48 protein-coding genes and 1 tRNA gene (1 of these 49 only partly in view) are annotated in these 57,486 nt (G+C 63.6%); 26 read left to right on the top strand and 23 right to left on the bottom strand.

The features are described 5' to 3' along the window. Positions 1–911: the 3' portion of a putative bifunctional diguanylate cyclase/phosphodiesterase gene (locus ACP7DW_RS27825; RefSeq protein ID WP_426057648.1), read on the top strand. The gene continues 1,348 nt to the left of window position 1, outside the view; the window shows 911 of its 2,259 coding nt (coding positions 1,349–2,259); the start codon falls outside the window, past its left edge; its stop codon occupies positions 909–911. Positions 912–1,003: 92 nt separating this feature from the next. Further along, positions 1,004–3,388 (top strand): prolyl oligopeptidase family serine peptidase, encoded by a 2,385-nt coding sequence (locus ACP7DW_RS27820; protein ID WP_426057647.1) that lies wholly within the window; start codon positions 1,004–1,006, stop codon positions 3,386–3,388. 136 nt (positions 3,389–3,524) lie between these two features. On the opposite strand, the gene ACP7DW_RS27815 is transcribed toward ACP7DW_RS27820, so the two are convergent. Next, positions 3,525–4,520, bottom strand: a complete 996-nt coding sequence (locus ACP7DW_RS27815; RefSeq protein ID WP_426057646.1) for a cytochrome-c peroxidase — start codon at positions 4,518–4,520, stop codon at positions 3,525–3,527. 208 nt (positions 4,521–4,728) lie between these two features. Between ACP7DW_RS27815 and ACP7DW_RS27810 the strand changes: the two genes are divergently transcribed. Then, positions 4,729–5,160, top strand: coding sequence for a hypothetical protein (locus ACP7DW_RS27810; protein ID WP_426057645.1), 432 nt, complete (start codon positions 4,729–4,731; stop codon positions 5,158–5,160). Between the two features lie 41 nt (positions 5,161–5,201). Here the strand turns inward: ACP7DW_RS27810 and ACP7DW_RS27805 are convergent, their stop codons facing one another. After that, positions 5,202–5,972 (bottom strand): hypothetical protein, encoded by a 771-nt coding sequence (locus ACP7DW_RS27805; RefSeq protein ID WP_426057644.1) that lies wholly within the window; start codon positions 5,970–5,972, stop codon positions 5,202–5,204. 119 nt (positions 5,973–6,091) lie between these two features. Here ACP7DW_RS27805 and ACP7DW_RS27800 point away from each other — a divergent pair. Continuing rightward, positions 6,092–6,167, top strand: a tRNA-Phe gene (locus ACP7DW_RS27800). A 189-nt stretch (positions 6,168–6,356) separates the two neighbouring features. Here the strand turns inward: ACP7DW_RS27800 and ACP7DW_RS27795 are convergent. Then, positions 6,357–7,523, bottom strand: coding sequence for an SEL1-like repeat protein (locus ACP7DW_RS27795; RefSeq protein ID WP_426085181.1), 1,167 nt, complete (start codon positions 7,521–7,523; stop codon positions 6,357–6,359). 644 nt (positions 7,524–8,167) lie between these two features. On the opposite strand from ACP7DW_RS27795, the gene ACP7DW_RS27790 reads away from it, so the two are divergent. From ACP7DW_RS27790 to gdhA, 6 genes are all read left to right on the top strand, one after another. Next, on the top strand, positions 8,168–8,509 hold the full coding sequence (locus ACP7DW_RS27790; RefSeq protein ID WP_426057642.1) for a collagen-like protein: 342 nt from the start codon (positions 8,168–8,170) through the stop codon (positions 8,507–8,509). A gap of 122 nt (positions 8,510–8,631) precedes the next feature. Then, positions 8,632–11,079, top strand: a complete 2,448-nt coding sequence (locus ACP7DW_RS27785; protein ID WP_426057641.1) for an acyl-CoA dehydrogenase — start codon at positions 8,632–8,634, stop codon at positions 11,077–11,079. 226 nt (positions 11,080–11,305) lie between these two features. After that, positions 11,306–12,694, top strand: a complete 1,389-nt coding sequence (locus tag ACP7DW_RS27780; protein ID WP_426057664.1) for an FAD-binding oxidoreductase — start codon at positions 11,306–11,308, stop codon at positions 12,692–12,694. A gap of 97 nt (positions 12,695–12,791) precedes the next feature. Next, positions 12,792–14,153 carry a tRNA 5-hydroxyuridine modification protein YegQ gene (yegQ, locus tag ACP7DW_RS27775; protein ID WP_426057640.1) on the top strand — a complete coding sequence of 454 codons (1,362 nt, stop codon included), beginning with the start codon at positions 12,792–12,794 and terminating at the stop codon, positions 14,151–14,153. A 183-nt stretch (positions 14,154–14,336) separates the two neighbouring features. Further along, positions 14,337–15,584: a DUF819 domain-containing protein gene (locus ACP7DW_RS27770; RefSeq protein WP_426057639.1), complete on the top strand. Its 1,248-nt coding sequence runs from the start codon at positions 14,337–14,339 to the stop codon at positions 15,582–15,584. Between the two features lie 193 nt (positions 15,585–15,777). Further along, on the top strand, positions 15,778–17,121 hold the full coding sequence (gene gdhA / locus ACP7DW_RS27765; RefSeq protein ID WP_426057638.1) for an NADP-specific glutamate dehydrogenase: 1,344 nt from the start codon (positions 15,778–15,780) through the stop codon (positions 17,119–17,121). A 115-nt stretch (positions 17,122–17,236) separates the two neighbouring features. Here gdhA and ACP7DW_RS27760 read toward each other — a convergent pair whose 3' ends face one another. Beyond that, complete coding sequence (locus ACP7DW_RS27760; protein ID WP_096233711.1) at positions 17,237–17,794, bottom strand: flavin reductase family protein; 558 nt, start codon at positions 17,792–17,794, stop codon at positions 17,237–17,239. A 160-nt stretch (positions 17,795–17,954) separates the two neighbouring features. Here ACP7DW_RS27760 and ACP7DW_RS27755 point away from each other — a divergent pair, with 160 nt between their 5' ends. Then, positions 17,955–18,584 carry a head GIN domain-containing protein gene (locus tag ACP7DW_RS27755; RefSeq protein ID WP_426057637.1) on the top strand — a complete coding sequence of 210 codons (630 nt, stop codon included), beginning with the start codon at positions 17,955–17,957 and terminating at the stop codon, positions 18,582–18,584. A 43-nt stretch (positions 18,585–18,627) separates the two neighbouring features. After that, positions 18,628–19,425: an enoyl-CoA hydratase gene (locus tag ACP7DW_RS27750; protein WP_426057636.1), complete on the top strand. Its 798-nt coding sequence runs from the start codon at positions 18,628–18,630 to the stop codon at positions 19,423–19,425. A gap of 6 nt (positions 19,426–19,431) precedes the next feature. Here the strand turns inward: ACP7DW_RS27750 and ACP7DW_RS27745 are convergent, their stop codons facing one another. The 5 genes from ACP7DW_RS27745 to ACP7DW_RS27725 form a co-directional block, all read right to left on the bottom strand. Further along, positions 19,432–20,169, bottom strand: a complete 738-nt coding sequence (locus tag ACP7DW_RS27745) for an AIM24 family protein (RefSeq protein ID WP_426057635.1) — start codon at positions 20,167–20,169, stop codon at positions 19,432–19,434. A 3-nt stretch (positions 20,170–20,172) separates the two neighbouring features. Further along, entirely contained in the window at positions 20,173–20,814 is a 642-nt protein-coding gene (locus ACP7DW_RS27740; protein WP_298414314.1) for an AIM24 family protein, read from the bottom strand. Between the two features lie 17 nt (positions 20,815–20,831). Next, complete coding sequence (locus tag ACP7DW_RS27735) at positions 20,832–21,485, bottom strand: AIM24 family protein (protein ID WP_426057634.1); 654 nt, start codon at positions 21,483–21,485, stop codon at positions 20,832–20,834. 122 nt (positions 21,486–21,607) lie between these two features. Beyond that, positions 21,608–24,769 carry a S8 family serine peptidase gene (locus ACP7DW_RS27730; protein WP_426057633.1) on the bottom strand — a complete coding sequence of 1,054 codons (3,162 nt, stop codon included), beginning with the start codon at positions 24,767–24,769 and terminating at the stop codon, positions 21,608–21,610. 1 nt (position 24,770) lies between these two features. Further along, a complete protein-coding gene (locus ACP7DW_RS27725) occupies positions 24,771–25,553 on the bottom strand; it encodes an NF038120 family PEP-CTERM protein (RefSeq protein WP_426057632.1) in 783 nt (260 codons plus the stop codon). Positions 25,554–25,980: 427 nt separating this feature from the next. On the opposite strand from ACP7DW_RS27725, the gene ACP7DW_RS27720 reads away from it, so the two are divergent. Continuing rightward, a complete protein-coding gene (locus ACP7DW_RS27720; protein ID WP_426057631.1) occupies positions 25,981–26,889 on the top strand; it encodes a histidine kinase in 909 nt (302 codons plus the stop codon). Beyond that, positions 26,886–27,545, top strand: coding sequence for a response regulator (locus tag ACP7DW_RS27715; RefSeq protein ID WP_426057630.1), 660 nt, complete (start codon positions 26,886–26,888; stop codon positions 27,543–27,545). Before ACP7DW_RS27720 ends, ACP7DW_RS27715 begins: the two co-directional genes overlap by 4 nt. Here ACP7DW_RS27715 and ACP7DW_RS27710 read toward each other — a convergent pair. Together ACP7DW_RS27710 and ACP7DW_RS27705 are read right to left on the bottom strand one after the other, a co-directional pair. Continuing rightward, entirely contained in the window at positions 27,542–30,040 is a 2,499-nt protein-coding gene (locus ACP7DW_RS27710) for a TonB-dependent receptor (RefSeq protein ID WP_426057629.1), read from the bottom strand. The genes ACP7DW_RS27715 and ACP7DW_RS27710 overlap by 4 nt on opposite strands. A 95-nt stretch (positions 30,041–30,135) precedes the next feature. Next, positions 30,136–30,597, bottom strand: coding sequence for an Lrp/AsnC family transcriptional regulator (locus ACP7DW_RS27705; RefSeq protein WP_034784295.1), 462 nt, complete (start codon positions 30,595–30,597; stop codon positions 30,136–30,138). A gap of 99 nt (positions 30,598–30,696) precedes the next feature. On the opposite strand from ACP7DW_RS27705, the gene ilvB reads away from it, so the two are divergent. After that, positions 30,697–32,457: a biosynthetic-type acetolactate synthase large subunit gene (ilvB, locus tag ACP7DW_RS27700; RefSeq protein WP_426057628.1), complete on the top strand. Its 1,761-nt coding sequence runs from the start codon at positions 30,697–30,699 to the stop codon at positions 32,455–32,457. A gap of 93 nt (positions 32,458–32,550) precedes the next feature. On the opposite strand, the gene ACP7DW_RS27695 is transcribed toward ilvB, so the two are convergent. Beyond that, positions 32,551–33,186, bottom strand: a complete 636-nt coding sequence (locus tag ACP7DW_RS27695; protein ID WP_426057627.1) for a helix-turn-helix domain-containing protein — start codon at positions 33,184–33,186, stop codon at positions 32,551–32,553. Further along, a complete protein-coding gene (locus ACP7DW_RS27690; RefSeq protein ID WP_426057626.1) occupies positions 33,105–33,407 on the bottom strand; it encodes a hypothetical protein in 303 nt (100 codons plus the stop codon). The genes ACP7DW_RS27695 and ACP7DW_RS27690 overlap by 82 nt, the downstream gene beginning before the upstream one ends. A gap of 135 nt (positions 33,408–33,542) precedes the next feature. Here ACP7DW_RS27690 and ACP7DW_RS27685 point away from each other — a divergent pair, with 135 nt between their 5' ends. From ACP7DW_RS27685 to bamE, 5 genes are read left to right on the top strand one after another with little or no spacing between them, the layout of a single operon-like run. Then, positions 33,543–34,985 carry a cytochrome P450 gene (locus tag ACP7DW_RS27685; protein WP_426057625.1) on the top strand — a complete coding sequence of 481 codons (1,443 nt, stop codon included), beginning with the start codon at positions 33,543–33,545 and terminating at the stop codon, positions 34,983–34,985. 4 nt (positions 34,986–34,989) lie between these two features. Beyond that, the gene (locus tag ACP7DW_RS27680) at positions 34,990–35,484 is read left to right on the top strand and encodes a GNAT family N-acetyltransferase (protein WP_426085246.1); all 495 of its coding nucleotides are present in this window, start codon (positions 34,990–34,992) and stop codon (positions 35,482–35,484) included. After that, the gene (locus tag ACP7DW_RS27675) at positions 35,481–35,840 is read left to right on the top strand and encodes a nucleotide pyrophosphohydrolase (RefSeq protein ID WP_426057623.1); all 360 of its coding nucleotides are present in this window, start codon (positions 35,481–35,483) and stop codon (positions 35,838–35,840) included. The genes ACP7DW_RS27680 and ACP7DW_RS27675 overlap by 4 nt, the downstream gene beginning before the upstream one ends. Before the next feature lie 47 nt (positions 35,841–35,887). Next, positions 35,888–36,676 carry a hypothetical protein gene (locus ACP7DW_RS27670; protein WP_426057622.1) on the top strand — a complete coding sequence of 263 codons (789 nt, stop codon included), beginning with the start codon at positions 35,888–35,890 and terminating at the stop codon, positions 36,674–36,676. Beyond that, positions 36,673–36,981, top strand: coding sequence for an outer membrane protein assembly factor BamE domain-containing protein (gene bamE / locus ACP7DW_RS27665; protein ID WP_426057621.1), 309 nt, complete (start codon positions 36,673–36,675; stop codon positions 36,979–36,981). Before ACP7DW_RS27670 ends, bamE begins: the two co-directional genes overlap by 4 nt. A gap of 90 nt (positions 36,982–37,071) precedes the next feature. Here the strand turns inward: bamE and ACP7DW_RS27660 are convergent, their stop codons facing one another. From ACP7DW_RS27660 to ACP7DW_RS27650, 3 genes are all read right to left on the bottom strand, one after another. Then, positions 37,072–38,727 carry a methyl-accepting chemotaxis protein gene (locus ACP7DW_RS27660; RefSeq protein ID WP_426057620.1) on the bottom strand — a complete coding sequence of 552 codons (1,656 nt, stop codon included), beginning with the start codon at positions 38,725–38,727 and terminating at the stop codon, positions 37,072–37,074. Positions 38,728–39,170: 443 nt separating this feature from the next. Then, positions 39,171–41,333 carry a DEAD/DEAH box helicase gene (locus ACP7DW_RS27655; protein WP_426057619.1) on the bottom strand — a complete coding sequence of 721 codons (2,163 nt, stop codon included), beginning with the start codon at positions 41,331–41,333 and terminating at the stop codon, positions 39,171–39,173. Between the two features lie 271 nt (positions 41,334–41,604). Then, complete coding sequence (locus ACP7DW_RS27650; RefSeq protein ID WP_426057618.1) at positions 41,605–42,450, bottom strand: alpha/beta fold hydrolase; 846 nt, start codon at positions 42,448–42,450, stop codon at positions 41,605–41,607. Positions 42,451–42,584: 134 nt separating this feature from the next. Here ACP7DW_RS27650 and ACP7DW_RS27645 point away from each other — a divergent pair, with 134 nt between their 5' ends. Further along, complete coding sequence (locus ACP7DW_RS27645) at positions 42,585–44,210, top strand: M28 family peptidase (protein WP_426057617.1); 1,626 nt, start codon at positions 42,585–42,587, stop codon at positions 44,208–44,210. A 38-nt stretch (positions 44,211–44,248) separates the two neighbouring features. On the opposite strand, the gene ACP7DW_RS27640 is transcribed toward ACP7DW_RS27645, so the two are convergent. From ACP7DW_RS27640 to ACP7DW_RS27630, 3 genes are all read right to left on the bottom strand, one after another. Further along, positions 44,249–44,665 carry an SRPBCC family protein gene (locus tag ACP7DW_RS27640; RefSeq protein WP_071079630.1) on the bottom strand — a complete coding sequence of 139 codons (417 nt, stop codon included), beginning with the start codon at positions 44,663–44,665 and terminating at the stop codon, positions 44,249–44,251. A 129-nt stretch (positions 44,666–44,794) separates the two neighbouring features. Further along, positions 44,795–45,493 (bottom strand): dienelactone hydrolase family protein, encoded by a 699-nt coding sequence (locus tag ACP7DW_RS27635; RefSeq protein WP_426057616.1) that lies wholly within the window; start codon positions 45,491–45,493, stop codon positions 44,795–44,797. A gap of 91 nt (positions 45,494–45,584) precedes the next feature. Next, on the bottom strand, positions 45,585–48,527 hold the full coding sequence (locus tag ACP7DW_RS27630) for a DUF6701 domain-containing protein (RefSeq protein ID WP_426057615.1): 2,943 nt from the start codon (positions 48,525–48,527) through the stop codon (positions 45,585–45,587). Between the two features lie 115 nt (positions 48,528–48,642). Here ACP7DW_RS27630 and ACP7DW_RS27625 point away from each other — a divergent pair, with 115 nt between their 5' ends. Further along, positions 48,643–49,647 (top strand): GlxA family transcriptional regulator, encoded by a 1,005-nt coding sequence (locus ACP7DW_RS27625; RefSeq protein ID WP_426057614.1) that lies wholly within the window; start codon positions 48,643–48,645, stop codon positions 49,645–49,647. A 3-nt stretch (positions 49,648–49,650) separates the two neighbouring features. Here ACP7DW_RS27625 and ACP7DW_RS27620 read toward each other — a convergent pair whose 3' ends face one another. Then, a complete protein-coding gene (locus tag ACP7DW_RS27620; protein ID WP_426057613.1) occupies positions 49,651–49,884 on the bottom strand; it encodes a hypothetical protein in 234 nt (77 codons plus the stop codon). 111 nt (positions 49,885–49,995) lie between these two features. Next, positions 49,996–51,102: an S-(hydroxymethyl)glutathione dehydrogenase/class III alcohol dehydrogenase gene (locus ACP7DW_RS27615; protein ID WP_070312574.1), complete on the bottom strand. Its 1,107-nt coding sequence runs from the start codon at positions 51,100–51,102 to the stop codon at positions 49,996–49,998. A 207-nt stretch (positions 51,103–51,309) separates the two neighbouring features. On the opposite strand from ACP7DW_RS27615, the gene ACP7DW_RS27610 reads away from it, so the two are divergent. From ACP7DW_RS27610 to ACP7DW_RS27600, 3 genes are all read left to right on the top strand, one after another. Beyond that, the gene (locus tag ACP7DW_RS27610; RefSeq protein WP_426057612.1) at positions 51,310–52,761 is read left to right on the top strand and encodes a PQQ-dependent sugar dehydrogenase; all 1,452 of its coding nucleotides are present in this window, start codon (positions 51,310–51,312) and stop codon (positions 52,759–52,761) included. Positions 52,762–52,908: 147 nt separating this feature from the next. Beyond that, complete coding sequence (locus ACP7DW_RS27605; protein ID WP_071079638.1) at positions 52,909–53,352, top strand: thioesterase family protein; 444 nt, start codon at positions 52,909–52,911, stop codon at positions 53,350–53,352. A gap of 59 nt (positions 53,353–53,411) precedes the next feature. Then, positions 53,412–54,197, top strand: coding sequence for a substrate-binding periplasmic protein (locus tag ACP7DW_RS27600; protein ID WP_426057611.1), 786 nt, complete (start codon positions 53,412–53,414; stop codon positions 54,195–54,197). Position 54,198: 1 nt separating this feature from the next. Here ACP7DW_RS27600 and ACP7DW_RS27595 read toward each other — a convergent pair whose 3' ends face one another. Both ACP7DW_RS27595 and ACP7DW_RS27590 read right to left on the bottom strand, forming a co-directional pair. Next, the gene (locus ACP7DW_RS27595; RefSeq protein ID WP_426057610.1) at positions 54,199–54,741 is read right to left on the bottom strand and encodes a DUF3016 domain-containing protein; all 543 of its coding nucleotides are present in this window, start codon (positions 54,739–54,741) and stop codon (positions 54,199–54,201) included. A gap of 143 nt (positions 54,742–54,884) precedes the next feature. Continuing rightward, positions 54,885–55,388, bottom strand: coding sequence for a DUF3016 domain-containing protein (locus tag ACP7DW_RS27590; RefSeq protein ID WP_426057609.1), 504 nt, complete (start codon positions 55,386–55,388; stop codon positions 54,885–54,887). A gap of 433 nt (positions 55,389–55,821) precedes the next feature. On the opposite strand from ACP7DW_RS27590, the gene ACP7DW_RS27585 reads away from it, so the two are divergent. Then, a complete protein-coding gene (locus tag ACP7DW_RS27585) occupies positions 55,822–57,333 on the top strand; it encodes a DUF3369 domain-containing protein (protein ID WP_426057608.1) in 1,512 nt (503 codons plus the stop codon). Positions 57,334–57,486 lie beyond the last annotated feature (153 nt).

Here is a 57,486-nt window from a genome sequence, read left to right as displayed (position 1 = left end):
GCAGCGCCAGCATCGGCGTGACCCTGCTGCCGAAAGCGCAGCAGCAGGCGCACGACCTGCTGCGCGAAGCCGATATCGCCATGTACCGCGCCAAGGCCGAAGGGCGCAACGGCATCGCCTTCTTTGAAGCGGCCATGCAGGCGGACGTGGAGCGTCGCCTGACCCTGGAACGGGCGCTGGCGCGAGCGCTCGATGCCAATCAATTATGCATGCACGTGCAGCCGCAGGTCGACCGCCATGGCCGGGTGACGGGCGCCGAATTGCTGATGCGCTGGCCGCAGCCGGACGGCAGCTTTATCGCACCGGGCATCTTCATCCCCATCGCCGAGGAATCAGGGCTGATCGTCAAGCTGGGGCATTGGGCCCTGCGCGAAGCGTGTCGCGCCGCCAGCCTGCTGGCGCAGGCGGGATCACCCGTCGCCCTGTCGGTGAACGTCAGCCCGGCCCAGTTTCGCCAGCCCGATTTCACCTGCCGCGTGCAGGCGGCGCTGGCCGAACACGGCACGCCGGCCGGCGCCCTGATCCTGGAACTGACGGAAGGCTTGCTGATCGACCAGCGCGACGCCTCGCTGGCGCGCATGCGCGAACTGGCAGCCCTGGGCATCCGCTTTTCCATCGACGATTTCGGCACCGGCTATTCCAGCCTCGCCTACCTGACCTCGATGCCGCTGTACGAACTCAAAATCGACAAGCGCTTCATCGACGACACGCCGCGCGACACGGCCATCGTGCAGGCGATCCTGGCCATGGCGCGCCACCTGGGCTTGCGCGTGGTGGCCGAAGGCGTGGAAACGCAGGAGCAGGCCGACTTCCTGGTCGCCCACGATTGCGACGGCTTGCAGGGTTACCTGTATGCGCGGCCGATGCCGCTAGCCGACTTTCTCACCTGGCTGGCCCGGCAGCAAGCTTAGCTTTCCGACATTTCCTGTACGAAACTCCTCCGCTAGAATACCGGCCTCATAGCCTGTACCTTCACCATCCCCTTTGACTAAAGTGATCCCCGATGCGTCTGGTTCTTCCCCTGCTGCCGCTGTTGCTCTCTCTGCTGCCCGCCGCGCATGCGGCCCCTTCCACCACCGCCCCCACGCCGATCACCCTGGACCAGGCCATGGCCGATCCCGACTGGATCGGCACACCCGTCGAAGCGGCATGGTGGGGCTGGAATGGCCAGCTGTATTACAAGCAAAAGCGCCTCGGCTCGCCCTTGCGCGACACGTATCAAGTGGCAGGCGCGCACGCCAAACTGAATAGCGGCAAGAAGGTCGACGACGCGCAACTGGCCCATCTTGATGGCCAGCAGATGCTCGTCAACCGGGCCGGCACGCGCGCCATCCTGCTGCGCAACGGCGACTTGTTCGAGCGCGACCTGAAAAACGGCACCTTGACGCAAATCACGCGCGGCGTCTCGGCCATCAGCGACCCGCAATATTCCGCCGACGGCGGCGCCGTGCAATACCGCAGCGGCACCGACTGGTTCAGCTGGAGCCGCGTTGACCGCCTGAGCGCCCCCATCGCCCTGCTGCGCGCGGCCAAGGACCCGGACGCCAAGCCGGAAGCGGATGCCCTGCGCGAACTGCAGCTGCGCCTGATCGTCAACCTGGCGCGCCAGAAGGAAGAGCGCGACGCGGCCCGCGAGCGACGCCACGAAGAGCGCCGCCTGGACGCCACGCGCGCGCCGGAACCGATCTACCTGGGCGACAAAGTCACCATTTCCGGCAGCGCCCTGTCGCCGAATGGCCGCTGGCTGCTGTTCGTCACGCAGGACAAGGCCGCCGAGAAGGGCAAGCTGGGCAAACTGGCCCGCTACGTGACGGAAACGGGCTACCCGGAAGCGGACGACGAGCGCACGCGCGTGGGCCGCAACATGCCGATCGCGCAAAGCCTGAAACTGGCCGACCTGCGCACGGGCCAGGTGCGCGACATCGCTTTCGACAGCCTGCCCGGCATCGCCGTGGACCCACTGGCGCTTCTGCGCGCCGAACAGAAGCTGCCGCCGTTGAAAGGCAACCGCCCCGTGCGCATCGACGCCCAGCGCGACGGCATCGCCTGGACCGATGACGGCAGCAAGGTGGCCGTGCGCGTGCGCGCCATCGACAACAAGGATGGCTGGCTCGCCAACGTCGACCTGGCCAATGGCGCCTTGCTGCCCGTGCACCGCATCAGCGACGCGGCCTGGGTCAACCGCCGCGCCGAGGAATTTGGCTGGCTGCCCGACAATGCCACCCTGTGGTACCTGTCCGAGGAAAGCGGCTACGCCCACCTGTACACGAAGACGGGCGCCGCGCCGGCGCGCGCCTTGACCAGCGGCCAATGGGAAGTGAGCGCCGTCGAATGGAGCCGCGACGGCAAGAGCGCCTATTTCATGTGCAACCGGCAAGCGCCAGGCACGTATGAAGTGTGCGCCAGCACGGCCAAGGATGGCGGCGCACGCGAAGTGACGAAGTTGAAAGGCGTGGAAAACTTCGGCCTGTCGCCCGATAACGGCAAGCTGCTGCTGCGCTATTCGAGCAGCTATATGCCGGCCCAGCTGGCGACGATTTCCGTTGCAGGCGGCAAGGCGAATATTCTGACGGATACGCGCAGCGAGGCCTTCAAGGCGCGCAATTGGGTCATGCCGCAACTGGTGCAAGTGCCGTCCACGCATGGCGCAGCACCCATCTGGGCCAAGTTGTATCGCCCGGCGCAGCTGCAAGCAGGCAAACAATATCCGATCGTCATGTTCGCGCACGGCGCGGGCTACCTGCAGAACGTGACCGAGCGCTACCCTGTGTATTTCCGCGAACAGATGTTCCACAACCTGCTGGTGGAGCAAGGCTATATCGTGCTCGACGTCGACTACCGCGCCTCGCTCGGTTACGGCAGCGCCTGGCGCACGGCCATCTACCGCCAGATGGGCCACCCGGAACTGGACGATTTCATCGACGGCGCCAACTGGCTGGCGCAGCAGCACCAGGGCGACATCAACAATGTGGGCATCTATGGCGGCAGTTATGGCGGCTTCATGAGCCTGATGGCCCTGATGCGCGCCCCGGAAATCTTCAAGTCCGGCGCCGCCCTGCGTCCCGTGACGGACTGGACCACGTATAACCACGAGTACACGGCGAATATCCTGAACACGCCGGACGTCGATCCGCAGGCGTATAAAATCTCGTCGCCCATCGAATACGCCGACAAGCTGACGGGCAACCTCCTGATCGCCCATGGCATGATCGACGACAACGTGTTTTACCAGGATTCCGTGCGCCTGTCGCAGCGTTTGATCGAGCTCAAAAAGGATAACTGGGAAATGGCCAGCTACCCGATGGAACGCCACGGCTTCGTGCAGCCGGAAGCGTGGTATGACGAGTACCGCCGGATTTATCAGTTGTTCCAAAGAACCTTGAAGTAATCGTCATTGCCCGGCTCGCTCGGTAAAAACTGTCGGATTACGCGAGGCGAGGCCTCGCTAATCCGACCTACTCGCTCAGGCGTAGGTCGGATTAGCGGCGCAGCCGCGTAATCCGACACCCACACACTCCAATTACTCAGTCAAACGGCACGGGCCGCGGCGTCGTGTCCGACGATGGCGGCAGGATCGGCAGCACGATGTGCGGCTGCTTGCCCGTCAGGGTCTTCAGGAAGGCCACCAGCTTGGCATTTTCGTCGGGCGTAAACGTGCGGCCCAGTTGCAAACGGCCCATCACGTCGACGGCCTGCGTCAGGGTGGCCGCTTCGCCATCGTGGAAGTAGGGGTAGGTCAGTTCCACGTTGCGCAGGGTCGGTACCTTGAAATTGAAACGGTCCGCATCCTTGCCCGTCACGGCCGAGCGCCCTTGCGCCGTCATCGCCGTTTTATACGGTTCCACCACCCCCATCTTCTGGAAAGTATTGCCGCCCACGGCGGGACCGTTATGACAGGCGATGCAGCCGCTCGATTTGAACAGCTGGTAGCCGGCCAGCTCGTCTTTCGTCAGCGCGCTTTTCTTGCCCATCAGCCATTGGTCGAAGCGGGAACCGGGGGTTACCAGCACTTCCTCGAAGGCGGCGATGGCGCGCGTGACTTGCTCGATGGTCAATTTATCCTGGCCGAACACTTGCCGAAATTGCGCGCGGTAGGCGGGAATCGAGGCCAGCACATCGATGGCCAGCTCATGCGTAAAAGCCATCTCGCCGGGATTGGCGATGGGGCCACCCGCCTGCTCCTGCAAATCCTTGGCGCGGCCATCCCAGAATTGCGCGACGTTCATGCTGGCATTGAGCACCGTAGGCGAATTGATCGGCCCGCGCTGCCAGTTGTGGCCTATCGAGGTCTTGATGTTGTCCGTGCCGCCCATGCTCAGGTTATGGCAGCTATTGCAGGAAATAAAGCCCGAGCGCGACAGGCGCGGATCGAAAAACAGTTTCTTGCCCAGCTCGACCATGGCCGGATTGGCCACCTTGGCGGCTGTGAGCGGCTGGATCGGCTCCTTTTCGGCGGCGTGCAGCACGTTGCCGAAGGCCAGGCTGGCGATGAAGAGGAAGGGGGAAAAAGTGCGGCGCATAGTCTAACTCCTGTAAACATTGCCGAATCGGCGGCGCGCGCCGGCGCGGGAATGCAGCGCACCGGCCCGGTTGCCACCCGTACATCGCTGATTGGATGTTGATTTATATTAACTTTGACTGCTTGGCAATGAAAATGACGGGGATCAAGGATAGTCCAGCGCGCGAATCGCGCTTGCCATTTGGGCAAGCGTGGCACATGATGAAGGCATGAAAACGCCCACCTACTCCGCCCTGCTGCGCGCCGCGTGCGCCAGCTTCCTGCTGCTTGCCGCCAGCGCCTGCGGCAGCGCCCCCACGCAAAATGATGCGCCGCCCGCACCCGGCAATGCCAGCTTGCTGGCGCAAATCCAGGAGGAAGTGGGCGCCGCCGCCTGCGATTCCACGCAGCAATGCCACACCATCGCCATCGGCGCCAAGGCCTGCGGGGGGCCCGAGCGCTACCTGGCCTGGTCCAGCAAGGAGCATGATGGCAAGAAACTCAAGGCACTGGCCCAGGCGCAAGCCGAAGCGAGCCGCAAGCAGCAGCAGGCGGACGGCATGATGTCGACCTGCGCCATCGTCACGGACCCGGGCGCCACCTGCGAAGCGGGACGCTGCGTGCTGCAAAAGAGCGGCCTGGGCGGCAACTCGGCGATGTAAAAAAAGCCGCTGAATCAGCGGCTTGAGGGTTCTGCAACAGGTCAGGACTGCAGCTGCAAGGTCTTGATAATTTTGCTTTCCACCTTCTCGCCCGCGCCCGAGGTGGCATTCTTGCTCTCCTTGCGCAGCAGCAATAAATGGTCGCCGCTGACGCCATACTGGCGCGTCTCGTCCGTCTTTTGCGTAAAGCTGATGACGACGAAAGCGCGCCCGCTCACGTCAAAGTGGAAATGGCTGGCCAGCGGCGTGCCGTCGGCGGCGATCCATACCTCGAGGCCGCCTTCGAACTTCTTCACATACTTGCGGTCCTTTTCCGGCACCTTGTCGAGCGACAAGGTAAAGCTGAGCAAACGCGCCGGCTTGCCCTTGTAGCTATCCATTTTTTCGCCGCTGAACACGGCTTCCTCGATCTCGCGCGACAGGGCGTCCGCCGCCGACACCATGGAACGCAGCTCCGTCGCCTTCATTTCTCCCAGCGCAAAGCCGATCGGCGTCTTGACCTTCGGATCTTTCACCCTGGCGCGCTGCTCGGCTTCCACTTTCGCCAGCACCTCCTTACTGTAGAGCACCTGCAAGCCCGCCGGCCCGCCCTCGACAGCCACCGTGGCCTGGCCAGTATCGTCTTCCGCCGCCTTGCCCTCGCCCTCGCGGCGCCAGGTTTTCGATTCGACCTGTGCCTTGATCGGCATCTGGCCCTGCAAACGCGCCAGCGCCGCATTCAGATCGGCCAGGCCATCGGCCCGCGCCGTACCGCACAACAAACTGAACAAGCCCGCCACCGCCAGGCCCTGCACTCCAATACATCGCCGCATCGCCACATCCCTTCAGGTCATACAAGGATGCCAAAACACCATGTTTTGGCCATCTGTTGCATTTGAACACAGCTAGCTCTGGTCAGGTGGAAAGTCTTTCTGCTATAATTCGCCGCCTTGGCCTGGTAGCTCAGTCGGTAGAGCAGAGGATTGAAAATCCTTGTGTCGGTGGTTCGATTCCGCCCCGGGCCACCAAGAATTCAGCAGCACATAACAAAAAGCCAACCTTCGGGTTGGCTTTTTGTTTACAGGCTCAAAAAAATCTGTGCCCCGGTCCATCTATGATGCCCGGTAGGCCACCGTACTTCGGGCGGCTCCGCTTGTTGCTCAGCGTTAATATACTCCACCATGCCGAGCACGAGCGCCTGAGGTCAGGGCGCAGGCCTATTCAGTTCTTGGCACCCATGCCTTAACCTTTGCAAACATTTTTTCATGCGCCGCGTCTGTCTCATTGCTGTCAAAGGAAGCAAGCAGCCTGGATAGGGTTGCGGCTTTATGACCTCTGAAGCTAGATAAGAGGCACCAGAAATAAGCTTGCTGAATATCCTGCGGGACGCCTCTGCCGTAAAGGTACATCAAGCTCAAATTGTACTGCGCGCCAGCATCGCCTTGATCCGCCGCCCGGCGATACCATTTAACCGCTTGCTTCTCATCCTTGGTAGGCCCGCGACTGCTGCTATACAGCACGCCCAGATTGTATTGCGCATCGACGTAGCCTTGCTCCGCAGCCTTGCGATACCAGGTCGAGGCTTCCTCTTCGTCACGCGGCACCCCTGTACCGTTGGCATAAGCCAATGCCAAACTGAACTGTCCCCGCGAACTCCCCTGCGCCGCCGCTTTTCGATACCAGCTCACCGCTTGCTGCTCGTCTTTCGGGACACCATCCCCTGTGGCGAGCGCCAAGCCCAATTCAAGCTGTGCGTTGGCATGCCCTTGTTCACCAGCCTTGCGATACCAGCTCACCGCCTGCTGTCCGTCCACAGGCATGCCCCACCCGTCTGCCGCTGCCGTTCCCATACGATATTGAGCACGAGCAAACCCATCATCGGCGGCTCTGCGATACCAACTGATAGCTTGCACTGGATCCTTGGAAACCCCGTGTCCGAATTCGTACATCCCTCCCATGAAAAACTGGGCGAGAGCGTAGCCCTGCTCTGCCGCCTTGCGATGCCAAGCCAGAGCCTGTTGCCAATCCTGGGGGACTCCCTTGCCTTTGCCGTACATCACGGCCAGGTTCTGCTGCGCATCGGCCAAGCCCTGCTCCGCAGCTTTTCGATACCATGAAATCGCCCGTTGCTCATCTTTTGAAGTACCCACACCGTTGGCGTACATCTCGCCCAATTTGTTCTGCGCCACTGCATTACCATCCGCAGCAAGTTTCGCGTAGCCCGTTAAAGACGCAGCGTAATCTTTCGTCGCATATGCCGTGTTGACTTCGTCTAATGTCGGGGACGACATAGCGGCTTCGGCAGCAAGTGCGAGTGTCAACAGACATGTCAAAAAATAGAATTTCATGGTTGTATGACCTTTATCAGAAAAAATTTCTTCCAAACCATTTAGACGGAAAGTCGCTACATTCGAATGCGGGCCGAAGCGTTCGGCCGACGAACGGAATATCCACGGTAAGGTTCCCGCTGCTAGAGGTCGTTCGTGCCATCGATATCAGGGGTAAACGCCGTCGAAGTTGACGTTTATTTCGAAGAGGCACTCGGACTGGTCAGCGGATAGTGTCTCCCTTTTATGCTGCAATTGATGATCCAAATGAGAGATCATTGCCCTTGATCAACTATGGTTTGCCGTGCGCGCACCGCACTCTGGGATGCCCGATTGATTGCACCTTCTTGATTTCAAGAATGATCTCGAAGATAAATATAAATGTGATTTATTTAACATCTCTCAGCATCGAGATTGAAAATCCTTGTGTCAGCGGTTCGATTCCGCCCCGGGCCACCAAGAATTCAGCAGTGCATAACAAAAACCTTCTATCCCACCGCTATGTACGCAAACGTACGGACTACAGCCGCCCAAGGGCCCATGCTGCAGGCAGACCACACACCCTTCCCGCCGCCAGCGCCCTGCGCGACACGGCGGAACGGCCACCTGATCGGATTTCCCCGCCACACCGCCATGCGAAACTCGCGCCCGACGCCGTCGAGCCGTTCCGTACATAACGGCACACTGCCAAAGGATGCATCATGAAAACTACCCTGATATTGCTCGCGCTCGCCTCTACCCTCGCCCTGACCGCTTGCCAGCGCGAAACGCCACCGGCGCCTACCGTCGTGCAAGTCGTTCCCGGCGCGCCTGGCCCTGCCGGCGCCACCGGTGCCCCGGGTGCGGACGCGCCTGCTGGCGCGACGGGCGCTACTGGCGCCACGGGCCAGACCGGCGACAGCGGTGCCGCAGGATATGACGGCGCCAAGGGTGCCACTGGCGCACAAGGCAACGATGGCGCCAAGGGCGACGAAGGCGCCAAAGGTAAAACGGGCAAAACGGGCGAGACGGGCGACACCGTGATCGTCGTTCCACAACGTTAATACGCCCCACGCCACACACCACAACGCCAACCCCTGCGGTTGGCGTTGTGCGTATGCGCTGTAGCGCACAGTAACATCGGCCACATCAGCCTACCCTGTCCCTATTCAATGGGAGATATCGCATGCTGACGATCATACTGATGCTGGCCCTGCTGGGCCTGCTTGTACTGTTCGCGCCCGGCCCCGTGCGCCGCGCCCTGCTCGCTCCGCGCCTGCTGGCCTTGTTCAAGCGCATTCTGCCAACCATGTCCGACACGGAACGCGACGCCCTCGAGGCGGGCACCACGTGGTGGGATGCCGACCTGTTTTCCGGCCGGCCCGACTGGACAAAACTGCATGCCTATGGCCGCGCCACGCTCACGGCCGAGGAGCGCCACTTTCTTGAGCATGACGTCGAGCGCTTGTGCGAACTGGTCAATGACTGGGAAACGCAGCGGCAACTCGACTTGCCAGCGCAGGCGTGGGCCTACATGAAAAGCCAGGGTTTCCTCGGCATGATCATCCCGAAACAATACGGCGGCAAACAGTTCTCCGCCTACATGCACTCGCAGGTGGTGATGAAACTGTCGAGCCGCTGCTCGGCGCTGGCTGTCAGCGTGATGGTACCCAATTCGCTGGGGCCGGCCGAACTGCTGCTGCACTACGGCACCGACGCCCAGAAAGATTATTATCTGCCGCGCCTGGCCGCCGGCACCGAGATTCCCTGCTTTGCCCTCACCAGCCCGTATGCGGGTTCCGACGCGGCCGCCATTCCCGACCTGGGCGTGGTGTGCATGGGCATGCATGAGGGGCGCGCCACTGTGGGTTTCCGCCTCAGCTGGAACAAGCGCTACATCACCCTGGCGCCCGTGGCGACCTTGCTGGGCCTGGCATTCCAGACCAGCGATCCCGACCATCTGCTCTCCAACAACGATGCACCGGGCATCACCTGCGCCCTGATCCCCGCCAGCCACGACGGGGTGGTGATCGGCCGCCGCCACCATCCCTTGAACGCCGCCTTCCAGAACGGCCCCACGTCCGGTACAGACGTCTTCATCCCCATCGACTGGGTCATCGGCGGCCAGGCGCAAGTGGGTAAAGGCTGGCGCATGCTGATGGAATGCCTGGCGGCGGGGCGTGCCATCTCTCTGCCCTCGTCCAGCGTGGGCATGGGCAAGATGGCCGTGCGCGGCACCGGCGCGTATGCGGCCGTGCGGCGCCAGTTCAACATGCCGATCGGCAAGTTCGAAGGGGTGCAGGAAGCGCTGGCGCGCATGGGCGCCAACCTGTACCTGATGGATGCGGCCCGCACCCTGGCCGCGCACGCCGTCGACCTGGGTGAAAAACCGGCCGTCATTTCCGCCATCGTCAAATACCACGTCACGGAACGGGGACGCGCGCTCGTCAATGACGGCATGGACATTCTCGGCGGCAAGGGCATCTGCGTGGGGCCGAACAATTTCCTCGCCAGCGCTTACCAGCAAATCCCCATCGCGATCACCGTCGAAGGCGCCAACATCCTCACGCGCAGCCTGATCATCTTCGGCCAGGGCGCCATCCGCGCGCATCCGTATGTGCTCAGGGAAATGGCCGCCGTGGGCGAAAGCGACGGTCGCAAGGCCGTGCGCGATTTCGATGCGGCCTTCTTTGGCCACGTGGGCTTTGTGCTGGGCAACCTGGCCAGAGGGCTGTGGTACGGGCTGGGTGGCGCGCGCCTGGCGGCTGTGCCCGACGCCGGCGCACCCGCACTGGCCCCCTACTACCGCGCGTTGACGCGGCTGTCGACGGCGTTTGCCGTCATGACCGATATGTCGATGTTCGTGCTCGGTGGCGAACTCAAGCGCCGCGAACGGCTGTCCGCCCGCCTGGGCGATGTGCTGGCGCAGCTGTACCTGGCGTCGTCCGTGCTGAAGCGCTACGAGGACGATGGCCGTTTGGCCGCCGACCTGCCCTATGTGCACTGGTCGCTGCAAGATGCGCTGCTCAAGGCGCAGCAGGGCTTGACGGGCGTGCTCGACAATTTCCCCGCGCGCGTACTGGCCGTGCTGCTGCGCACCCTGCTGTTCCCGTTCGGCCTGCCCCATCGTCCGCCGTCCGACGAACTCGGCAGTGAAGTGGCGCTGGCCCTGCAAACGCCGGGCGCCGACCGCGAGCGCCTGCTGGCCGACGGCCATGTGGCCAGCGACAGCGGCGATCCCGTGGCTTGCGCCGAGCGGGCACTGGCCTTGCTGCCCGACGTGCTGCACATCGAAAAGCGCCTGAAAGACACGCCCGAAGGCGCGGCCCTGCGGCACCTGCCGCAAAGCCTGTCCGCCATGCAGCCATGGCTGGCGGCAGCCAAGGCGGCAGGCACCGTCAGCTGCCAGGAGCACAATACCTTGCTCGAATATGCGCGCCTGGTCGATGGCTTGATCCAGGTCGACGATTTTTCGCCCGCCGCAGCGCACGAAACGCCGGCCGCCTATCCCCGCGATGACGCCGGCGTGGTCGACGCCAGCGACAAGCCCAGCACGAGCGGCACCAGCGCCGCGTACACGACGATCAGCGACAGCCAGACGGCGCCGGGCCAGTACGCCCTGACGCCAAAATAAATGCGGGAAAACACCAGCGGCTAGAAACGCTCCATCGTTTGTCCGCGCGCAAGCATGCGAACTTCCTTGTCCCCTCTGCCGGCGCCGCCGCTTGCGCACCGCCAGGCCGCTTCCTATCATGAAACCACGCGCTGGCTGGCGGTGCAGGCAAGCCGGCGCGCCGGAACAGGCATCCTGTTTCCCGTCACTATTACCGTAATCACCTGCAACTTGTAGGAGGTACATGATGAATACCTTGACGAATGGCCAGCTCGATGCGCTGCAAGCATCATTGAGAGGGCAGCTGTTACAAGCGGACGACGCCGGCTACGACAGCGCGCGCGCCGTCTGGAATGCGATGATCGACCGGCATCCGGCCCTCATCGCGCGTTGCGCGGGCACGGCGGACGTGCGCACGGCGCTGGCGTATGCGCGCGACCACGGCCTGCCCCTGGCCGTGCGCGGCGGCGGCCACAATATCGCCGGCAGCGCCCTGTGCAACGACGGGCTGGTGATCGACCTGTCGAACATGCGCTCGGTGCATATCGATGCGCAACAGCGCCGCGCCCACGTCGACGGCGGCGCCACCTTGCACGACTTCGACCACGAAGCGCAGGCGTTCGGCCTGGCCACGCCGCTGGGCATCAATTCCACCACGGGCGTGGCGGGGCTGGCCCTGGGCGGCGGCTTTGGCTGGCTCAGCCGCACGCTGGGCCTGGCGTCCGACAACCTGCTGGCAGCCGACGTGGTCACGGCCGACGGACAATTCCTGCATGCCAGCGCGACCGAGCATCCCGACCTGTTCTGGGCCTTGCGTGGCGGCGGTGGCAACTTCGGCGTGGTCACGCGCTTCGAATTCCAGCTGCATCCCGTCGGGCCGCAAGTCACGGCCGGCCTCATCGTGTTCCCCTACGCGCAAGCGAAGGCGGTGCTGACGAAATACCGCGATTTCGTCGACGGCATGCCCGATGCACTGACCGTCTGGGCCGTCTTGCGCAAGGCGCCGCCGCTGCCTTTCCTGCCGCCCGAAGTGCACGGCCAGGACGTACTCGTCCTGCCGGTCTTTTCAACCGTACAATCGGCCGCCATGCAGGAGGCGATCGAGCGCATCGGCCGCTTCGGCCAGCCGCTGGGCATGCACCTGGGCAGCATGCCGTACACGGCCTGGCAGCAGGCCTTCGACGCGCTGCTCACGCCGGGCGCGCGCAATTACTGGAAATCGCACAACTTCACGCAGCTCAGCGACGCGGCCATCGATACCGTCATCCGCCATGCCGGCAAGCTGCCGACGCCGCAATGCGAAATCTTCCTCGGCCTGCTGGGCGCGCAGGCGAGCCGGCCGGCGCCCCAGGAGACGGCCTATCCGCACCGCGACGCCCTGTACGTGATGAACGTGCACACGCGCTGGGACGCGCCGGCCGATGACGCGCGCTGCATCGCCTGGGCACGCGACTTCTTCAACGACGCCGCACCGTATGCGACGGGCAGCGTGTACGTCAACTTCCTGACCGAGGATGAAAGCGGGCGCACGGCCGACGCGTATGGCGTCAACTATCCGCGCCTGGCGCAGATCAAGCAACGATACGATCCCGCCAACCTGTTCCGCGCCAACCAGAACATCTGTCCGGCCGCCTAGCCTGCCACGGCGCGGCGCGGCGCCTTGTAATCCCTTGATCCAGGGCAATGCAATGCGCGCGCCGCGCGCTTACAATCGCCGGCTTTGCCCTTCGCCCATGCGCCACGCTCCCGAACTCCTCCTGCCCGCCGGCTCCCTGGCCAAGATGCATGCCGCCTTCGACTATGGCGCCGACGCCGTCTACGCGGGCCAGCCGCGCTACAGCTTGCGCGTGCGCAATAACGATTTTTCAACCTTGCAAGCCTTGCAGGAAGGAATCGATGGCGCGCATGCGCGCGGCAAGCAGTTCTTTGTCGCCAGCAATATCTTCGCCCACAACGCCAAGCTGAAAACGTATCTGCGCGACATGGAGCCGGTGATCGCCATGCGTCCCGACGCCCTGATCATGGCCGACCCCGGCCTGATCATGATGGTGCGCGACAAGTGGCCGGACGTCCCCGTGCACCTGTCCGTGCAGGCGAATGCCGTCAACTGGGCCGACGTGAAATTCTGGCACCGCATGGGCCTGACGCGCGTCATTTTGTCGCGCGAACTGTCGCTCGACGAAATCGAGGAAATCCGCCAGCGCTGCCCGGAGATGGAACTCGAAGTGTTCGTCCACGGCGCCCTGTGCATCGCCTATTCGGGCCGCTGTTTGCTCTCCGGCTACTTCAATCACCGCGACCCGAACCAGGGCACCTGCACCAATTCCTGCCGCTGGGATTACAAGGTGAAAAATGCGTCCGAAGACGCCAGCGGCGACCTGGGCGGCATGCAGGTGGTGCCGCTGGAATTTCACCAGGCGCTGGCCGAGGCCGACAACAATGCGTTTTCCGCCCTGCACCAGCAGCCGCGCCACCCGCTGGCCGACCAGCCCTACTTTATCGAAGAAGCCCAGCGCCCGGGCCAGCTGATGCCCATCCTCGAAGACGAGCACGGCACCTACATCATGAATTCGAAGGACTTGCGCGCCGTCGAGCATATCGAGCGCCTGGTCAAGATCGGTGTCAATTCGCTCAAAGTCGAGGGCCGCACCAAGTCGCTGTACTATGCGGCGCGCACGGCGCAAGTGTACCGCCAGGCCATCGATGACGCCGTGGCGGGCCGTCCTTTCGATATCAGCCTGCTGGGTCAGCTGCAAGGCCTGGCCAACCGCGGCTACACGGACGGTTTTTACCAGCGCCATCACACGCAAACGCACCAGAACTACATGCGCGGCGCGTCCGAGGCGGACCGCAGCCAGTACGTGGGCGACGTGCTGGGCGTGACGGACGGCTGGGCCAGGGTGGAAGTGAAAAACCGCTTCGCCGTGGGCGACCGCATCGAGGCCCTGCATCCGGGCGGCAACCGCGATTTCACCATTGCCCGCATGCTCAGCGATGATGGCAAGGAGATCCAGGTCGCGCCCGGCAGCGGCCACTTCGTGCGCATCGAACTCGACGGGGCGCTGGACAAGGCCTTGCTGGCACGCTATTTGTAACCGCCAGTCTGGCAAGCGGTGTGGCGAGCAGTTTCCAAGTGTTTGATTTGACAAGTAAAAATCCGCACACCGCCGCTTAAACAATTTGTTTAAGCCTCAACATTGCTATACGATACGGCCACCCTGCGCCCGGGGCCGTTATCGGAACCCGGTGCGTCCCTGACACGTTCACCGGAATCCCCGATGCCACCTGCCACACCCGCCCTCATCACCAATGACGCCGTCGTCCTCGGCCTGCTCGCCATGACCCTGGGGGCCGTCTTCTGGAGCGCCTCCCGCGCGGACGGCTTCTGGAAAAAGTTCTATACCTATATCCCGTCGCTGCTGATGTGCTACCTGATCCCGGCGCTGCTCAACACCTTCGGCATCATCGACGGCAACGCCTCCGGCCTGTACGCCGTGGCGCGCGACTATCTGCTGCCCAGCGCGCTGGTGCTGCTGTGCGTGGCCATCGATTTCGGCGGCATCATCCGCCTCGGCCCCAAGGCCATCATCATGTTTCTCACAGGAACGCTCGGCGTGATGCTGGGCGCCCTCGTCTCGTTCGAAGCCTTGCGGCTGATCCACCCGGAAACGGTGGCGGGCGACACCTGGCGCGGCATGACGACCGTCGCCGGTTCGTGGATAGGCGGCGGCGCCAACCAGGCAGCCATGAAGGAAGTGTTTGAAGTCGATGCCACGCTGTTCGGCCAGTTCGTCGCCGTCGACGTGCTGGTGGCCAACGTCTGGACGGCCGTGCTGCTGTTCCTGGCTGGTCGCGCGGGCGCCTTCGACCGCTGGACCGGTGCGGATTTATCCGCCATCAATGCGCTCAAGGACAGCATCGAAAGTTATCGGGCCCAGCATGCGCGCATTGCCACCTTGACCGACATCATGATCATCCTCGGCGTGGGTCTGGGCGTGACGGGCCTGTCGCACTTCCTGGCCGGCCCCATCATCAGCTGGATCGCCACCCTGCCGGCCGAGTGGCGCTTGCAGGATTACAGCCTGACATCGAACTTCTTCTGGATCGTCGTGCTCGCCACCACCTTCGGCCTGCTGCTCAGCTTTACCCGCGCGCGCAGCCTGGAAGGCGCGGGCGCCTCGACCATCGGCTCGGCCATGCTGTACGTGCTGGTGGCCACCATCGGCATGCACATGGACTTGAAAGCCCTGTTCGACAAGCCTTTCCTGTTCCTGCTGGGCCTGATCTGGATCGCCGTGCATGGCGGCCTGATGCTGCTCGTCGCCAAGCTGATCCGCGCGCCCCTGTTCTTCATGGCCGTCGGCTCGCAGGCGAACATCGGCGGCGCCGCCTCGGCCCCCGTCATCGCCAGCGCCTTCCACCCATCGCTGGCGCCCGTCGGCGTGCTGCTGGCCGTGCTCGGCTACGCGCTGGGCACCTATGGCGCCTACATCACGGGATTGATCTTGCGCGGCATGGCGGGGTGACGCTCCTGGCAACACGGTAACGACAACGCCAGCCTTCGGGCTGGCGTTGTCGTTTACTGCTCGCATCGTTCGCAGCGTCCTAAAAATCCCCAAAATGTAGCAGAAACCCCTCAAAACCAAATTTCCGCACCATTTTTGTGCGAAATCTGCGATGATAGTTGCCCAAATAACCGATTACCTCCATGGAATTCTGATGAAATACGCATCTGCTCACGAGTATGTCCAGCATGTCGCCGCACGCAATCCAGGTCAACCCGAGTTTCTGCAAGCCGTCACCGAAGTCATGGAGAGCTTGTGGCCATTCCTGGAACAGCACCCGAAATACGCGGAACAAGGCTTGCTGGAACGCTTGATCGAGCCCGAGCGCGTGGTCATGTTCCGCGTGTCGTGGGTCGATGACCATGGGCAAGTACAAGTCAATCGCGGCTACCGCATCCAGCACAGCATGGCCATCGGACCGTACAAGGGCGGCATCCGCTTCCACCCTTCCGTGACCCTGTCCGTGCTGAAATTCCTCGCCTTCGAACAGACGTTCAAGAATGCGCTGACCACCTTACCGATGGGCGGCGGCAAGGGCGGCGCCGATTTCGATCCGAAGGGCAAGAGCCCGGGCGAAGTGATGCGTTTCTGCCAGGCTTTCGTCAGCGAACTGTTCCGCCACGTGGGTGCGGACACGGACGTGCCGGCCGGCGACATCGGCGTGGGCGGGCGCGAAGTGGGCTACATGGCCGGCATGATGAAAAAACTCAGCAACCGTGCCGACTGCGTGTTCACGGGCAAGGGCGCCAGCTTTGGCGGCTCGCTGATGCGGCCGGAAGCGACGGGCTACGGCACCGTGTATTTTGCAGAGGAAATGCTGAAAACGCGGGGCCGCTCGTTCGAAGGCATGCGCGTCTCCGTGTCCGGTTCGGGCAACGTGGCGCAGTACGCGGTGGAAAAAGCCATGGCCATGGGCGCGAAAGTCATCACCGTCTCCGATTCGAGCGGCACCGTCATCGACGAAGACGGTTTCACGCCGGACAAGCTGGCCATTCTGATGGAGATCAAGAACCATCTGTACGGCCGGGTCAGCGACTACGCCGAACGCACGGGCGTGCGCTTCGAAGCGGGCGTGTCGCCATGGCATGTGCCGGTCGACATCGCCCTGCCCTGCGCCACGCAAAATGAATTGAACATCGACGATGCGCGCACCTTGATCGCCAATGGCGTGCAATGCGTGGCCGAAGGCGCCAACATGCCCACCACCATCGAGGCGGCCAAGGCGTTCGAGGCGGCCGGCGTGCTGTATGCGCCGGGCAAGGCCAGCAATGCGGGCGGCGTGGCGACTTCCGGCCTGGAAATGAGCCAGAACGCGGCCCGCATTTCCTGGCCGCGCGAGGAAGTCGATGCGCGTTTGCTGCAGATCATGCAAGGCATCCACGCCGCATGCAAGCAATACGGCACGCGCACCGATGGCACCGTCAGCTATGTCGATGGCGCCAATATCGCCGGCTTCGTCAAAGTCGCTGACGCGATGCTGGCGCAGGGGGTGATTTAAACAGGCGACCAGCGATTTGCGTAGGTCGGATTAGCGCGCAAGCGCGTAATCCGACGCCTCCGGACGCGTCAACAATGTTGTCGGATTACGCGCGGCGTTACCGCGCTAATCCGACCTACAACATTTCAGGTTTCATCAGGCTCTTGCGGCTGATCGTGCGGCCCGACACCATGAACTCGCCGTTGCCACGGTAGTGCAGGGTTTCGGGCAGCTTGGGCGAGGTGGCCACGTGGGCTTTCACGCACTCGAAGATGAAGAAGCCGCCCTTCGGATTGCCCGCCACCTGCGCCAGCTTGCATTCGAAGTTGGCGTAGCACTCGGCGATCAGCGGTGCGCCCACCAGCTCGGCCGGCTGCGGCGTCAGACCGAAGGCGGTGAATTTGTCCGTGTCTTCGCCGCTGCAATTGCCGATGGCGACCACCTGGTCGACCATGTCGGCCGTGGGCAGGTTGATCACGCATTCCATGCTGCGCTTGATCATTTCGTAGCTGTGGTTCGCATCGGAAATGAAGCAGCCGAGCAACGATGGCGTGAATTCCATCAGCATGTGCCAGGCCATGGTCATGACGTCGCTCTCGCCCTTCCAGGTGGAGCTGACCAGCACCACCGGCCCCGGTTCGAGGAAGCGGCGGATATCGGCGACGGGATAATCTTCTTTGTGGTAATTTTTCATGCAGTCTCCAGGACGCGGTACGCCATAGCATAGCCCAACGGCGCCTTGCCGGGCGCGCGGCTGTCAGCCGCGCCGCGATTTGTGTCGTTCATCGCAAATTTCTCCCCAATGGAGATGTTGCACAATAGAATACACTGATCAACTACCCAAGGAAACCGCCATGCGCCCTCTGTTCCTGTTGTCCATCCTGTCCCTCGCCTGCCTCTCCACCCTCGCGCATGCCGACGAGCAAACCCGCACGGTAGCCGCCTTCAACGCCATCGATATCCGCGGCCCCATCAGCATCGAAGTCGAATCGGGCAAGGAGCAGACCCTGCTGCTGCGCGGCGACCAGAAATTCCTCAGCGGCGTGATCACGGAAGTGGTCGATGGCGAGCTGAAAATTTCCATGAAGGACAAGGACATCAAGAAGACCGAGGGCGACCCGCGCATCATCATCACCATGCCCACCTTGCGCAAGCTGATCGCGGAAGGCGCGGGCGAGAAGATCTTGACCAAGCTCAATGGTCCAAGAGTCGACATCAGCTACAAGGGCGCGGGCCGCCTGGCCGCCGATGGCCAGGTCGACTGGCTGCGCCTGAAGGCGCAGGGCGTGGGCGAAGTCGATACGAAAGCCTTGCTGGCGAAAAACGTCGACGTCAATTTCGACGGCATCGGTTCCGTCAAGGTGTATTCCTCGGGCGAACTGAACGCCGTGGTGCGCGGCATGGGCGAACTGACGTATTACGGCAAGCCGAAGATCGTGCACAAGTCGGTCGCCGGCATCGGCAGCGTCAACGCCGCCAAATAAGATTTTCAGAAAAAAACAAGGCCATCAGGCCAGGGGAGACCGCATGACTGTTTTACACGATACCGACGCACCGCTGGTGCTGCGCGAGGATGAGGGTGGCCTGGTCACCCTGCGCCTGAACCGCCCGCTGCAATTCAATGCCCTGTCGGAAGCCATGCTGGCGGCGCTGCAAGCGGCGTTCGATGCCATCGCGCAGCAGCCGCACGTGCGCTGCGTGGTGCTGGCCGCCGAAGGCAAGGCGTTTTGCGCGGGCCACGATTTGCGCCAGATGCAGGCCACGCGCCAGCTTGATTATTATCAGACCCTGTTCGCGCAATGCTCGCGCGTGATGCAAGCCATTCAAACCTTGCCCGTGCCCGTGATTGCCCGCGTGCACGGCATCGCCACGGCGGCCGGCTGCCAGTTGGTCGCCAGCTGCGACCTGGCCGTGGCGGGCGCCTCCGCCCGTTTTGCCGTCTCAGGCATCAACGTGGGCCTGTTCTGCGCCACGCCATCGGTCGCCCTGTCGCGCAATGTCTCGCCCAAGCGGGCCTTCGACATGCTGGTGACGGGCCGCTTCATCGACGCCGACACGGCCGCCGACTGGGGCCTGATCAATGAAACGGTGGCCGACGCGGCGCTCGACGAGGCCGTGGCGCGCCTGGCGCAGCAAATCATGGCAAAAAGCCCGACGGCCATCCGCTACGGCAAGGCCATGTTCTACCGGCAGCGCCAGTTGCCGCTGGACGAGGCGTATGCATATGCGGGCGACGTGATGGCGCGCAACATGATGGAAGAGGATGCGGACGAAGGCGTCACCGCCTTCCTTGAAAAACGGCCGCCCAGCTGGGCGCGGCCGTAATGTAACTTAACGTTCCTGCTTCATCTGCTGCTGGACGGAAAGACTCAAGGTACCGAGGTCTTCCTTGCCCAGCAGCGGCAATTGCGACAGCAGCTGCATCAGGGCCGAGCTGCCCGTCACGTCCAGTTCGGACGACTGCACCAGCACCGTGCCGGCGCCCGTGAAGTCGATCTGCTTTTCCTCGCCCGACAGGGTAAAACCCGTCAGCGCGCCAGCGGCCGAGGCCCAGCCCTGCACGTGGGCGTAATCGTAGTGATACGACGGGCTGGGGCAGTCGGCCCAGCCCAGCACGGCCTGCTCATCGACGCGGCACGGCAGTTCCAGGAAATGCACGGGGCCATTCGACGAGGCGATGACTTTACCCGTGCCTATCATCGTCAGGTAGCCGGGCAAGGTCGATTCCTGGCAAATCACGTCCTTGGTAAACCCCAGCAGGTTTTTCGCGCGGATGGTCATGTTGGCGTTGTCCAGGTCGTAGCACGCCAGGTCGTTGCCGTTGTCGCCGAGGATCAATTGGCCTTGCCCCTGCGCCACGACAAAGTGGTGGACGTATTTGGGCGCATTGAAGGCGTTGCGCACGATCAAGTCGAGCACGCTGCTGCCCATGGCTTCGAAGCGCAGCTCGCCATAGAAGGCGATCATCTTGCCCTTGCGAATGAAGATCTGTTCCTTGACGTCGATGACATACGAAAAACGGTTCAGGTTATCGTTCTTCGGCAAGGTATCGGGGTTGTAAATCGTCATGGCTTACCTTTCGCTCGCTTGGATGTAGACCGTGCCCTGGCCCGTGAATTTCACCTGGTAGGATTCGCCGGACGCCTGGCCGACAAAGGTTTTCCAGTTCAGGTCCGTGACGATGGTCGAGCTCAGCTGGCCCGTGTGGCCGATATACGCTTGCGGGTCGACAAACACGGGCACGTCGGGCGTGACGGGCAAGCCGATGGCATTGCCGTCCGACAAAATCGCCACGTCGCCCGTGCCTTGCAAGGTGGTGGTAAACAAGCCCTGGCCCGAGGCCATGCCGCGCACCACGCCCTGCACGCCGCCCTGGTTGCCGAGGAACATGGTACCGGCCGTCAGGCGCGCATCGAAGGCCAGCAGGGAATCGCTTTCCACATAAAACGTTTCGCCGCGCACGGGCACGATGGTGACGAACAGGCCGCCCTGCGCGTAAAACACGCTGCCCGTGCCGCGCGCCGACATCAGGGCATAACCCTCGTTCGTGACGGCGCGCATGGCCAGGCTTTGCACGCCCTGGCCGGCCAGGAAGGAGCGGCTGAACGCCACATCGCCCTGGTAAGACACCATGGCGCCCTTGCGGGCGAACACTTCTTCATTGCCGAGTTTGACCTCAAGCATCTTTTCATTGATCTGCTGATAGACAGGCATCGCGGGTCCTCGCTGACTTAACGTTCGGCGGGCTGGATGAACACCACGCCCTGGCCGGTGAATTTGTGCTGGTACGATTCGCCCGAGCTCTGGCCGATCATGGTGCGCCAGTTGACATCAAAAACGAATTCCTGGCGGATGTCGCCCTTGAAGCCGACGAAGGCGTCCGGGTCCACGCGCAGCGGGTGCGCCGGCGTCACTTCCAGCATGATCAGGTTGCCGCGCGAAATGACGGCCAGGTTGCCATGGCCTTCGACGGTGGTGGAAAACAGGCCCTGGCCCGAACTGGCGCCGCGCAGGCCCGCAAAGCTGGTGCCCGTCTTCAGGCTGGTGTCGTAGGCCAGCAGGCTGCTGCTTTCGATGGTCAGCTTTTCGCCGGCCAGCGCCATGACGGTGATCTCGGCCGCGTTCTGCGCGAAAAACACGGTGCCCGTGCCGGCGGCCTGCATCAGCTGCATGCCTTCGTTCGTCACCTTGCGCTTGAGCGCGCCGAAGATGCCCTCGCCGCCGAGCAGGGATTTCTCAAATTTGATGCTGCCCGTATAGGCGACCATGGCGCCGGCAATCGCCAGCACTTTTTCATCCTGCAGGCGCACTTCCAGCAGGCGGTCGGTATTGGTGCGGAAACTGGTCACGCGCGACTCCCCAAGAATGCCAGGGCACAAAGCCATGGCTATCCGACAAGATACCGGTGGCGTTACCGCCATGCAAGTGCTATTCCTCCCGAACGGGGATGAGTGAATAAAAAAAAAGCGTGCCCGGAGGCACGCCTTGCGTTCACGCAAAGAACGGTTTATTCAGCCAGCACCGGCCTGGCGCCGCGTGCGTTCTGCAACAGCGGCACGGGGTCATTGGTATTGACCTCGACCACCGTGACGCCCTGCAGCACGCCGCCCACCTGGTAGCCGACGGCGCCCAGGTGGCGCTTGCCTTCGGCCAGGTTGGACCAGCTCAGCGAGACAGTCGCCGTGCCGCCCGTGTAGGCCGTGCCCGGCATCAGCGCCTTGAAGCCGCCATTCGACAGGCCCGGCGCCAGCACCCACGACGACAGGGTGTAGTCGGCCTGGCCGCCTTGCGGCGCGTAGCCGATCACGCACACCTTGTACGTGCCAGCGGCGGGCAGGCGCAGTTCCACCTGCTCATTGGAACTTTCATTGCCGCTGCTGCCGACCAGCACATTGGCGGCGTTGTAGACCTCCATGTCCAGGTCGGTATTCGCGCCGCCCGTCGTTTCCGCGTCGTAGGTGGCAAAGCGCGCCGCCAGGGTGCCGGCCGGAATCACCACGCTGTGCACATTCACGCCCGTGGCGCCGCCGGCCTTGCAGCTGGCCGAAGCCGTGCTGTTGTTGGCCTGGCCTACCGTGCGCGCCTGGCGCAGAGCTTCGACGAGACCCGACTTGACGCCCACCAGCGCGCCCGTGAAGCCCGTGCCCAGGGTCAGCACCTTGCTGCCCGTGGCCGCTTCGCTGCTGACCAGTGGAATGGCGGCCAGCGAGGTGCCGCGCACCGTGAGCGGGCTGCGCACCGTGTGCGTGCCATCGGTCCAGCTCAGGGCGCCGTAAGTCCAGGTATTGGCCGGCGCCGTGGTGCGCGTCAGCTTGACCTGGTACTGCGCCCTGGCGCCCGGCGCCAGGCTCAGGCTGGTTGGCGTGACCGCCACCGTGTAGCCGGGCAGGCTGGCCGAGACGTTGTAGACGGCGCTGCCGGCGCCCACGTTGGTCACCGTGCGCGTCAGCACTTGCGTGCCCAGCACGTTGGCCGCCGTCAGCGACGCCAGGTTCAGGTTGTAGGCAGCGATGCTGCCGATGGCCTGGCAGGTGGCGGCCGTGTAGACCTTCAGGTTCAGGCCGCACAGGAAGCGCGCATAGTCGATTTCCGACACGTCGTACACGAGGCCCGGATCGGCCGCGCCGTTCGGCGCGATGTGGCCGGCGCCCTGGCCCCACGGCAGCTGGCCCGAGTTCTTCGCCGTGGCATCCCACGACACGGAACCGTTCAAGCCATCCGAATACGTGCTGAAGGCCGTCGTCATCAGCGCCGACTTGATGGCCGCAGGCGACCAGTCCGGATGCTGCTGCTTGAGCAGCGCCGCCACGCCGGCCACATGCGGGCTGGCCATCGAGGTGCCGGAATAGAAATCCCATTCAGCCAGGGGCGCTGCGCCGCCGGCCGCAACGGCATCGCGCTGCGCCTGCGTCAGGTCGGCCGTCACGCCAGCGAGGATGTTCGTGCCCGGCGCCGAGAGGTCCGGTTTCAGGATGTTCGCGTTGGCCACGTTCGGCCCGCGCGAGGAACGGTCGCTGACGATCGGCGCCTGCACCGTGGTGTCGGCGATGGTATGGATGTCGCCCAAGGCCGCCGTGCCGTCGGGGTTTGCGGTCATGAAATCCTTCAGCGCGTCGCCCTGCGCCTGCGCCAGGTGCACGGTCGACAGCACATGCGCCTGGTTGATGATGGTGTTGGCGCCACCGGCCACGTTGGCGATGATCACGCCCGCCGCGCCCGCCGTCCTGGCATTCGCGCTCTTGTTGACCAGCACGTTGCCGCCACGGTCGCACACGAGTATCTTGCCCGCCACTTTCACCGGGTCCAGATAGGCCGAGGTGGCATCGGCCGCGCCGAAGCAGCGCAGCAGATTGACATCCGTCGGCGGCACGCCGGCCAGGCCCGCGTCGCGCGAGCGGATCAGCGGCAGCGCCGGCGTATTCGCATTGCTCGATGCGCCTTCCAGCTTGCTGCCGTTGCTGAGGATGACGTTGCCCGCATACAGGCGGTTGTGGGTGGAATTGGCCACCGTCGCCAGCCAGGGGCTGATGTGCGACACGGACGCCGGCACGTCGGGCGCGGGCGTGGCCGGGCCGGAATTGCCGCCCGACGTGGCGACGAAGACGCCGGCCGCCGCCGCGCCGAGGAAGGCCACTTCCGTCGGCTCGTCGAAGGCGCCGCCGCCCGCGTTCGGACCGATGGAGAAGTTGATGACGTTGACGCCATCCTTGACCGCCTGATCGATGGCGGCCACGCTGTCGGCCGTGGCGCAGCCGTTGCGCCCCGTCGAGGCGGCCGTCCAGCACACTTTATAGGCGGCGATGCGGGCGCGCGGCGCCATGCCCGACGCCTTGCCCAGCGACACGCCGTTCGAGGTGGCCAGGGCGCCATTGTTGCCGCCTGCCGTGGACGCCGTATGCGTGCCATGGCCGCCGTGCCCCGTCAGTCCGGCGACGGAATCGCGCGGCGATAAAAATTCCGTCCAGTGCAGCGCCGACGTGGCGGCGCGGTAGTAGCGCGCACCGATCAGCTTGTTGTTGCAATTGTCGGCGGAAAATCCCTCGCCCGTCTGGCACGTGCCCTGCCAGCTGGCCGGCGGCGCGCCGTACACGACGTTGTTGCCATTGTGGCTGGGCACGCCATTCTCGTCGAGGCGGTCGGCAAAGGCCGCGTTCTCGGGCCAGATGCCGCTGTCGACGATGCCGATGATGATGTCTTCACCGGCATGCGCCTTGCCGCCCAGCTGCTCCCAGATGCCGCCCGGCTTGTCCAGGCCCAGGAAGCTGGGCGTGTAACTGGTGTCGAGTTGCAGGATGGAGTCGGCGCTGATGCTGGCCACGCCGCTGTTTTTCTTCAGGGCGCGCACTTCATCGTCCGTCAGCAGGGCGGAAAAGCCGTTAAAGACGACGCTGTACTGGTGCGTGATTTCAGCCGCACTGACGGTACCGGCCACGGCGGCCTGTTTGGTGTCGAGGTAGTTCAAATAGGCCTGCACGTCGGCGGCGCCCACGTTGATGCGCGCGCCCGGAGCCGGCCTGGTGGCGGCCAGGCCACTGACCTGGCCCGTGTAGGTGGCGGCCGGCTTGTCGACCAGTTGCACGATGTAGGAGCGGCGTTCCTGCGCCTGCGCCGCTTGCGCCAGGCTGGCGGCCAGCAGGAGGATGCCGAGGGAAACGGGACGTAGTTTCATCTCACGCTCCTTGCACGGTGGCAGCGGCGAACTTGCCGCTGGGGCGGCGCGACAGCATGCCGATGGCGCCCAGGCCGGCCAGCATCAGCATGCAGGTCGACGGTTCCGGCACGGCGCTGATATTGAGATTATCGAGCGCAAACTGACCCAGATTGAAGGCGGGGAAATCGAGGGAATTGCTGCACGCGCCCGTCTCGTTGAAGATGCACGCATTGAAGGTCAGGCCCGTGAAGGCGTAGTTGCCAAAGCCGCTCAGCAGGGAAGCGCTCTGGAAATAGTAATTGCCATCGCTGCCCTGGCCCGGAAACGCCCACGAAGTGCTGATCACCTGGCCGTTGCTCAGAGTGCCGCTCAGTTGCAGCTGGCCCCACTGCATGTCGGGCAGGCCGGACACGGGCGCGATGAAGGCATAATCGAAACCGGCCAGGCTGAACGCCCGGTGATCGGCGCGCGAGAAATTCACGCCGCCATCGTTGAGGATGGCCAGGTAGTTGCCGCTGGCGCCCTGCGGGCAGGCGGCGATATCGCACGACGATGCCGCGCTGCCATTGAGGATGGCGCCCACGCCGCTGACGCCGCCGCCGGCCGCCGTGGTCGGGTCGGCCAGGAACAGCAGCTGGTAATTCGACGTATTGAGCGTCTGGCCGCTTGCATACACGTCGGGGCGCAAGTTGTCGAAGCTCAGTACGCCGGCCAGGGCCGGCGCCGGGGCCAGCACGGACACGCTGGCCAGTGCGGCAAAGACGGTGGCGGGCGAGACCCGCGCATGTGATAACCGATTCATGCTATTCCCCTGATTGTTGTGGATGGATAGGTCGGCAGGTCTGACGCCCGCTGTCAGTTTTTTGACAAAAATCTCAACAGATATAGCAAATTGCATAAAATAAATATCATATTTTTAATATCATTTTTTTATCTTTTATCTAACTCTGCGACGCTTTGTTTTGTGTAAGCTATGCAAGCTTGAGGAATCTCAACGTTGCATTTAAACAATATTCATGGTGGCCCAGGCGTATGCGCCGCCATGCCGATGCGACGTCAGGGCGGCTCAGAACCCGCGCTTGCTGCTCCGTCACATCGCGGTACACCTGTTCCATTCTGGAACACTGCCTGGTCTGCCGGCACCCCGCCAGACGCCACCCTTCGCGCCGGGTGCCGATGGCATGAAGCTTGCACAACAAGGGAATCGACCGTGCTCAGGGAGCAGCATCATGGAACACTACCAATTGGCCGGCAGCGGCTGCTCAGGCACGCGGCCGGTCTGGCGCAGCATCATGTGCTGCGCGCTGGCGCTGGCTTTTTTCCTGCTGGCCGCCAGGCTGGACCTGGCCGAACGGCTGGCGCGCGTCCTCTGGCGCCAGGAGCACTGGCAGCTCGATGAATTGGCTCTGAGCCTGCTGCTGCTGGTGCTGGCGCTGGCCGGCTTTGCCGTGCGGCGCGGACGCCAGGTGGCGCTGCTGCTGGCGCAAAACCGCGCCCTCACGCAGCGCCTGCTGCGCGCGCAGGAAGAGGAACGCTGCGCGCTGGCGCGCGAGCTGCACGATGAGGTGGGACAAGACTGCACGGCCATCCGCGCCGCCGCCAGCTACATCCTGCGCGCAGGCGCCGGCGACCAGGCGAACGTGCAGGCCTGCGCCGCCAGCATCGCCAGCTCGTCGGAAGCGCTGCATGCGATGGTGCGCAGCATGCTGCGCCGGCTGCGCCCGCCCGTGCTCGACAGCCTGGGATTGGCGCCGGCCGTGCAGGCGCTGTGCGACAGCTGGGCGCAGCAGCACGGCATCGCCTGCCGTTTCGCGCCGCACGCCATCCCCGCCGACCTCGACGACGCCACCGCCACCGCCATCTACCGCCTGGTGCAGGAAGGCTTGACGAACGTGGCGCGCCACGCGGGCGCCGACCATGCCACGGTGGAATTGCGCGCCGATGCGCACGGCTTGCTGCACCTGGCCATCGAAGACAATGGCCGGGGTTGGCGCCAGGACAGGCAGCAGGAATCCGGCTTCGGCATGCTGGGCATGCGCGAGCGCGTGGCCGGCTTGCGCGGCCATATCCGCTGGATCAGCGCGCTGGGCAACGGCTTGCGCATCGAAGTGGCCCTGGCGGCACGGTGCGCGACATGAACAGCACACTGCAACCCATCCGCGTGATGCTGGTGGACGACCACCCGGTGGTGCGCACGGGCTACCGGCGCCTGCTGGAACAGGGCGGCGACATCGCCGTCGTGGCCGAGGCAGGTAATGGCGAAACGGCGTATGGCTTGTACCTGGAGCACACGCCCGACGTGTGCGTGACGGATTTGTCCATGCCCGGCATCGGCGGCCTGGAATTGCTGCGCAAGCTGCTCGCGCGCGACGCGGGCGCCCGCGTGCTGGTGTTTTCCATGCACGACACGCCGCAGCTGATCGCGCGCGCGTTTGATGGCGGCGCCTGCGGCTTCGTCAGCAAGCAGGCCGACCCGGAACACCTGGTCGACGCCGTGCGCGCCGCCCACGCGGGCCGGCGCTACCTGGACCCGCACAGCGCGCCCGGCGTGCTGCAAGGCACGGCTCGCATGGAAGCGCAGCGTTTGAGCAGCCTGAGCCAGCGCGAATTCGAAATATTCCGCCTGCTGGCCGAAGGCCGCAGCGCCGCCGACTGCGCCCGCCTGCTGCACGTGAGCAGCAAGACGGTGGCCAACCACCAGACCTGCATCAAGGAAAAGCTCGACGTGCCCGGCCCCGCCGCCCTCGTTCATCTTGCGCTGCGCAACGGCGTCATCGAGCACGTCCACCCTTAAAAAGCGTAGCGCAAGCCCACGTTCACGCTGCGCGGCGCGCCGGCCGCATAGAAGGTCGCATTGACCATCGGATAGTCGCCGTTCACGGCGGGCAATGGCCGCGCGGCAAAATTGCCGTTGGCGTCGAAACCCGTCGCGCCCAGCTGGGCCGCCGTCGCATATTTCCGATCGAACAGGTTATTCACCTGGGCGAACACGCTCAGCTGTCGCGTCAGCTGGTACTTACCGTTCAGCTCGACCACGGCATAGCCGCCGCTCTTGCCCGCGCCCAGGTAAGCTGGTCCGCCCGCCTGGTGCTGGTTGTTTTCATTGCCGCGCGCATAGGCGCTGGAGACGGCCGTCATGGCCAGGCCCACCGTCCAGTCGCGTCCGCCCTCGTAATCCACGTGCGCCTTCAGGATATGGCTCGGCGTCAAGGGAATCCGGTTGCCGGGCGTGATGACGATATTGCCTTCCAGGCCCGGTGCTTCCGCATCGCTGCTGCTGTTGGCGCTGCCGTTGACGAGCTCCCGGCTTTGATACGTCGCCTGCAGCCACGTGTAGTTGACGCCGAAGTCCAGCGCGCCCGCCTTGCCGTCCAGCGCCAGTTCCACGCCCTGGTGGCGCGTCTTGCCAAAATTCTTGAAGTAGCCAAATCCCGCCTGGTTGTCGGCGACAAACAGGATATCGTCGTGGTTTTCCGCGCGGAACACGCCCGCACTCCAGCGGGCCATCGCGCCCCACTGGCCGCGCACGCCCGCTTCCCACGTCTTCGTCACCACCTGTTTCAAGGGCGGATCGCCGGCCATGGCGTTGGGCAGGCGGCACGGATTGTCCGGGTCGGCGCAGCCGAGCTCGATGGCCGTCGGCGTGCGGCTGCCCTCGTTGTAGCCAAGATAGGCACCGATGCCGGCCACGGGCGCATAGGCCAGGCCAATGGCGGGATTGAAGCGGCTGAAACGGTGGTCGCCATCGAGCGAGCCGCTGCCGCCGCCGGGCGTGATGGCGTCGCGGTTGCGCACGGTGCTGCGGTTGTAGCGGCCGGAAACGGTCAAGGTCAACGCTTGATTCAATGCCATGCTGTCGCTCGCATACACGCTCCAGGTGCGCATGCGCCCGCTCAAGTCGACCCGGTTATCGACGGGCGTGCCGTCGTCGTCGATTTCCGTGCCGTCGGCAAAGAAGTCGACGGGCGTGATGCTGCGGTCCGGGTTCAGGTAGCCGAACTGGCTGGTCTGGCGGAAGGTGGCGTGGCTGGCATCGAAGGCCGCGCCGGCCGTGACGGCGTGGCGTGCGCCCGCCACGTCGGCCAGCGCGGTGAACTGACCGGAGAAGCCATAGTTTTCCTGCGTGGTATGGCTGCGGTTGAGCATGCCGTTGCATTTTTCGGCCGGCTCATCGTTGAGCAGGACGTTGGCGATGCAGCGCCACTTCGGGAAAGGCGTATTGGCCGCGTTCGCTCCGCTGGCGGGAAAGCCCGTGTAGCCGGCCGCCGCCAAAGCCGCCCGCTCGGCCGCGCCGGGCTGGTAGACGGACTGGTCGAGCGACTCGTCGTTCAGGTCGCCATTGAACGTGTGCGTATCGATCTTGCGGTAGTACACATTGCCGGAGAGCAGCAAGCCGGCGCCGGCCTGGTGCTTGCCCGTCAGATTCAGCAGGGTTGACTTGTTTTCCGTCAAGTCCGGCTTGGTGTAGACGCTGCGGTAATCGCGTGCCAGCAGGCGCTGCTCCTGCAAGCCGTTGCCCGTCAGCGCATTGTCCGCATGGGCCACTGTGATGGCGATATCGGTGCGCGCATCGCTCCAGCCCAGCTTGCCAAACACCTGGCGCACGTCGGACGGCGAATCGTCGCGCCAGCCGTCTTCCTTGAAGCGGTTGCCCGTCACATACCAGTGCCAGCCCTGCGCATTGCTGCCGCCATGTTCGACTTCCACGGCGCGTCGCTTATCGGAACCCAGGCGCGCCTCGATGGCGGTGCCGGGACTGCTGCGCCCATCCTTGGTTTGCAGGGCCAGCGCGCCGCCCAGCGTGTTCAAGCCGAACAGGGGATTCGAGCCGGGCATCAAGGTCAGCGACGATATCGCCATGCGCGGGATCAAGTCCCAGCTGACGACGTCGCCAAACGGCTGATTCAGCCGCATGCCGTCCAGATACACGGACAGGCCTTGCGGCGTGCCCAGCAGCGGTGACGCCGTGTAGCCGCGGTAGCTGACGTCGGGCTGGAACGGGTTGTTCTGCACCTCGTTCACATAGACGCTGCCCAGGTTGCGGCGCAGGAAGGCGGAAATGTCGAGCGCCTGACTGCCGGCGATCTGCTGCGCGCTGGCCGTCTGCACGGGCGCGGCCAGCGCATCGCGCGGCTGTTCCACGGTGGGCAAGGGCATGCTGCCCGTGATGATGACGGTGGGCAAGTCACCCGAGATGGCCAGGTTCGCGGCCAGGCTGGCGGCGGCCGGTTCGGCGGCCTGCGCCTGGCACAGCGCCATGGCGGCGGCGGCCAATAAAGTCAGTTTCATGCGTGTCCCCAGTTTTATCATGGTTTTTATGTCTGTCCAGTATCGGACAGCCACCATCAATGAACTAGGGAAAAACTCCCGCCGTGCAGGCAGACTTATCTTTGCAGGGGCAAGTAACTCTGCTTGAGCTGGCGCAACACAAAACTCGATTTGCTGTGGCGGATGCCGGGAATCTTGTACAGGCGCTCGCGCAGCAGCCGTTCGTAGTCGCGCGTGTCGCTGACCGCGATGCGCAGGTAGTAATCGTAGTCGCCGGAAACGAGAAACGCTTCCAGCACTTCCGGGATCATGGCCAGCGCGTGGCCGAATTCGAACAGGGCCTGGTCGGAATGGTCGTCCAGCGTCACTTGCACGATGACGGTGTCGGCCAGCCCCACCTTGGCCGCGTTGACGTTCACCGTGTAGCCTTCGATGACGCCATCGTCTTCCATGCGCTTGATGCGCGCCCAGCACGGCGACGAAGTCAGGCCCACCTTGGCGCTCAGCTCGTGCAGGCTGATGCGGGCATCCTGCTGCAGGGCCGTCAGGATGGCGAGGTCGAATTTGTCCAGCTTCATTCTGTTCTTTCTATATTTTGCAGCAAATTTTGCTTAAATATGCATTCTATACGAGAAAACCAGCAGCCTTTTCTGCCGGAGCAAACAGAAAATAGACCCATGAAACCCGATCCCGCTCCCCTCCTCGCTCCCGCCCACGATCTTGCGCCGCGCAACGGCGCCAGCGTCCTGATCGACACCCTGCTGGCCCTGGGCGTCGACACCGTCTTCGGCTACCCGGGCGGCGCCGTGCTGCCCCTGTACGACGCGCTGCACGCCCAGCCCCGCTTGCGCCACGTGCTCGTGCGCCACGAACAGGCGGCCGTGCACGCGGCCGAGGGCTATGCGCGCAGCACGGGCCGACCCGGCGTGGTCTTCGTCACGTCCGGCCCCGGCATGAGCAACACCACCACGGGCTTGCTCGACGCCCTGTGCGATTCGATTCCCCTCATCTGCATCAGCGGCCAGGTGGCCAGCACCAGCATCGGCACGAACGCCTTCCAGGAATGCGACGCGCTGGGCATTTCGCGCCCCGTCACCAAGTGGAACCGGCAAATCCGCACGGCCGACGAGACGGCCGCCGTGGTGCACGAAGCATTTATTCAGGCCACGCAAGGCCGGCCCGGCCCCGTGCTGATCGACTTTCCCAAGGACTTGCAGCTGGCGCAGGTCATCGAAACCGCGCCGCTGCCGCCCGCCTCTACCGTCGCAGCACCTCTGCCAGAGCTCACCGATCTGGAACGGGCCGCCAGCCTGATCGCCGGCGCGCGCCGGCCCGTGTTCTATGGCGGCGGGGGCCTCATCAATTCCGGCCCGGACGCCTGCGCCGCGTTTCAACAATTAGTGACACTGGCGGCCGCGCCCTGCACCCTGACCCTGCTGGGCCTGGGCGCCTTTCCCGCCTCGCACCCGGCCTTCCTCGGCATGCTGGGCATGCACGGCACCCTGGAAGCCAACCTGGCCATGCACCATGCGGATCTGATCGTCTGCGTCGGCGCCCGCTTCGACGACCGTGTCACGGGACGGCTGGACGCCTTCTGCCCCGGCGCAAAGATCATCCACGTCGATATCGACCCGGCCTCCATCGGCAAGGTGGTGCGCGCCGACGTGGCCCTGCGCGGCGATTGCGCCCCCGTGTTAAACGCCCTGCTGGCGCAGCTGCGGGGCCGCCTGCTGGCGGACCGCCAGCCGTGGTGGCAGCGCATCGATGGCTGGCGCGCGCAGGAGTCGCTGGCGTTCGACGACACGCCGGAGGTGATCGCGCCGCAGGCGCTGATGCGCCGGCTGCAGGCGGCGCTGGACAGCATGGATGGCGGCAACGCCATCGTCGCCACCGACGTGGGCCAGCACCAGATGTGGGCTGCCCAGCACCTGCGCTTCGAGCAGCCGCGCCGCTGGCTCACCTCGGGCGGCGCCGGCACCATGGGTTATGGCTTGCCGGCCGCCATCGGCGCGCAGGTCGCCCATCCCGAAAAATGCGTGGTGTGCGTGAGCGGCGACGCCTCGATTTTGATGAATATCCAGGAACTGGCCACCGCCGTGCAGCACCGCCTGCCCGTGAAAGTGGTGTTGTCGAACAATGGTTACATGGGCATGGTGCGCCAGTGGCAGGAGCTGATACATGGCGGGCGCTACAGCCACAGCTACACGGAAGCGCTGCCCGATTTCGTCGCCCTGGCGCGCGCGTTCGGCTGGCAGGCGCACACGGTAAGCCGGCGCGAGGAACTCGACGCTGCATTGGCCGCCTGTCTGGCCTGCGAAGGCCCCTACTTCCTCGACGTGCGCGTGCACGGCGCGGAAAACTGCTTCCCCATGCTGGCGCCCGGCGCGGGGCAGCATGAAGTGACCCTCTCCAAGGGAAAGGTGTACACGGAACGGTAGGTCGGATTAGCGGGGCAACGCCTCGCGTAATCCGACACCACCACCGGCCTCGCCAACGATGTTGTCGGATTACGCTCTACGAGCTAATCCGACCTACGCCCATATCCGATAGATCCAGTAGCTTTCATCTTCTTTCATGGCGCGCGCCAGCTCGGTAGGGCTCAAGCCCGTGATTTCGCGCGTCTCGCGGCAGAAATGCGCCTGGTCGGCGTAACCGCCGCTGGCGGCGATATCGGACCACGACACCTTGCCTTGCAGGATGGCGCCGCGCTCGTCGAGGAATAGCTGCTCCGCGCGGCGCATGCGGCGCAAGGTACGCATGGGCTGGCCGGCCCAGGCCTTGATGCGGCGCTCGATATGGCGCGCGCTGCGGGCCAGGCCCGTCGAGGCCGCCTGCACGCCCAGGCGGCGCACCCAGTCCTGCACGGCGCCAGCCGACACGTCGCTGCCCTTGCGCGCCGCCTGCCAGCGCGGCGCAAGAAAAGCCTCCACCAGCCTGACGCGCACCTCGTCGTTTGGCGCCGCCAGCACGGCGTCGGACAGGGCCAGCCAGTCGGCATCGAACAGCGCATCGAGCGGGCGAAACTGGTCCAGCAAGGCATCCATCGATACGCCCGTCAACGCATGCAGGGCGGCCGGATACAACATCACGACAAACGAATGCACGGGGCCGGGGTTGTAGCTGACCAGCGGATACGAACGGGGGCCGCCGAACAGCGCGGGCGGCATGCGCACGCCGGCAGCGACAGGCCCGGCGCGGCCGCCTCCACGTCGCCCGCGACGGTCCAGATGATGCTGCACATGGGCGCGGCGGGAAAGCGGTTCAGGCGCTGGGCCGGCGGCAAGGGCGCGCAGCGCGTGGTGTCGCGCACGAGGATGGCGCGCACGCAGGAAGCGAGCGCGGTACGCGGCGCGATCAGGCGGGTCAGGGGCGTAGGGGCGGCAGGCATGGCGACGATTGTACCGGCAATTTCTGGCCGCGCACGATGTCGTATTCGTTCAATACAAACGGGCCGCAATCGCGTAGAGTATGGCCATTATTGCAAGCAATCCTCGTACTTTCACCGTATCGACAGGAGATGTCCATGCCGCCACTCGACCACGCCGCCGCACCCGACATTGCGCGGCCGCTGCGCCAGATCCGCCGCTTGCCGGGGCCCTTCGCCCTGCCCCTCGTCGGCAACAGCCTGCAGATCAAGCTCACGCGCATCCACCGCGACGTGGAACAGTGGGTGCAGCGCTACGGCCCTTTCATGCGCGCCTGGTTCGGCCGCACGCTGGTGCTGGTGGTGGCCGACAGCGAGGCCGTCGGCGCCGTGCTGCGCGACCGGCCCGACGGTTTTCGCCGCCCCCTGAGCAGCTCCGTCGTGTCCGACGAAATGGGCGGCGTGCCCGGCCTGTTCCTGGCCGAGGGCACGGAGTGGCGCAACCAGCGCCGCATGGTCATGGCCGGCATGGCGCCCGGCGCCATCAAGGCCTACTTCCCGGCCCTGGTGACGGTGGCGCAGCGCCTGCAGCGGCGCTGGCAGCTGGCCGCCACGCAAGGCCAGGCGATCGACCTCGATGGCGACCTGAAACGCTACACGGTCGACATCATCGCCGGCCTGGCCTTCGGCACGCAAGTCAACACGCTCGAATCGGGCGAGGACGTGATCCAGCGCCACATGGACGACATCCTGCCCGCAGTGGCGCGGCGCAGCCTGTCCATGTTCCCGTACTGGCGCTATGTCAAGCTGCCCGTCGACCGGCGGCTGGACCGCGACGTGGCGGCGCTTTCCGCCGCCGTGGCCGACCTGGTGCAGCAGGCGCGCACGCGCATGGCGCACGACCCGGCGCGCCGCGCGCGGCCGCCCAACCTGCTCGAAGCGATGATCGCCGCCGCCGACCTGGAAGGCAGCGGCGTGACCGACCGCAACGTGGCCGGCAATGTGCTGACCATGCTGCTGGCGGGCGAAGATACGACGGCCAACACGGTGTCCTGGATGATCTATTTGTTGCAACGCCATCCGCACACCCTGGCGCGGGCGCGCGAGGAAGTGCGGCGCCTGGCGCCCGACGTGGCCGGTTTCACCATCGAGCAGATGGATAGCCTCGACTACCTGGGCGCCTGCGCCAGCGAAGCCATGCGCTTGAAACCGGTGGCGCCGTTCCTGCCCGTCGAGGCGCTGCGCGACACGGTCATCGGCGACATCGCCGTGCCGGCCGGCACCCTCGTGTGGTGCGTGATGCGCCACGACACGGTAGCCGATGCGCACTTTCCCGACGCGCAGGCGTTCCAGCCCGAACGCTGGCTGGCCGAAGGCGGCGAGGCGAACAACAAGCGCGCTTCGATGCCTTTCGGCGCCGGCTTGCGCACGTGCCCGGGGCGCTATCTGGCCTTGTTGGAAATTAAGATCGCCATGGCCATGCTGCTGGGCAGCTTCGACATCGCCGGCGTCGATACGCCCGATGGCGGCGAGGCGCAGGAATTGATGGGTTTTGTGATGTCGCCCATCGGCCTGAGCATGCGCCTGGCGCGGCCGCAGTGATACCATGTGGGCAATCTCAGTCAACGTGCTTTCCCCCATGCAAATTCAACTGGAATCGCCGCAGCAAGCCGATGTGCAAACCCTGATCGCCGAGCTGGATGCCTATCAGCAGACCCTGTATCCGGCCGAGTGCGTGTATTCGCTGGACCTGGCGTCCGTGCCGTCCGATACCCTGCTGTTCGCCGTCGCCCGCGATGCGGCAGGCACGGCGCGCGCCTGCGGCGCCATCGTCGTCACGCCCGCATTCGGCGAGCTCAAGCGCATGTACGTGCACCCGGACAGCCGCGGCCTGGGCCTGGCCAGGCGCCTGCTGGCCTTGCTGGAAGAACAGGCGCTGGCGCGCGGCTGCCGCTTGCTGACCCTGGAAACTGGCATCCACCAGCCCGCCGCGATCGCCCTGTACGCGCGCCATGGCTACCAGCGGCGCGGTCCCTACGGCGACTATCCCGACGATCCATTCAGTGTCTTCATGGAAAAACCGCTGCAGGTGGCGACATGAACGCGCCTGCCGACAGCTTGACGGACATCCGCGCGCGCCTGCGCGCCTTTGCCGCCGAGCGCGACTGGGACCAGTTCCACACGCCGAAAAACCTGGCCATGGCCCTGTCCGTGGAAGTGGCGGAACTGGCAGAGCACTACCAGTGGCTGCCCACGGGCGCGGACAGCGAACTGGACGAGGCCAAACGCACGGGCATCCGCCACGAACTGGCCGACGTGCTGATGTACCTGGTGCGCCTGGCCGACAAGAGCGGCGTCGACCTGCATGCGGCCGTGCTGGAAAAGATGGCACTCAACGCGCAGAAATACCCGGCGCAGCAGGTGCGCGGCGACGCGCGCAAATACAGCGAGTACTGATCCCCAGCCGTGCGTGGCTGATGCGCAAAAAGGCGTAGCATCAAGACATGCGCATCCCTCTTTCCCTGCTGCTCGTCTGCCTGATCCACAGCCATGCTGCGCTGGCGCAAACCGCGCCCGTGCCGCAAGTCAAGGTGGACGCCACGCGCGACCCCGTCGACAAATCCTACCGCAAGATGCTGCAGGGCGTGGAGCGTTTCGAGCGCGACCATGCGCTGGCGCCGCAAGCGGTGCTGCGCTTCCGTTTGCTGCCGCGCCAGCCCGGCGTGGACATGACGGGCGTGCAGCTGCGCATCGCCGGCGATACCGTCAGCATCCCCTTGCCCTTGGCCGAGGACAACAGCTTTGCCCCCGTGCGCAACGCGCAGGCCGCGCGCGAGGATGCCGTGCTGATCGCCAACCGCAAGGCTTCCAGCATGAGCTGGCGCGCGCAAGTGATCACGCCCGGCTTGCCGCCCGGCACGCGGCGCCTGGGCGACTTGCGCCTGGAATGCCGTGCCGGCATGGATTCGGGCCTGATTTCGAACGACCCGCAAATCATCGCCTGGCTGTCCAGCATGCTCTACAGCACAGACAAGGTGTGTTCCGAGCCAGACGGCAATTATCTGTTCTTCACGGACCGGCCCCTGTTCGGCGTGACCCTCGTGCATGGCGAGCGCAGGGTGTCGTTACCCTTCAAGATGCTGTACGCGGGCGGCGAGCAAACGCCCGCCTCGCTGCCGTACTGCGATTGCCAGGTCTTGCTTGACCGCACGTACTACGCGCCCTTGTGGGACCAACACTGGCCGGACGACACCCTGCTGGAATTTACTTATATGGACGAGGTGGCGCCATGAAATGGCTCATGACCGCCATGCTGGCGCTGCTCGCCGGGTGCTCGGGCACGCGCGCCTTGCAGGCAAGTAAAACGGTGCCTTACGCTACCCTGGAGCAAACGGTGCAAGTGGGCAGCAGCACGCGCGAACAGGTGCGCGCCGCCTTGGGCGACAGCACGGCCATCCGCTTCGACAGCGGCAATGAAGTGTGGATGTACACCTACCCGGCCGCCTCGGGCGCGCAGGGAGAATATGTGATTTTGTTTGGTGGGGATGGGGTGGTACGGAAGGTGCGCAGCGGGGAAGTGTACCGGGTGAAGCAGTGAGAGTACCCCACAGCCAAAACCCGGGGGGAATGCTCCCAATGGGAAGCATTCCGGTCACGCAGTGACGGACCCCGGCACTTGCACGGTGAATTAACGTGCCTTCAGCAAGGCCCTTGCCGCCACACCTGCACCCAGGCCGCGGCCCACGCCGGCCACCTTGCGCTTGGGCGAGGCCTTCAGTTTGAAGATGCCGATCGACTGGGCCACGCTGTCGGTGCGCTGCGCCAGGCTGGTGGCGGCCGCGGCCGCCTGCTCCACCAGCGCCGCATTCTGCTGCGTGATGCCATCCATGTGAATGACGGCCTGGTTGACTTGCCCGATGCCCTGGTTCTGCTCGCGCGTGGTTGAGGAAATCTCGTCCATCACTTCCGTCACGCGAGCCACGGAGGCGATCACTTCCGCCATGGTGGCGCCCGCATTGCTGGTCAGCACGCTGCCCGCATTCACGGTGGCGATCGAATGGTCGATCAGGTGCTTGACTTCCTTGGCCGCCGTCGCCGAGCGCTGCGCCAGGCTGCGCACTTCGCCGGCCACGACGGCAAAGCCGCGGCCATGCTCGCCCGCGCGTGCCGCTTCCACGGCCGCGTTCAAGGCCAGGATATTCGTCTGGAAAGCGATGCCGTCGATCAGGCCAATAATGTCGAGAATCTTGCGCGACGAGGTGCTGATCTCGTTCATCGTGGTGACCACTTCGCTGACGATGGTGCCGCCCTTGGCCGCGACGGTGGACGCCTGCACCGCCAGATCGTTGGCCGTGGCCACGTGGTCGGCGCTGTTTTGCACGGTGGACGTCAGTTCTTCCATGCTCGCGGCCGTCTGCTCCAGGCTGGACGCCTGCGATTCCGTGCGGCTGGACAGGTCCATATTGCCCGTGGCGATTTCCGCCGTCGTGACGCGGATATCCTCGAAGTTGGCGCGCACGTCGCCGATAATGCTGTGCAGGTTGATGTTGGTCTGGCGCAAGGCCGCCATCAATTGCCCCATATCATCATCCCGCACCTTGTCGATGGCGCCCGTCAAATCCCCGCCGGCCATCTTGCGCGCCATCGTGATGGCGTCGCCCAGCGGCGCGACCAGCGAATTGTGCAGATGAGCCCAGAAATACAGCATCAGCGCGACGGCGGCGGCAGCGGCACCGCTGAGCCAGCTGCGCGTGGCCGTGCTCGTATCGCCGTCGATACTCCACACGGCGCAGCCGAGGATGGCCAGCACCACGCCGAAGACGATGCAATGCAGGGCCAGGTCTTGCGACAGGCTCAGCTTGCGCCACTCGGCCAGCTTGGCGGCCCAGCCCTGGCGCACGACGCGGCCATTGCGGAATGCCAGCCTGGCGGTGTTGCCATCCTTGAAACTTTTATACAGCGCTGCCGCTTCGTTGATCTGCTCGCGCGTAGGCTTGGTACGCACGGACATATAGCCGATCGGGCGGCCATTCTCGATGACGGGCGTGATATTGGCGAAGACCCAATAAAAATCGCCATTCTTGCAGCGGTTCTTGACCATGCCGGTCCATGGCATGCCCGTCTTGATGGTATCCCACAGGTCGGCAAAGGCTTCGGCCGGCATATCGGGATGCCGCAGGATATTCTGTGGTGCACCCAGCAGTTCCGTTTCCAAGAAACCGCTGACCTCAATGAAATACTGATTGGCGTAATTGATGTTTCCCTGCAAATCCGTGGTGGAAACAATCGTCATGCCTTCATTTAATACGTATTCCTTTTGCGTGATAGGCGTATTGACCCGCATCGTCGCTCCTCTATTTTTTTCAACTAGCATAACAAAATTATAAAAACAATATACCACATCAAGCACCCATGATATATCGCTCCGGCGACAGTGACGCTGGTCAAACAATTTAATAAAAGTTAATTCATTTATGTATTAGAATTTACTTTGACTCAACATGATTGATTTTATTGAAATGCCAAATTTAAATCACATGCATGCACAATAGTTAATAAGAAAATATTTATCGATGCGGCAGGCGATACACATGGTCGCTATGCCGATAAAAAGACGCGGAGGCGCGCCAAAAATTGCCCGTACGTGGTGATGCCTGCCGGCAAGCATACGGCGGCGACAATGTTCATTTATTGAGGGGAAATAAAAAACTGGCGCGAACGCGCCAGTCGGGGATGTGTCTCCAATCCGCGACACAGGCGCCGGGGAGGCGCCTGTGAAGAGATTACTTACTTATAAGTTTTGCGCGGGGGAGATTTAGGACGCGCTGGTGCCGGTTTGCGCTCCGTCGTGCCGTCATCGAGGCTGATGCGCAGTTTCTGGCCCGACACGACGACCGATTTCAGGTGGTCGAGGATTTCCGGCGGCATGCCTTCCGGCAAGTCCAGCACGCTGTAGTTGTCAAAGATATCGATACGGCCGATATGCTTGGCTTCCAGGTTCGCTTCGTTGGCGATGGCGCCCACGATGTTGCTTGGCGTCACGGCGTGCTCACGGCCCACTTCGATGCGGTAGGCCGTCACGCCCGGGCGTGGACGTTCCTTCTTCGGCGCGCGCGGCGCTGGTGCTGCCTCGCCCGCGTCCGCTGGCGCATCCTTGAACGCTGGCGCGGACTTGGCGGCGAACGGCTTGCGCGGCGCGGCTGGCGGCGCCAGATCCGGTGCATCGCCGTCGCGGCTGATGCGCAATTGCTGACCAGCGACCCAGACGGACTTCAGCTGGTCCAGCAATTCTTTCGGCATGGTATCTGGCAAATCCAGGACGCTGTAGTCGTCATAGATTTCGATGCGGCCGATGTTTTTCGAATCGATGCCCGCTTCATTGGCGATGGCGCCGACGATATTGCCCGGTTTCACGCCATGCTGATGACCGACTTCAATACGGAAAGTCTGCATGCCGGCGTCGGCAGGACGGGAAATGCGTTCCTTTTTCGGGAAGGCCGGACGTTCGCCACGCTCGCTGCGCTCGTTACGCTCGAAGCGGTCGCCCCGTTCCGGACGGTCGTTGCGTTCGAAGCGGTCCTGGCGTACCGGACGATCGTCTTGCCAGGTGGCTTGCTCGCGCGCCTTGTTCTTGTCCAGCAACAGCGGCGTATTGCCACGCGCCATCTTCGCCAGGGCGGCGGCGATTTCGATGGCGGGAATATTTTGCTCGCGTTCGAAATCTTCGATCAGCGACTGGAACTGTTCCAGTTCGCCCAGGGCCAGGGTTTCGCTGATCTGTTCCTTGAACTTGGCGATACGCACATCGTTGACGGCCTGAATCGTCGGCAATTCCAGCATGCTAATCGGCTGGCGGGTCGAGCGTTCGATGGCTTTCAACAAGTTCTTTTCACGCGGGGTGATGAACAGAATCGCTTCGCCGCTGCGGCCGGCGCGGCCCGTGCGGCCGATACGGTGGGTATAGCTTTCCGGATCGTGCGGCACGTCGTAGTTGACGACGTGGCTGATGCGCTCGACGTCCAGGCCGCGGGCGGCCACGTCGGTAGCCACGAGGATGTCGATCTTGCCGTCTTTCAACTGCTGGATCGTGCGCTCGCGCTGCGCTTGCTGAATGTCGCCATTGATGGCGGCAGCCGAGAAGCCGCGTGCCTGCAGTTTGCCGGCCAGCTCTTCCGTACCCAGCTTGGTGCGGGCAAAGATGATCATGCCGTCAAACACTTCCGCTTCCAGGATGCGGGTCAAAGCGTCGAGCTTGTGCATGCCCGACACCAGCCAGTAGCGCTGGCGAATGTTGTCGGCCGTGCCCGTCTTGGCGGCGACCGTCACTTCGGCTGGATTCACCAGGTACGTCGTGGCGATGCGCTTGATGACGGAAGGCATGGTGGCCGAGAACAGGGCCGTTTGATGGCCATCCGGCGTTTCTTTCAAGATGCGTTCGACATCGTCGATAAAGCCCATGCGCAGCATTTCATCGGCTTCGTCCAGCACCAGCGTCTTCAGCTTGGACAGGTCGAGCGAACCCTTGTCCAGGTGATCGATGACGCGGCCAGGGGTGCCGACGATGACGTGCACGCCGCGGCGCAGGGCCGACAGTTGCGGGCCGTAGCTTTGACCGCCGTAGATCGGCAGCACGTGGAAGCCGGGAATGTGGGCGGCGTACACCTGGAACGCTTCGGCGACCTGGATGGCCAGTTCGCGCGTCGGTGCCAGGACCAGGGCTTGGGGTGAGCTTTGTTTCAGATCAATGCGCGACAGGATCGGCAAGGCGAAGGCGGCGGTCTTACCCGTGCCTGTTTGCGCCTGGCCCAGCACGTCGCGGTTAGCGAGCAATAATGGAATCGTGGCCGCCTGGATAGGCGACGGTGTTTCGTAACCGACATCCTTGAGCGCGCGAATCAGCGGCTCGCTCAGGTTAAGGTCGGAAAATAAGGAAATTGGTGTATCAGACATGAAATCACTCACAAGTTCGCTCGAATCGCCCAATGCGAAAGAGTGTATCTGCTAGTTTACTCTTTACTGGACCTTACCGGGTGGCTGCATGCCGCAGAACGCCGTTTTTTGCGGCATATCGACCGAAAAAAGGCAGAAAAATCGGTGATCCGCACGCAATTAGTGCGTGATTTTGCCAACATTAAACGATACACAACAATGTGCCGCCTGCGCTTGTTCTGCGCGGCAACAGCAACGGCGGGCGCCTCGCCAGCATGGCGCCCGCCCCGTTTCAAGTGCGCAAAAACTCCAGCAAGTCCTCGTTCAGCCTGTCCTTGTGCGTCGTCGCCAGGCCGTGTGGTGCGCCCGCATACACGAGCAGCTTGCTGCCGATGATGAGCTCAGCCGTGCGCCGCGCCGAGGCGGCAATCGGCACGATCTGGTCGTCGTCGCCATGGATCACCAGGGTCGGCACGTCGAAGCGGGCCAGGTCGGCGGTGAAATCCGTTTCGGAAAATTGCTTGATGCATAAATAGGATGCCGGCATGCCCGCCTGCATGCCTTGTCGCCAGAAGCTGTCGCGCACGCCCTGCGACGGTGTGGCGCCGGGCCGGTTGTAGCCATAGAAAGCCTCGCTCAAGTCGCGGAAAAATTGGCTGCGGTCGGCCTGCACGCCGGCGCGGATGGCGTCAAACGCGGACAGCGGCAAGCCCAGCGGATTTTCAGTGGTTTGCAGCATCAGCGGCGGCACGGCGCCCACCAGCACGGCGCCCGCCAGGCGCTCGGTGCCATGGCGGCCGATGTAGCGCGCCACTTCGCCGCCGCCCGTCGAATGGCCGACCAGGGTGGCGCCCGTCAAGTCCAGCGCGGCTATCAGGGCGGCCAGGTCGTCGGCATAGGTATCCATGTCGTTGCCGTCGAAAGGCTGGCTGGAGCGGCCATGGCCGCGCCGGTCGTGCGCGATGACGCGGTAGCCGTGCGCAGCCAGATAAAACATCTGGTCTTCCCAGGCGTCGGACGACAGCGGCCAGCCGTGGCTGAAGACGACGGGCGGGCCGCTGCCCCAATCCTTGTAGTAAATCAGGGTGCCGTCGGCGGTACGCAGGGTATTGTTTGAATGCAAGTCGGTGGCAGTCATGGAACGCTCCTTGTCGGTGGACCAGCGGCCATTGTGGCCGCAATGGCGCGCGCACGCCGCGCGCTACGCCAGAGCATTGCGGTAGAGTAAGATTGTCGCTGCTTTGCTTTCCCGTATTCACTTTTGGAGTTGTCATGCGTTTACCCTTCGTCCTCGCCGCCAGCCTGTTCAGCACGGCCGCCCTCGCCCAACCGCTCGTTGCCGAAGCGCCCCTGCGCGCGCATCTGTCTTTCCTGGCCGACGACTTGCTGGAAGGACGCGGCACTGGCCAGCGCGGCGGCGACCTGGCCGTGCGCTACCTGGAAACGCAGGCGGCCGTGGCCGGCCTGCAACCGTTGAAGGATGGCACGTACCGCCAGGCGCTGACCATCGTCGGCAGCAAGGCCTTGCCATCGAGCACAGTGACCTTCAGCGCGGGCGGCAAGACCTTGTCTCCCGCCTTCGGCAAGGACATCGTCTTTGGCGCGGCGAATGGCCAGCAGACAGTGGCGTTCGACGCGCCCGTGGTGTTTGCCGGCTACGGCATCCGCGCCCCCGAAGAGCACTGGGACGATTTCAAGGGCGTCGACCTGAAGGGCAAGCTTGTCATCATGATGGTCAACGATCCGCAACCGACCGTTGCCGAAGCAAACCGTTTTGCCGGCAAGTCCCTCACGTATTACGGCCGCTGGGTCTACAAGTACGAGGAAGCGCTGCGCCAGGGCGCCGCCGGGGTCTTGCTGATCCACACGACGGCGTCCGCCTCGTATCCGTGGTCGGTGCCCGCCAACGGTTTCGGCCACGAGCGTTTCAACCTGGCCGGCGCGGGCAATGCGATGGAAGGCTGGCTGCAGGAAGACATGGCGCGCGCGCTGTTCCAGCAAGCCGGGCAAGACCTGGACGCCTTGCGCGCGCAGGCGGAAACACGCGCGTTCCGCCCCGTCGCCTTGAACGCGACCGTCAAGGTGCAACTCGACAGCCAGGTGCGCAGCATCGAGCAATTCAACGTGGCCGGCATCGTGCCGGGCACGGACCCGACACTCAAGGACGAAGCGGTGATCTATTCGGCGCACTGGGACCACCTGGGCAAGGATGACGAGGGCAACAGCCAAGGTGGCAAACAGGGCCAGAGTGACCACATCTACAACGGTGCCATCGACAATGCCTCGGGCGCGGCGGCCCTGCTGGCCATGGCGCAGGTGGCCGTGAAACAGCCGGCGCGCCGCACGCAGATCTTCCTGTGGCCGGCCGGCGAGGAAACGGGCATGCTGGGCAGCACGGCGTACACGCGCGCGCCCCTGTGGCCGCTGGCGAAAACGGCCGCCGACCTGAACCTCGATAGCATGAACTTCGTCGGCAAGACGCACGACATCGGCGTGGCCGGCGCCGAGCGCAGCAGCCTGTACGCCAGCGCCGCCAAGGTGGCCAAGCGCATGGGCCTGCGCCTGGCGCCGACCATCCCCGACCTGTCCGGCGCGTTTTACCGGGCCGACCATTTTGCGTTTGCCAAGGCCGGCGTGCCCGCCTTCAACGTGGGCTCGGCCGTATTCTCCGGCGACGGCTCCTTCGATTTCGTCAAGGAACCCAAAGCCTCGGGCGAGCGCCTGGTGGCGTTTAAAAAGGATTACCACCAGGTCACCGATGAGTACCACCCGTCGTGGGACTTGTCGGGCATGGTGCAACAGGCGCAGTTCACGCTGAACCTCGGTTACGAAGTGGCGAACGACAAGAACTTGCCTACTTGGAACAAGGGCGAGGCGTTTGGCAAGGTAAAGCGGTAAGCGCCATGAAAAACACCGGCCTTGGCCGGTGTTTTCATTCAAATCGCCATGATGCGTTTCAGGTCGACGAACGCTGTTTCGTATAAATGCTGAAACGCGCCCACCATGACCTCTTCCACGCCTTCAGCCGCGTCGAACTCGCCCGACCATTCGGCCACGCAGGAAGCGCCGCCCGGTTCGCCCGTGACGCGCAGGGTGGAACGGTAGTTCTTGACGGGGATCGGACCGGAGACGATGGTGTAGCTGTAGCTCTTGTCCGCTTCGCTGTAGCTTTGCAGGCGTTCGGCGATGATGGCGCCGTCCGTGGTTTTCAGGCGCCGCACGCGGCCGCCGTGCTCAGGCAGGCTGGTCTTGATGGAGCTCGACCATTCAGCCAGCGACTGGAAGCCGCCGATAAAATCCCACACTCGTTCGGCGCTTGCCGCCAATGTCACAGAAACAATTACTTGGGCCATCTTTGATTCGGTTCCTCATCCAGGTTTGCCGGGCGCTGCGCCCGGCCGGCCGGAGATGCCCGGCACAGCCGCTATTTTAGCGCCCATGCGGCTTTACTGCCGAGTCGACAGCGCTGGCGGCGCTCCCGCTTACAGATTTTCCGACAGGAAAATCAAGGAATTGCCATGTGCCTGGGCGGCGGCGCGCTGCTGGTAGCTATCGCGGTGGGTGCAATTGAAACCGTGTTCGGCGCCCGGGTAGATATGGATTTCCACGTCTTGCCGGTCCTCGAAGCGCTCGGCGATGGTTTGCACGGCTTGCGGCGAAATATGGCTGTCCTGGCCGCCGAAATGCATGAGCAACGGCACCGTGATCCGGTCGGCCAGGTCCAGCTTGTTCTGGATGCCGCCGCCGTAATAGGCGATGGCGGCATCGACCAGGCCGGCCGCTGCCGTTTGAAACGATAAACGGCCGCCGAAGCAATAGCCGACCGAGGCCAGCTTGCCCGTCACTTCCGGGCGCGCGCGCAGGGCGGCGACGGTGGCGGCGATATCGGCGTCGGCATGCGGATTGTCGGTCGCCTGCATCAGTTCCACGGCGCGCTTCCAGCCTGCTTCGTCATAGCCCAGCTCGATGTGCGCGCCCGCGCGCCAGAACAGGTCGGGCACCAGCACCACGTAGCCATCGGCCGCGTACTGGTCGGCCACGGCGCGGATGTGTTCGTTGACGCCGAAAATTTCCTGCAACAGGATGATGGCGGGGCCTTTACCGATATGCGGCACGGCCAGGTAAGCCTGGAAGCTGCCGTCCGGGCCGGCGATATCGATCCACTGCGATGTTGTGCTCATACAAACTCCAGTCTGAGGTTGGGGGGAATGCCACAGCCAGGCATGTTACTGGTTTTTCACGCCGCCTGCGTCCGCACCCCTTTGCCCAGGCTCAATACATCTCGCGCAGGTAAATCACGGGGCCCGATCTGAGGATGCCAAAGACAACAACGCCCACCGTGCTGCCCAGGTAGGGATGATTGCCTACGGAAACGTCCACTCTGCCGGCCTTGCCGGCGCCGGGCGCCAGCAGCGTCAGGCGATTGGCCTGCGGCAACGCGCCTTGCACGACGGTATAGGCCAGGTCATCAGCGGCCAGCTTGCTGCAGTCCAGCGTTTTCTTGCAATTGACAAACAGTACCTGCGACTTGTTGAACGCACTGATACTGTCGAGCAGGTTCGTGATCCATTGCGTGCCATTCCAGTACTGCACTTGCACGGCCAGCCGGACGGGCAGCAACTCGGAGCCATAGCCGTGGGCTACCTGCCATTGCCCCGACAGCACAGTCATCCGTGCCTCGTTCTGTATCAATGCCGAACTGGAGCTGACGACGGCGCCGCCGGGATAGGTGCTGCTGGCGCGCAGCAGCACGTCGGTGGGCGCCACCGTCACCGGCACGCCTGCCTTGCCCGGAAAACGGTAGGCAACCATGGTTCGGGCGATGCCCAGGGTGAATTTCGCGGGCGCCACGCCGGTGACGGTGGTTTGCGCCTTGCCGCCATCGGTGAGGCGGCTGCTGCCATCAGGAGTACTCGGCGGAAAGGAAATCTTGCCCGTGGCCGCATCGAGGCCTTCGAGCAACACGGGCGCCAGCACACCCGGATTGAGCTCATCATAATTTTGGGTCGTCGTCCCCCCCAGGGCGCGCGCCGTCACGCGCACGCCTATCGCCTGCCCCGAGTAGGCGTAGCGGCCTTTCTTCCCATCGTCGGCGCAGGTGAGCGGCGCGGCGCACGGCGTGGCGATGCCGTTGGCAGCGGCCGGCTCGTCACTGTCGTCCTTTTTGATCAGCTCCGTGATGAAGTGGTGCGGGATGAACTGCACCTTGCCACTCGTACCGCTTGCCAGCGGTGGAACGACGCCATTGACGGCAGGCCGTTGCCATCCCAGGTAATGATTCAAGCTGGCCGTAAACTGAACAAGCCCCACTTCCTTCCAGCTCATGCCCGTGGCGGTCAAGACACCCCCGCTGAAGCCCAGGCTGCCATCGGCCGACGGCTCGGCGTGGCCGGCAAACGTGGGTTCAACGACAGTACGTCCCAGCAGCACGGCTGGCGCCACCGCTTCGCGGCCAAAGTTGGGCGTGGCTGCCTTCAAAAAATTCCGTGCCAATACGCTAACCACCGTTGCCGGCGCCACGCCCGTCACGGCCAGGCCCGCACGCTGTGGCGTGGCGATCGTACTGAACACAAAATCGTACGGAGCGACAACCACCTCATCGCTGCCTTGCATCTTCAAGCCCTTGTCGCTGCCGCTGGCCGATTCATACTTTGCGTTCAACGTCAGCTTGCCCGCGTCGGCATACAACATGGTTGCCGTGGCAACGCCAGCGTTGTCGAACGCCAGGTTGACGGACTGGCCCGTCGCACTGCACGCGCTGCTGGCGCTCGCGGCCAATGGCACGAAGGCCCCCGTCCCTTTGACCAGGAGCGGCAAGGTGCCGGTGGCAGGATTGCTGTAGCTACAACTGAGGGTCAAATCCTTGCTGGCATTCTTAAACAGGGGCACGCAGGCCTGCTCGTTCGGTTTGTCTTGCAATGCACTGATTGTGAAATCCGTGGCCACGGCGGAATGATGATTGACGGGAGTGACCATCAAGCCTGTCGCCGCAAAGCTCATGTCGCAGCTGCTGCTGTTGTCCGACGCGCGCTTGCAGACGAGCGCACCGGTGGCGCCGGGCACGCTCGTCAGGCCCAGGGTGGCCGTGCCGACCGTGTACTGGCGCACGCTGGCCGTCGCCACCCCGCTGTTGCCTATCGGCGTCGCCGTGCCGCCCGGGCTGACGGTGACATCCACGCCGCCCGTGTATTTGGCGCTGCAGGCGGCGTCCGCGCACGCCGTGACCGTTACCGTTTGCGGCGCGCATGTCAGGGCACTGCCTGGGTGGTCGATCTGGAAATGGTGGGGCGCCGCCTGCGTACCCGGGCCGCACTTCGGCCCCATCGGTTCATTGAAGGCCCAGCCGCTGTTGTTCGTCACGCAGCTGCACGGATTCGATGGCGTATAGGCCTTGCACGTGATGGTTTGCTGCACCCGGCCCTGCCAGCCCAGAGTGATGTGGTCAACCTTGGCGTTGCCCGTGATATAGGCGTTGGACGAGTCGAGGGTCACTTCCCCGGCGTCCACATTGCCCTTGATGCCATTGCCGGAAGCGATCGACAAGGAATTGCTCGCCTCCACATCGCCGGTGACGAGCAGGCCGGATGCTTTCAGGTCGATCGTCGGCGATTTCAGGTTACCCGTCACCTGGCTGCCGGAACCGATGGTCAGCGAGGTGGTCGCTGTGATATCGCCCTGGATGCGGGTACTGGCGGCCAGGATATTGACGATGGTGCCGCTGATCGGACCGTTGATGACCGAGCCCGAAGCGATTTCCACCGGGCCCTTGGCGCTGATCTTGCCCGTCACCTTGACGTTGTTCGAGCCCATCTTGATGGTGGTAGCGGAAATATTCGCCGTGACGGTCTGTTCCTGCGCGCCCATGAGGAAAGTGCCGCCCAGGGCGGTCAGGTTTCCTCCCGTCACCTTCAGATTCGACGGATTGATGTCCTTGATGTCGAGATTGCCCTTCACTGTCAGGGCGGCGTTGCCGCTCATCGTCAAGCCCTGGTTATAGCTCATCGCCAGGGAACCGTTGACCGTCACCCCATACGCGCTGCCGATGACGATGACGTCGGTGGAACCCAACGCCAGCGAGCCGCATGTGTATTGCAAGCCATCCGGGCTCAGGCTGCAGCCGCTGACGGCGCCGCCGTTGAAATTGAGCGTGGCCGCCTGGGCAAAAGTTGAGCATAGCAACAGTGTCAGGGTGGCAAAAAAGGGAAGTAGGCGCACGATATCCAGGAATCTGATGAATGGGAAGACAGCGGGCGCGTGGGTTATTCCATGCTAATCTATGTCCTCGCTGTTGTTGCATTATGGCAGTATTTTTCACCCTCGCGCATATCGCATGATCAAGCAAAGCCCCAAGGAATTTCCCCTGCGTACCGTCGACATCATCGTCTATCCCGGCTTCAAGGCGCTCGAAGCCATCGGCGCCATGAAGGTGTTTGATTACGCCAACACCCATTTGCGCCTGCGCCATCTGCCCGGCGGCTACGACGTGCGCATCGCCTCGACAGCCATCGGCCCAGTCGAGTCCGACACGCTGATGTCGCTGCACGCCAGCAAGGCGCTCGATGTGAACCGCCTGCCCGACCTGGCCGTCATCGTCGGCTGCCACCACGTCGAGCAAGTCTTGCAGGATATTCCCGCCCTCGCCGCCTGGGTGGCCGAGGCGGCGCCGCGCATCGACACGCTGGCGGCGCTGTGCACGGGCTGCTTCTTCCTGGCCGAAGCCGGCGTGCTCGACGGCAAGAGCGCCGCCACGCACTGGAGCGCCGTGGACAGCCTGCGCCAGCGCTATCCATTGATACAGGTCAATGCCGATGCGATTTTCGTGCGGGAAGGAAAATTCTGGACATCGGCCGGCGTGACGGCCGGCATCGACCTGGCGCTGGCGCTGGTGGAAGACGATTTCAGCCGCGATATCGCGCTGGAAGTGGCGCGCGACCTGGTGGTGTACCTGAAGCGGCCCGGTGGCCAGTCGCAGTTTTCCGTGCACCTGTCGAGCCAGATGACCACGCATCCGAGCATCCGCCAGTTGCAAGGCTGGATCATGGAACACCTGGGCGAAGAGCTCGGCATACCGCTGCTGGCGGCCAGGCTGGCCATGAGCGAGCGCAATTTTACGCGCGTGTTCCAGCGCGAAACGGGCAGCAGTCCTACGGAATTCATCGAGACGGCGCGCTTTGAAGTGGCGCGTCGCTTGCTGGAAGACAATGTATCGTCCTTAAAACAGGTGGCCGTGCAGGCGGGCTTGCACAGCGAAGAAAGGCTGCGCCGCCTGTTTCAAAAGAAACTCGCCATCACGCCGCGCGACTACCGCGAACGCTTTTCCAGCACGGCGCGCTAGGACTCAGCGCGACTTGTTGCTGCGCACCTGACGCGTGGCCAGCTGCCGGCGGTGCCAGGCCAGCGGCGTAAACATCAGCGCGCACAGCAGATAGGTGGCCAGCAGCGCCAGCCAGATGGCGGGCGTGGCGAGGCTGGCGGCATTGCTCCACCACAAGGCCAGCAGGGAAGACAGGGCCGCGCCGAGGAAGACGGGCAGCATGCGGCGCAACGTGGCGAGGTAGGCAGTGGCAAACATGAGCGGCTCCCAAAGCAAGGCGGAAGCCTTCACACTAGCAGGCGCAGGCGGCGAAGTACAGCTTGCCGCCCTGCCCCGTCCGTCAAGTGTTGCGCAATACGTACACGCAGATCAGTACAACACCACGGAACGAATCGATTCGCCGCTCTTCATCAGGTCGAAGCCTTCATTGATGCGTTCGAGCGGCAAGCGGTGCGTGATCAGATCGTCAATGTTGAGCTTGCCTTCCATATACCAGTCGACGATCTTCGGCACGTCCGTGCGGCCGCGCGCGCCGCCGAAGGCCGAACCGCGCCATTCGCGCCCCGTCACCAGTTGGAATGGCCGCGTGGAAATTTCCTGGCCGGCCGCCGCCACGCCGATGATGAACGATTTGCCCCAGCCCTTGTGCGTGCACTCGAGCGCCTGGCGCATCAAGTTGGTGTTGCCCACGCATTCAAACGAATAATCGGCGCCGCCGTCCGTCAGTTGCACGATGGCATCGACGACGTTTTCCACCTCGTTCGGGTTGATAAAATGCGTCATGCCGAACTTGCGCGCGATGGCCTGGCGCGCCGGATTGATGTCGATGCCGATGATTTTGTCGGCGCCGACCATTTTCGCCGCCTGGATCACGTTCAGGCCGATGCCGCCCAGGCCGAACACGGCCACGTTGGCGCCCGCTTCCACCTTGGCGGAGAACAAGACGGCGCCCACGCCCGTCGTCACGCCGCAACCGATGTAGCACACCTTGTCGAACGGCGCGTCTTCGCGGATCTTGGCGAGAGCGATTTCCGGCACGACGATATAGTTTGAGAAAGTGGAGGTGCCCATGTAGTGGAACAGCGGCTGGCCATTCAGCGAAAAGCGGCTGGTGGCGTCCGGCATCAGGCCACGGCCCTGTGTCGAGCGGATGGCCTGGCACAAATTCGTCTTTTGCGACAGGCAGAACTTGCACTGGCGGCATTCCGGCGTGTACAGGGGAATGACGTGGTCATCCTTTTTCAGGGTCGTCACGCCCGGGCCCACGTCGACGACGACGCCGGCGCCTTCATGGCCGAGGATGGCGGGGAAGATGCCTTCCGGATCGGCGCCGGACAGGGTGTAGTAATCGGTATGGCAAATGCCAGTGGCTTTCAGCTCGACCAGCACTTCGCCGGCGCGCGGGCCGGCCAGGTCGACTTCTTCGATGGTCAACGGGGCGCCCGCCTTCCAGGCAATCGCGGCTTTGGTTTTCATGGGATGTCTTCCTGCTCGGTTTCAGATGCGCCATTATCGGACGCCGGCGGACGTGGCGGGGCAAGGGGCCCCGCGCTTGTCTGAAAACGCGGCGCATTTGTCCGCTGCCGCCGCACGTTTGCGCCAGCGCAAACCTCCCGACACGAAGACGCGCATTCTTGGCACATCCTTTGAGCTGCCGTTGCGCCGTTCCCGCAGGAGACCGACATGCGCCACCCCCTACGCCGACTGTCCCCCACCTGGCTGGCCCTGCTGCTGGCCTGCTGCCTGGGCTTGCTGGCTGCCTGTGGCGGCGGCCACGATCACCACCCGCCCGGCGCCACCACGGGCAGCCTGACCGTCACTATCGGTGGCTTGCCGGCCGGCGTGGCGGGCGCCGTCACGGTGACGGGGCCCGCATCGTACAGCAAGCTGCTGACGGCGTCCGGCACGCTCGATGGCCTGGCGCCCGGCGCCTATGCGGTCAGCGCCGCCAGCGTGCTACAAGGAACAACCAGCCTGGTGCCCGTGCCGGCAACGCAGCAGGTGCAAGTCACTGCGGGGGCGACGGCCAGCGCCACCGTCACGTATGCGGCCGGCGCGCCGCTGGCCATTCGCCTGCAGGAAGTGGCCAGCGGACTGGACGCACCCATCTTCCTCACGGCGCCACCCGGTGACAGCCGCCTCTTCATTCTCGAACGCCCCGGCCGCATCCGCGTGCTGCAGAACGGCAACCTGCTGGCCACGCCCTTCCTCGATATCCGCCCCCTCACCACCACCAGCGGCGAGCGCGGCTTGCTGTCGCTGGCCTTCCATCCGCAGTACGCCAGCAACGGCTATTTCTTTATCTATTACACCAACCTGGCCGGCGACATCGTCATCGAGCGGCGGCAAGTATCGGCTGGCAACGCCAACGTGGCCGATCCCCTGTCGGCCCTGACCATCCTGACGATACCCCACCCCACGTTCAACACCCACTATGGCGGCCTGCTCAGCTTTGGCCCGGACGGCTACCTGACTGCAGGCACGGGCGACGGCGGCAGCGCGGGCGACCCGCCCGGCAATGCGCAAAACACAAATGTGCTGCTGGGAAAGCTGCTGCGCCTGGACGTCAACGCCAGCACGGTAGCCCAGCCGTACGCCATTCCGCCGGGCAACCCGTTTGCCGGCACGCCGGGCGGGCGCGCCGAAATCTGGGCCTACGGCTTGCGCAACCCGTGGCGCTACGCCTTCGACGTGCCGGCCCAACTGCTGTATATCGCCGACGTGGGCCAGGCCAATTGGGAAGAGGTCGACGTGCGCCCCGTGGGCCAGGCGGGCAACAACTATGGCTGGAACATCATGGAAGGATTGCATTGCTACAACAGCGCCAGTTGCAACCAGGCGGGGCTGGTCCTGCCCGCCATCGAATACGGCCACGACACGGCTGGCGGCTGCTCGATCACGGGCGGCTATGTGTACCGGGGCACGGCCCTGCCGGAGCTGGCGGGGCAGTACCTGTATTCGGATTACTGCAGCGGCTGGCTGAAAAGCTTCAGCTACAGCAATGGCACGGCCTCCGCCGTGACGGACTGGGGCATCACCAACGTGGGCAATATCCTGTCGTTTGGGCAGGATGCGCAAAACGAGCTGTACATGCTGAGCGACACGGGCAAGGTGTACCAGATCGTCCGTAAATAAGCGTACCTAAATTAAGCGCACGCAAACAAGCGTGCGCAGGCGGTCATGGTGGCGCACGCGGCACAGGGCGTTTTTCGACGGGGCACGGGGAACCGGCTAGAATGGGTTTTTCCCGTCGCGCCCCGCGCACCAGCCCAAGAGAACACCATGGCCCGTTTGAAACTTGAATTTCCCGAAGACCAGTACTGCTATTCCTCGCAACTGACGGTACGCACCACGGACATCAATGCCGGCAACCATCTCGGCAACGATTCCATGATTTCCATGATTTCCGAGGCGCGCGCCCGCTTCCTGTTTGAATTCGGCGTGCGCGACATTGAAGCGGACGGCACCGGCATCATCGTCACCGACCTGGCCACCACCTACCGTGCCGAAGCCCATGCGCGCGACCAGCTGCTGTTCGAAGTGGGCGTCATGGATTTCAATAAATATGGCGGCGACATCACCTTCCGCATCACGCGCCCGCGCGACAACACCCTGATCGCCATGGCCAAGTCCGGCTTTGTGTTTTTCAACTACAAGCGCAGCCAGGTCGTGCCCATGCCGGAAGAGTTCGGCAGCAAGTTCCCGCAGGTGAACTGGATCGATTAACGGCGGCGCCTTGCCACCATGCTGTATGCTTGCCAGGAAGACATTAAGACTGGAGCGACATGCAAGCAGCGAAAACGGCAAGACTATGCCTGGCCCTGGCGTTGTCGGGCGTGTGGCAGACCGCCCTGGCCGCGCCGCACACCGTCATCCTGTATGGCGACGACGACTATGCGCCGTACAGCTATGTGGAAAACGGCGTCTTCAAGGGCATGTACGTCGATATGCTGCGCGCAGCCGCCACCAGCATGCCGGAGTATCGGCTGGACCTGCAGCCGCGCCCCTGGAAACGGGGACTCGACGCCCTGGAAAAAGGCCAGGTATTCGGTCTGTTCCCGCCCGGGCGCAAGACGGAGCGGCCGTACGTGCAACCGTATTCGGCCATGCTGTACCGCGAATCGGTGGTGCTGTTTTGCCATGACGCCGTCATGCGCAAGCCGCGCACGCACTTCCCGACCGACTTCGCCGGCCTGACCATCGGCGTCAACACGGGTTTTTTGCTGTCGGAAAAATTGATGGCGCCGGCCCGCCAGGGATTGCTGCATCTGGCAGCGGCCAAGGGCAACGATGCCAATCTGAAGAAACTGGCCCTGAGGCGCATCGATTGCTACGCCAGCGACCGCGGCGCGGCCCGCTACACGGCACGCCAGCTGCAAGGAGAACTAAGCCGCTACGGCTTTCAATTGCACGAAGTGCTGGAACTGTCGTCCGAAGCCACGTATATCGCCTACAGCGCACGCAATACGCCCGTCTACAAGGCCGATTTCATCGAGAAGATGAATGCGGCCTTGCTTGCCATGCGGCAGAACGGCCAGCTGGCACGCATCGAAGAGGCTTACCTGCGCTGACTTACCGGCGCTGCACTGCGCGCGGCTGCAAGCTCATCACGGGACTGCTGCGGCCCTGGGGCTTGACGCCGAAGGTATTCTTGAACCAGTCGTCGATCATGCGCTTTTCATAGCGCAAGGCATCGTTGCTGGAGTAACGATTGATATGCTGCAAATAGGACATGTCCGACAGATAAGCGTTGCCGCTGGCAATGACTTTGCCATGCTGTTCGAGCGTATAGCGCAAGCGCAGGCGGGGCCAGTCAGCACGGCCCGTCATCACGCGCACATCGAAGGCGCCGCGCCGTGCCGGGTCTTCGCGTCCTGCCAGGTCGACATCGGTGATCTCGATCCTGAGATCCTGGCCGGGGGGCAAGCTCTTGCCCAGCCAGGTGAAGTGATTGGCCAGGCCCGCCAGCACCTGCTCCCGGTCGCGCGAGCTGAACGGTACATCGGAATAGTCATCGGGGTTATCGAACGTCACCTGCACGCCCGCCCAGGCACTGCTGCCGGCGGCCAGCGCCAATGCGGCCAGCCATGTTTTCGCCATCTTGGAAATACGCATATGCATTCCTTTCAGAAAGTTCGCAGGAAGGCAGATGCCGCCACGCCGCATCTGCCTGAGCCGGTTTGACTATAGCCTGAAGTGAAAATTTCCGGAGCGCAATACACTTCGCGCGGCGGCAAGCCGCCTGACGGGCTGCGCGCTTACTTGCGCGCCTGGCGTTTCACCTTGACGCCAAAGGTATTGGCATACCAGTCATCGATCATCAGCTTTTCATAGCGCAGCTTTTCATTGCTGAAGTAATGATTGATGCGGCTCAGGTACGACATGTCGGACAGGGCGGCATCGCCACTGCGAATGACCTTGCCATCCTGTTCCAGCACATAGTGCAGGCGCATGCGCGGCCAGTCGACCCGGCCATTCATGACGCGGATATCCTGCCCGGCACGCAGGGACGGATTTTCACGTCCCGCCAGGTCCACATCCGTGACGTCGATCTTCAAGGTCTGCCCGGGCGGCAGCGATGCGCCCAGTTTCTCGAAATGCCGGCTCAGTTCCTTCAACACCTCATCGCGTTCCTGCGGGTTGAACGGGACATCCGTATATTGATCCGGTTTGCTGAACTGCACTTCCGTTCCTGCCCAGGCCGCGCTGCTGGCCAGCAAGGCCAGGCCGGCGACCAGGGCGCGCGTCGTTTGCTTTTGCATGATGTACCCTTTCAGGAAATGTGCGTGGCATGGCGCCACTTCTTATGCCTGCTCAATATAGCGCGCCGCAGCCCATTCTGACGCGCAATTCATACCTTGTTACTTTTCTGATTTTGCGCCAGAAAGGCGAGACGCCGTTTTTTTTGCAGATTCATTGGCAATATTAATTAAAACAAAGTATTGTCTTGAAAATATAGTTGCCTAAGCGATAAAGCATAGATAGTGTCAGCAGCCTGGATTTAAAGTGTTTTTTTAGCACGTGTGTTGCATGTTGTTAGTCAATTTTTCTTGCATATTGTTAATATTTAGCTGTCAGTCTACAATCGACAAAATGCGCCCGAAAAATGCGCAACGCCGGTAATGGCGCACAGGAATTCCTGGCGCAGGCGTCTCAACATTGCGTCAGTTATGCCTTTTAGCGGAACTCGCCCTCATGTCATTTTTGTCTTCAGCATCGCCCAAGTTACCTCCCTGGAAAGTCCTGCTCGTCGATGATGAACCCGACATCCACGACATCACCAAACTGACGCTGAGCCGTTTCCGCCTGGAAGGCCGTGCCCTGAGCTTCGTGCACGCCTACAGCGGCGCCGAAGCCAAGCAGGTGCTGGCGCGCGAAGAAGGCATCGCGCTGGTCTTCCTGGACGTGGTGATGGAACGCGAAGACAGCGGCCTGGAAGTGGCGCGCTGGATGCGCGAAGACCTGGGCAACCAGTTTACGCGCATCGTGCTGCGCACCGGGCAGCCGGGACAGGCGCCGGAAGAGCGGGTGATCGTCAACTACGACATCAACGACTACAAGGAAAAGACGGAGCTGGACCGCACCAAGCTGTTTACCACCACCTTTGCCGCCCTGCGCGCCTACCGCGACATCATGAAGGTGGAAGAGGCGCGCCAGGCCCAGCTGCATTACCGCGAAGGCCTGGAAAGAGTCATCGCCGCCTCGGCGCATATCTTCAAGCAGCGCAACCTGCGCGACTTCGCCAGCGGCCTGCTGCAGCAAGTCGTCGCCCTGCTGCGCCTGGAAACGAGCATGCTGCTGCGCCTGCGCGGCGCCAGCGCCATCACGGGTGAGCAGGATTATGAAGTTCTCGCGCAGATCGGCGACCATGAAGCCGATGGCGGCATCCTCAGCCCGTCCCTGCTGTCGCAGCTGGACGACGCCAAGAGCAATAAAATCTCGCGCCTGCACGGTGACACCTATGTCGGTTATTTTCCCAACAGTAGCGGCAAGGCGTCCTTGCTGGTCTTGAAGGGCGTGGAAGAAATTTCCGACCTCGACGCGCAATTGCTGGAAGTATTCTGCTCGGGCGTGGCGATTGCCTTCGACAACATCCTGCTGACCCAGGAAATCACCGATACCCAGGCCGAACTGATCCTGCGCCTGGGCGACGTGGTCGAATCGCGCTCGCACGAAGGCGGCAACCACGTGCGCCGCATGGCCGAAGTGTGCCAGCTGCTGGCGCAGGCCTCCGGCATGTCGGAAGAAGAAACCATGGTGCTGCGCCACGCGGCGCCCATGCATGACATCGGCAAGATTTCCACACCCGACGCGGTGCTGCTGAAACCGGGCAAGCTCGACGCGGCCGAGTGGGAAATCATGAAGCAGCATCCGACGGTGGGCATGTCCATCCTCGACGGTTCGCAGCGCCCGCTGCTCAAAGCAGCCGCCGTGATCGCCCACCAGCACCATGAAAAATACGACGGCAGCGGCTACCCGCAAGGCCTGGTCGGTGAAAACATCCACAAATACGCGCGCATCGCCGCCGTCGCCGACGTCTTCGACGCCCTGATGCACAAGCGCTGCTACAAGGACGCCTGGCCGTTGGAACGTGTAGTGAGCTACCTGCGCGAAGTGAGCGGCAGCCACCTCGACCCGCAGTATGTGGAGTTGCTGATTGAAAATCTCGATGCAGCGCTGGCGCTGAATCAACGTTTCCCGGATTAAAAGCTAGCCGATGTTGTCGGATTACGCGGCTGCGCCGCTAATCCGACCTTGTATTATTCCCTTCATGCCGTTCGCGATATTGCGGACGGTATCGACCGCTGTCAAAATCTTGGTAGGCATATCAAGACCGGGTAACTGGATGCCGTATCCGCC

The sequence above is a fragment of the Janthinobacterium sp. PSRC1-1 genome (genome assembly GCF_049897525.1).
GTDB lineage: Bacteria > Pseudomonadota > Gammaproteobacteria > Burkholderiales > Burkholderiaceae_D > Janthinobacterium > Janthinobacterium tructae.
This window is presented reverse-complemented; position numbering and strand designations above follow the sequence as displayed.

Coding starts and splice junctions, on each gene's coding strand:
- ACP7DW_RS27640 (WP_071079630.1), bottom strand. CDS start 44,665: ATGGCCCAAGTAATTGTTTCTGTGACATTGGCGGCAAGCGCCGAACGA.
- ACP7DW_RS27715 (WP_426057630.1), top strand. CDS start 26,886: ATGAACAGCACACTGCAACCCATCCGCGTGATGCTGGTGGACGACCAC.
- ACP7DW_RS27595 (WP_426057610.1), bottom strand. CDS start 54,741: ATGCGTATTTCCAAGATGGCGAAAACATGGCTGGCCGCATTGGCGCTG.
- ACP7DW_RS27760 (WP_096233711.1), bottom strand. CDS start 17,794: ATGAAAAATTACCACAAAGAAGATTATCCCGTCGCCGATATCCGCCGC.
- ACP7DW_RS27740 (WP_298414314.1), bottom strand. CDS start 20,814: ATGCCTGTCTATCAGCAGATCAATGAAAAGATGCTTGAGGTCAAACTC.
- ACP7DW_RS27705 (WP_034784295.1), bottom strand. CDS start 30,597: ATGAAGCTGGACAAATTCGACCTCGCCATCCTGACGGCCCTGCAGCAG.
- ACP7DW_RS27815 (WP_426057646.1), bottom strand. CDS start 4,520: ATGCGCCGCACTTTTTCCCCCTTCCTCTTCATCGCCAGCCTGGCCTTC.
- ilvB (WP_426057628.1), top strand. CDS start 30,697: ATGAAACCCGATCCCGCTCCCCTCCTCGCTCCCGCCCACGATCTTGCG.
- ACP7DW_RS27750 (WP_426057636.1), top strand. CDS start 18,628: ATGACTGTTTTACACGATACCGACGCACCGCTGGTGCTGCGCGAGGAT.
- ACP7DW_RS27600 (WP_426057611.1), top strand. CDS start 53,412: ATGCAAGCAGCGAAAACGGCAAGACTATGCCTGGCCCTGGCGTTGTCG.
- ACP7DW_RS27585 (WP_426057608.1), top strand. CDS start 55,822: ATGTCATTTTTGTCTTCAGCATCGCCCAAGTTACCTCCCTGGAAAGTC.
- ACP7DW_RS27790 (WP_426057642.1), top strand. CDS start 8,168: ATGAAAACTACCCTGATATTGCTCGCGCTCGCCTCTACCCTCGCCCTG.
- ACP7DW_RS27670 (WP_426057622.1), top strand. CDS start 35,888: ATGCGCATCCCTCTTTCCCTGCTGCTCGTCTGCCTGATCCACAGCCAT.
- ACP7DW_RS27650 (WP_426057618.1), bottom strand. CDS start 42,450: ATGACTGCCACCGACTTGCATTCAAACAATACCCTGCGTACCGCCGAC.
- ACP7DW_RS27785 (WP_426057641.1), top strand. CDS start 8,632: ATGCTGACGATCATACTGATGCTGGCCCTGCTGGGCCTGCTTGTACTG.
- ACP7DW_RS27770 (WP_426057639.1), top strand. CDS start 14,337: ATGCCACCTGCCACACCCGCCCTCATCACCAATGACGCCGTCGTCCTC.
- ACP7DW_RS27675 (WP_426057623.1), top strand. CDS start 35,481: ATGAACGCGCCTGCCGACAGCTTGACGGACATCCGCGCGCGCCTGCGC.
- ACP7DW_RS27590 (WP_426057609.1), bottom strand. CDS start 55,388: ATGCAAAAGCAAACGACGCGCGCCCTGGTCGCCGGCCTGGCCTTGCTG.
- ACP7DW_RS27620 (WP_426057613.1), bottom strand. CDS start 49,884: ATGTTTGCCACTGCCTACCTCGCCACGTTGCGCCGCATGCTGCCCGTC.
- ACP7DW_RS27745 (WP_426057635.1), bottom strand. CDS start 20,169: ATGACGATTTACAACCCCGATACCTTGCCGAAGAACGATAACCTGAAC.
- ACP7DW_RS27680 (WP_426085246.1), top strand. CDS start 34,990: ATGTGGGCAATCTCAGTCAACGTGCTTTCCCCCATGCAAATTCAACTG.
- ACP7DW_RS27610 (WP_426057612.1), top strand. CDS start 51,310: ATGCGCCACCCCCTACGCCGACTGTCCCCCACCTGGCTGGCCCTGCTG.
- ACP7DW_RS27685 (WP_426057625.1), top strand. CDS start 33,543: ATGCCGCCACTCGACCACGCCGCCGCACCCGACATTGCGCGGCCGCTG.
- ACP7DW_RS27810 (WP_426057645.1), top strand. CDS start 4,729: ATGAAAACGCCCACCTACTCCGCCCTGCTGCGCGCCGCGTGCGCCAGC.
- ACP7DW_RS27695 (WP_426057627.1), bottom strand. CDS start 33,186: ATGCCGCCCGCGCTGTTCGGCGGCCCCCGTTCGTATCCGCTGGTCAGC.
- ACP7DW_RS27755 (WP_426057637.1), top strand. CDS start 17,955: ATGCGCCCTCTGTTCCTGTTGTCCATCCTGTCCCTCGCCTGCCTCTCC.
- ACP7DW_RS27635 (WP_426057616.1), bottom strand. CDS start 45,493: ATGAGCACAACATCGCAGTGGATCGATATCGCCGGCCCGGACGGCAGC.
- ACP7DW_RS27820 (WP_426057647.1), top strand. CDS start 1,004: ATGCGTCTGGTTCTTCCCCTGCTGCCGCTGTTGCTCTCTCTGCTGCCC.
- gdhA (WP_426057638.1), top strand. CDS start 15,778: ATGAAATACGCATCTGCTCACGAGTATGTCCAGCATGTCGCCGCACGC.
- ACP7DW_RS27690 (WP_426057626.1), bottom strand. CDS start 33,407: ATGCCTGCCGCCCCTACGCCCCTGACCCGCCTGATCGCGCCGCGTACC.
- ACP7DW_RS27780 (WP_426057664.1), top strand. CDS start 11,306: ATGAATACCTTGACGAATGGCCAGCTCGATGCGCTGCAAGCATCATTG.
- bamE (WP_426057621.1), top strand. CDS start 36,673: ATGAAATGGCTCATGACCGCCATGCTGGCGCTGCTCGCCGGGTGCTCG.
- ACP7DW_RS27735 (WP_426057634.1), bottom strand. CDS start 21,485: ATGGCTTTGTGCCCTGGCATTCTTGGGGAGTCGCGCGTGACCAGTTTC.
- ACP7DW_RS27655 (WP_426057619.1), bottom strand. CDS start 41,333: ATGTCTGATACACCAATTTCCTTATTTTCCGACCTTAACCTGAGCGAG.
- ACP7DW_RS27615 (WP_070312574.1), bottom strand. CDS start 51,102: ATGAAAACCAAAGCCGCGATTGCCTGGAAGGCGGGCGCCCCGTTGACC.
- ACP7DW_RS27645 (WP_426057617.1), top strand. CDS start 42,585: ATGCGTTTACCCTTCGTCCTCGCCGCCAGCCTGTTCAGCACGGCCGCC.
- ACP7DW_RS27725 (WP_426057632.1), bottom strand. CDS start 25,553: ATGAATCGGTTATCACATGCGCGGGTCTCGCCCGCCACCGTCTTTGCC.
- ACP7DW_RS27730 (WP_426057633.1), bottom strand. CDS start 24,769: ATGAAACTACGTCCCGTTTCCCTCGGCATCCTCCTGCTGGCCGCCAGC.
- ACP7DW_RS27710 (WP_426057629.1), bottom strand. CDS start 30,040: ATGAAACTGACTTTATTGGCCGCCGCCGCCATGGCGCTGTGCCAGGCG.
- ACP7DW_RS27805 (WP_426057644.1), bottom strand. CDS start 5,972: ATGCGGCGATGTATTGGAGTGCAGGGCCTGGCGGTGGCGGGCTTGTTC.
- ACP7DW_RS27625 (WP_426057614.1), top strand. CDS start 48,643: ATGATCAAGCAAAGCCCCAAGGAATTTCCCCTGCGTACCGTCGACATC.
- ACP7DW_RS27605 (WP_071079638.1), top strand. CDS start 52,909: ATGGCCCGTTTGAAACTTGAATTTCCCGAAGACCAGTACTGCTATTCC.
- ACP7DW_RS27660 (WP_426057620.1), bottom strand. CDS start 38,727: ATGCGGGTCAATACGCCTATCACGCAAAAGGAATACGTATTAAATGAA.
- yegQ (WP_426057640.1), top strand. CDS start 12,792: ATGCGCCACGCTCCCGAACTCCTCCTGCCCGCCGGCTCCCTGGCCAAG.
- ACP7DW_RS27720 (WP_426057631.1), top strand. CDS start 25,981: ATGGAACACTACCAATTGGCCGGCAGCGGCTGCTCAGGCACGCGGCCG.